The organism is Enterobacter asburiae, assembly GCF_001521715.1.
Taxonomy (GTDB): domain Bacteria; phylum Pseudomonadota; class Gammaproteobacteria; order Enterobacterales; family Enterobacteriaceae; genus Enterobacter; species Enterobacter asburiae.
Genome location: NZ_CP011863.1, coordinates 2,046,539 through 2,104,209 on the forward strand (window position 1 = coordinate 2,046,539; position 57,671 = coordinate 2,104,209).

Consider the following 57,671-nt stretch of genomic DNA (forward strand, 5'->3'; position numbering starts at 1 on the left):
GCGCCGTTTGTTATCCCTGACGCTTGCGGGCGTTGCCCTGTTTACTCCCGCGGTCTATGCACAGCTGCCCGGTCTGGTCTCCACCCCTCTCGCGGGCGGCGGACAAAGCTGGTCCCTTCCGGTTCAGACGCTGGTGTTCATTACCTCGCTGACGTTTATTCCGGCCATTCTGCTGATGATGACCAGCTTCACCCGCATCATCATCGTCTTTGGTCTGCTGCGAAACGCGCTGGGAACCCCTTCTGCACCGCCAAACCAGGTTCTGCTTGGCCTGGCGCTGTTTTTGACCTTTTTCATTATGTCGCCGGTTATCGACAAGATTTATACCGACGCCTACCAGCCGTTCAGCGAAGATAAAATCTCCATGCAGGAGGCGCTGGATAAAGGCGCTCAGCCGCTGCGAGAGTTTATGCTGCGCCAGACGCGAGAAGCCGACCTGGCCCTCTTTGCCCGCCTGTCCAACACCGGCGAGCTGCAGGGACCGGAATCAGTGCCAATGCGTATTCTTCTGCCTGCCTATGTCACCAGCGAGCTGAAAACCGCGTTCCAGATTGGCTTTACCATCTTTATTCCGTTCCTGATTATCGACCTGGTGATCGCCAGCGTCCTGATGGCGCTCGGGATGATGATGGTGCCGCCCGCGACCATTGCCCTGCCCTTTAAGATCATGCTCTTTGTTCTGGTCGACGGCTGGCAGCTGCTGGTCAGTTCGCTGGCGCAGAGTTTCTACAGTTAAGGAACGGTAATGACACCCGAATCGGTCATGATGATGGGCACGGAAGCGATGAAAATCGCGATTGCCGTTGCCGCGCCGCTGCTGCTTGTTGCGCTGGTTACCGGTCTGATTATCAGTATTCTGCAGGCCGCCACGCAGATTAACGAAATGACGCTGTCGTTCATCCCGAAAATCATCGCCGTGTTCGTGGCGATTATCGTGGCCGGGCCGTGGATGCTGAACCTGTTGCTGGACTATATGCGCAACCTGTTTACCAATCTGCCGTACATCATCGGCTGACCTGACGATGCTGCACTTCACCAGCGACCAGTGGGTTCAGTGGCTCGGCGTCTATTTCTGGCCGATGCTGCGCATCATGGCGCTGATATCCACCGCCCCCATTCTCAGTGAGAAATCGATACCCAAGCGCGTGAAGGTGGGGCTGGGCATTATCATCTCCATTATCGTTGCGCCCTCTCTCCCCCCCGTGGATATTCCGATCTTCTCGGCGAACGCGGTGTGGGTGGCCCTGCAGCAGGTGATGATTGGCGTCGCCGTCGGCTTTACCATGCAGCTCGCCTTTGCCGCGGTGCGTACCGCAGGGGAACTGATCGGCCTGCAGATGGGGCTATCGTTCGCCACGTTTGTCGATCCCGGTAGTCATCTCAACATGCCCGTGCTGGCGCGTATTATCGATCTGCTCGCCATGCTGCTGTTCCTGTCGTTCAACGGCCATCTCTGGCTTATCTCCATGCTGGTGGATACCTTCCATACGCTGCCGATTGGCGAAAATCCGGTGAACAGCAACGCTTTCCTCGCGCTTACTCGCGCTGCGGGGCTGATTTTCCTCAACGGGCTGATGCTGGCGCTGCCGATCATCACCCTGCTGCTGACCGTCAACCTGGCGTTAGGTTTACTCAACCGAATGGCGCCGCAGCTTTCAGTGTTTGTCATTGGTTTTCCGCTGACGCTGACGGTTGGGATTTTATTAATGTCATTACTGATGCCACTTATCGCTCCCTTCTGTGAACATTTATTCGGCGAGATATTCAACCTGTTAGCGGATATTGTCAGCGAGCTGCCACGTAAATAATAACCCTCACTGTTGCCATTGTCTTTCTGAGGATATTCCTAAAATAAAACGCGTAAAACATCTTCCAGGATATATCTGACGCGGTTTAATTGTTTCTAACCATCTCACAATACTTAATATTTACTTTACTTTAAGAAGATTCCTGGCAAATTATACGTAACTTTACGGGATAGTGAGTCCGCCTGAAAGTCTTTGTCATGCTCACAGGTTTATTATTTTTTTCCATCCCGTATGGCTGTTTTGAGCTCTCAGGCAGATGGTGAATTATCGTTACGCATTGAGTGAGGGTATGCCATGTCAACGATCATTATGGATTTATGCAGCTACACCCGGCTAGGGTTAACCGGGTACCTGGCAAGCAGAGGGGTAAGAAAGAGAGACATCAACGATGCACACACCGTTGACGAACTCGCAGCCGCTTGTGACGAACTAAAACCAGGCGTGGTGTTTATTAATGAGGACTGTTTCATTCACGATCCAGCCAACAGTCAGCACATTAAGCAAATCATTAATCAGCATCCAAAAACCCTGTTTATTGTTTTTATGGCGATCGCGAATATCCATTTCGATGAGTATTTGTTGGTCCGTAAAAATTTATTGATCAGTTCTAAATCGATTAAACCCGAGTCGCTGGATGACATTCTGGGTGATTATTTGAATAAAGAAGTTAAAAATGTAGGAGCGGTTAACTTACCCACCCTATCATTAAGCAGGACTGAATCAAGTATGCTGCGAATGTGGATGGCGGGACAAGGAACTATTCAGATCTCTGACCAGATGAATATTAAAGCGAAAACCGTTTCGTCACACAAAGGAAATATTAAAAGGAAAATTAAAACGCATAATAAGCAAGTGATCTACCACGTGGTACGCCTGACCGATAATGTGACGAACGGGATTTTCGTCAACATGCGTTAGTCGCTTAAGACCTGTGCACCCTACCTTTGATCTCTGGCCTGGCCAGAGATTTTTGCTTCTGGAAAGGTTGTCGGGCACGCGATGTGCTACCCGACGCCGTGCTACTCCGCCTTCTCGACAAAAATGCCGTCCGGATGCCCCAGTTCGTTAAAAAACCAGATGCCGAGCGGGTAGTCTTCAAGCGATACCAGGTACATTGTGCCTTCGCTAAACTCTTCAATTGCCAGCACCACACCCGGGCGGCGCGGCCCACCGTCCGTTTTAACGGTTACCCGATCGTTGACCTTCATACATTCCTCCTCTGGTTTTGAGCCAGTGTAGAACAAAACGCAAAAACGCACATCGCCGCCCGATGTGATTGGCGTTTTTATGCACAGTCTATACTTACCGTTGGACACGGTTGAATGAGGAACCCCGTAATGAAGACCGATAAAGAGTACAGCGACACCATCAAGCACGAAGTCGAGGTGGATGTCGATGCCCTGCTGGCCGCCATCAATGAGATCAGTGAGTCAGAAGTCCGCCGGTCGGACGACAATTCGGACCGCGTCATTGTCAACGGAAGGGATTATCACACCTATCGCGAGCTGGCGGAGGCCTTCGAGCTTGATATTCACGACTTTAGCGTGTCTGAAGCCAATCGGTAGGGCGAAAAAAATCCCGGTCATGGGGATGACCGGGATCAAAACTTGCTTATGCAAGAAGCACTTGAAAATTCGTTACACCAGGAAATCTGATGTACATGCCACACTATCCCCAACGAATTTGGCTGACAAGCATATATTCTTACGATGAATATAATATTTTTAACATAATGCTTTTTGTTATGAGCGATAACACACGCCGAATGCGGGTTTGCCAGGGGCATCCCTCTTATCTCCGGTTTTCGCCTCAACCATTTTTTAGGAATTTTCTTAGGGCGAAACGCATCTGTTACCAGGAGTCGCTATGCCTTCACTGCGGGATACATTACTGATTTTCTCTGACCTGGATGGTTCACTGCTGGATATTCACACCTATGAGTGGCAACCCGCCATGCCCTGGCTGGACAGGCTGATGGATAATCAGGTTCCGGTCATTCTTTGCAGCAGCAAGACCGCGGCAGAGATGCTCGATCTCCAGCTGGATCTTGGGCTTGAAGGCTTGCCTTTTATTGCCGAGAACGGCGCGGTGATTCAGCCTGACGTACGCTGGGATAAAATTCAGCGCCAGATCAGGGGGATGACACACCGGGATATTCGCCCGCGTATCGAGCAAATTCGCCTGCAGACGGGCTATAAATTCACCACCTTTGACGACGTGGATGAGCACGTTATCAGCGAGTGGACCGGACTGACGCGCTACCGCTCGGCGCTTGCCCGCAAGCATGAAGCGTCCGTCACGCTCATCTGGCGCGATACCGACGAGAAAATGGTTCAGTTTGAAGAGGAGCTGGCGAATGCCGGACTGAAATGCCTGCAGGGGGCACGCTTCTGGCATGTTCTAGACGCCCGCTGCGGCAAAGACGTTGCGGTGAACTGGCTGATTGAGCAATACCGCGAGCAGGAAGAGATTGAACCCACCACGCTGGGGCTCGGCGACGGTCCCAATGATGCGCCGCTGCTCGACAGCGTTGACTTCGCGGTGGTGATTAAGGGCATTAACCGCCAGGGCATCACGCTACGGGACGATAACCCCGCCCGGGTTTATCACACCCGGCAGCCCGGCCCGGCGGGCTGGCAGGAGGGGCTGGATCACTTCCTCTCTTAATCCCGCCAGACGACCCGGTTACGCCCGCTCTGTTTGGCCTGATACAGCCGGACGTCCGCCACGGACTGCAGCTGTTCAAACTCGTAGTTACCTGCTTTATCCGCGCTGCTGACCCCCAGCGACGCGCTGATACGCAGGGTCGTGCTCTTCTTCACCAGGATCTCCTTACTGTTGATCCGGCAACGTATACGGTCGGCGACGCTTCTCGCCTCCTCCAGGCCGATCCCCGGCAGGACGACGCAAAACTCTTCCCCGCCTACGCGCCCTGCCACATCATTCTTGCGTAGCGCGCTAGCGATCAGTCCTGCCGTGTGGGAGAGCACCTTATCCCCGGCCTGATGGCCGAAGCGGTCGTTGATGTTTTTAAAATGGTCGAGATCGATCTGAATCACCGAGAACGGCAGCGACTGCTGGCGACAGGTTTCCGCCAGCAATTTTGCGCGGTCGAACAGCGCGCCGCGGTTATTCAGGCGGGTAAGCGGGTCATGCCAGGCCTGCCACTGGAGCGAGTGCTGAAGCGTGTACATGTTACTCACCATGCGGCGGATCACCAGCCACGAGATCAACAGCATGGCGGTAAAGAGCGCCCACAGCAGCGCCAGCACGATGCTGATGCTGCCGAAGTCGTCCTGTACCCCTTCGTGCAGGGTGTGGATCCGCAGGACGACGCCGTCGAAGTGATCGAGCCGCTCCCAGCTGACAAAACGGCTTCCGAGGCGGATCCCGCCGCCGGTAGCGTGCTCAATCGCCTGCGCAATCTGCGCCGTTTCGCGTTCGTCAAAATGGTTAACCACGTTTCCCGTATGGGCAGAAGTGGCAATCATATTGAGCCGGGTATCGTACAGCTGATACTCCCCTTCCGTTCGGTCTTCCGTCGCATCGGCCAGCAGGCGCTGCATCGTGTTCAACGTAAAATCCATCGCCACGACGCCATACCAGTAATGATCGAAATAGATGGGAACGCTGGCGGTGATCGTACGTTCATCGTTGGTCCAGGATGAAGGGGTAGAGATGAACCAGCGCACCGCGCGCGCGCGATTGTTCCGTTCTGACTGCTGGGTAAACCAGGACTGCGTGACAAGATGGTAATAGCGGGAGGTAATATCGCCCGCCTGGTCCGGCGTATCGGTGGAAATGAAAAACCCGGCGCGGGAGACGTAGATCACGCGCGCTTCCGTTTGTGCTCTCGACGACGCCAGCCTGAGCAGATACCCCACTTCCAGCGCGGCGGAAATCTCGTGGCTGAGGCGTTCATCGTCACGATTCAGAAGCGTGGTTTTTTGGACGAATGCATCCGAAACACCGTTAATGGGAAGGGTGCGTTTTTTATCTACGGCAAGCTGCCAGGTGGGTAGCATGCGGACAGTATCGAAGCGTGACACTGCGTTCTGGAGTACTTCAAATGCCAGCGGCGTCTGGATCGCATCGCGCATGCCCTGACGAAACAACAGCATCCGGTCCACGCTGTTCTGCAGCTGCCTGTCCAGCGAACTGGCCACCGTATCCAGATGGTTACGCTGGCTGGAGATGTACGCCTCTTCCAGTACCACCACTTCACGCCAGGTCAATAGAGTGGAAAATACCAGAACAACCAGAAAACAGAGATTAACAATCAGCCCCGGATTGCTACGCTTATGCAGCCATTGCAAAAAAGATTGTCTTACAACAAAGGTATCGCGCTGCACACACACTCCCTGATCGCTGCCTTTCACCCGGTACTTGAGATAAAAACGCCCGGCAAAGCCGGGCGTTATGTGATTAAGCCTTGTCCCGCTGGTGCTGCCCGTCCCCCGGCTGAAGCTCATCTTCACGAAATGCTTCCCGCTTGATGCCATAGCCATCGTGCCACCGACATTCCACCATTCCGCTGGAATACCCGGTCACAATCATACGTGGGCCGCCCTTCTTAGGCTTAACTTCATCACTGACCAAAAAGACCATACCTGCCTCCTGTATCAGGGTGAAACTGTTTCAATTTAGACGAGGAATGGTCTTTTTGCATCCCACAACGGGTAACAATTAGTGCGACGTGCCGCGTATTTTTTCAACCAGCTTCACCGCCGCAACCACGATAGCGCCAATGATGAAGCCCAGCACCAGATTCAGCAACGTGGGCAGAATCGCCGCGATAACGGCCCCCTGCGCCGAGGAAAAATGTTCGATCGCATGGTGCAGCGGCGCGATACCGTGAACCACGATCCCGCCGCCCACGAGGAACATCGCCAGCGTGCCTACCACCGACAAACTCTTCATCAGCCACGGGGCCAGCACCAGCAGGCTTTTGCCGATGCCTCTTGCCACCGCGCTCGATTTCTCTTCCAGCCAGTAGCCGATATCATCCAGCTTGACGATCAGTCCCACCAGGCCGTAGACGCCGACGGTGACCAGAATGGCGATACCGGAGAGGATCAGAACCTGATTCAGGAGCGGCGCGTCAGACACGATGCCCAGCGTAATGGCGACAATCTCCGCGGACAGGATAAAGTCGGTCCGAATGGCGCCTTTAACCTTATCGCGCTCGAAGGTTTTCGGATCCTGAGCGGCCAGCGCTTCAAGACGCTGCTGGCGCATCTCCGGCGTATCGCTCTGCTTGCGCGCGCTAAAGGAGTGCAGGACCTTCTCTACGCCCTCGAAGCAGAGAAACGCCCCGCCAATCATCAGCAGCGGCGTGATGGCCCAGGGAATAAACGCGCTGATCAGCAGCGCCAGCGGCACCAGAATCACCTTATTCAGGAAGGAGCCTTTTGCCACGCCCCACACCACCGGCAGTTCACGGTTAGCCCTTACCCCACTCACCTGTTGGGCGTTAAGCGATAAATCATCTCCCAACACGCCTGCGGTTTTTTTCGCCGCCAGTTTCCCCATCACTGAAATGTCATCCAGTAAGGTGGCAATATCATCCAGCAATGTTAATAAGCTACTTCCTGCCAAAATCTTAATCCTTCATTTTTTGGTAATTAAGTGAATAGTATGGAGCAAAAGCGCAAACCCGGAAACACCCACCTCGCGTCAACAAAAAATTCACATCCGCTACACAATTAAAGGGCTCGCCAGCGCGATAGTTTTCGCGTTTACTATCAGCGACCTTTTTATTTCGTCGTGAGGGATTATGCGTTTCCGGCACTTGCTACCGCTCATTGGGGCACTCTTTTCGCTGTACATCATCTGGGGCTCAACCTACTTTGTCATTCGCATCGGCGTGGAAAGCTGGCCGCCACTGATGATGGCGGGCATCCGCTTTCTCTCGGCTGGCATGCTGCTGCTGGCCTTCCTGCTGCTGCGCGGACATAAGCTTCCCCCGCTGCGCCCGATGCTGAATGCCGCCCTGATCGGCCTGCTGCTGCTGGCGGTGGGAAATGGGTTTGTCACGATTGCCGAGCACCAGAACGTACCGTCCGGGATCGCCGCCGTGGTCGTTGCCACCGTACCGCTGTTTACCCTCTGCTTTAGCCGCCTTTTCGGTATCCGTACCCGCAAGCTGGAATGGCTGGGGATTGGTATTGGCCTTGCTGGTATCATTCTGCTGAACAGCGGCGGTAACCTGAGCGGGAATCCGTGGGGCGCAATCATCATCCTGATTGGCTCGATGAGCTGGGCGTTTGGTTCCGTCTACGGTTCGCGTATCGAACTGCCGACCGGCATGATGGCGGGGGCGATTGAAATGCTTGCCGCCGGAATTGTGCTGCTGCTCGCCTCCACGCTGACGGGAGAAAAGCTGACGACCCTGCCGCCGCTGTCGGGCTTTCTGGCGGTAGGCTACCTGGCGCTGTTTGGTTCCATCATCGCCATTAACGCCTATATGTTCCTGATCCGCAATGTCTCCCCGGCTGTCGCGACCAGCTATGCCTACGTCAACCCGGTCGTGGCCGTGCTGCTCGGGACGGGATTAGGGGGAGAAACGCTCTCTTCCGTTGAATGGCTGGCTTTAGGAGTGATTGTTTTTGCCGTCGTGCTGGTCACCCTGGGCAAATATTTACTGCCCGCAAAACCGGTGGTCACGCCTTGCGAGGTGGATAAACCTTAAGCAGGTGAATACCCTGCGTGTCGATCTGCGCGGTCTGGCCGCCGCCGCAGATCCACTCTTCCAGCCGTTCGGTCAGATCGGTATCGTTCAGTTTTAATCTGCCTCTCAGAGCACACTCCCAGACGATCAGCACCCGCCAGCCCTGCGCAATCAGCGCGGTGAGATCCCGTCTGTCGCGCTCGACGTTCTTGCCAATTTTATCCAGCCAGAAATCGGTGCGCGTCGCGGGGACCTTAAACAGGTAGCAGTCGTGGTGATGCCAGAAACAGCCGTGGGTAAAGATGATGCACTGCCAGGCGTCGATGACGAAATCGGGGCGACCCGCAAGCGCGGGATCCTGCACGCGGAAATCAAACCCCGCCTGCGTCAGCAGCCCGGCCAGGCGCTTTTCGATGGCGGTGTCACGCGTGCCGATGGCACGCATATTTTTGCTGCGCGTGGCCTTATCGTGAACATCCGTCATTGACGGCCTCACCCTGACGGAGTGCCACCGCCTGTCTGATGCGCGAGGCCAGCAGTTTTGCCACGGCCGCGAACGCGGGAACCACCACCGAATTACCAAACTGGCGGTACGCCTGGGTATCCGAAACCGGGATGCGGAAGCGGTAGCCCTGCGGGGTTTCAAATCCCATCAACCGGGCGCATTCCCGCGGCGTTAAGCGTCGCGGACGGTGACGCTGGTTGTGCGGATCGTCGAAATCTTTTTCACCCAGCGCCTTGTCCCAGCCTCTGTCGATCAAGATCTCTGCCCCATCCTTATAGTAGCGAGCGGACAACGTGCGGGTCACGCTGAGCGGATCGTTGGGGTTTACCATTCCAAAACCGAAGCCGTTGCCCTTCGCCTGATGTTTCTTGGCATAGCGGTAGAGGTATTTCCACAGCACCGGGGTAAGAATAAATTTCGCGTCAACGACAGGTTCCAGCAGGTCGGCCACGGTAGGACGACGCTCGGGATACAGAGACGGGATATCCCGCAGGGTGAAATCCCCCTTGAGATTGAGGTCGCGGCGGAAACCCACCAGCACGATACGTTCGCGATGCTGGGGCAGGAAATGTTTCCCATCAATGATTTTGGGATCGTCCGCGCCCATGTCCTGCGAGTCGGCCACGTCATAACCCAGCTCATCCAGGGTCTGCATGATAATGCGGAAGGTTTTTCCGCCGTCGTGGCTCTTTAAATTTTTGACGTTTTCCAGCACAAAGATGGCCGGGCGGCAGGCATCGATAATGCGCGCCACATCAAAAAACAGCGTTCCCTGGGTATCGCAGGCAAAACCGTGGGCGCGTCCGAGGGCATTCTTTTTGGAGACACCGGCCAGCGAGAAGGGCTGACACGGGAAGCCGGCCAGCAGAACGTCATGCGCCGGGATCGTCTGGCGAATGTGCTCGGCGGCGTGTTCATCGCTCACGCCGCTTTTATGGCTCAGGGTAACATCGCGGATATCCGCGTTGAAATGGTGCTCGTGCGGATCGCAGTACCAGTTGGCCTTGTAGGTCCGGACGGCATGTTTGTTCCACTCGCTGGTAAACACGCACTGTCCGCCGATAGCTTCAAAACCGTGTCGGATACCGCCGATACCGGCAAACAGATCGATAAAGCGGAAGGCATAGTTCGGGTGCGCGGCAGGAGGACGCGGAAGCAGGTTTTGCAGATAACGAAACTCGCCTTCACTCAGACGACGCCCTGCGCGTTCGCTGGTGAGCAGACGCTTAAGGATCGCCGGGCTCCAGTGGTTTTCGCCGTGCGCCATCAGCAGACTGGCCAGCGTTTTAGCATCATAGATATCCAACAGCTGGCGCAGCAACGCCTGCACCGTTGCCGTTGATTTCTCAGCCTGCTCGGGCGCGGGCTCTGTCACTGATAGATTTTCCTGCATTCTTTTAACCGGAGAGTAAAGACTGGGAACAGATTACCACAGTTCAGTTGCGCAAACTGCGACGGAAGCGGCTCAACACCTGACTATCCAGCCCGATGCAGTCACCGTGTAATTCGGCACTGAGTTTCGCCATAAACTGGATCAGGAAATCGGCATTGTGACGTGCCAGCTCGCGGCCCATTTCCGTTTGCATTGTATCAGGCAATCGCAGCAGCTTGGTCTGAAAATGGTCGAGGGCAAACGCACGATCGTCAAGGATACGCGCATCGGCAAAGGGATCGTCAGCATCAAAAAGCGGCACGCCCAGCGCGCCCGAGACGGCGAAGACGCGCGCCAGACCGATAGCGCCTAACGCTTCCAGCCGGTCTGCGTCCTGCACAATTTTGGCTTCCATACTCTGCGGCGCAATCCCGGCGCTGAAGCTGTGCGCCTCAATCGCGTGTGCGACGGCGGCAGTATGCTCTGGCGGGAAGTCTGGGAAGTCGCGGCGCAGAATGTCGCACGTCCTGCGCGCTGCCATCTGGGATGACCGGCCGCGTTCGGGATGGTTTTTCGGCAGGCTCACAATATCGTGGAAATAGCATGCGGTCAGGATCACCAGCGGCTCCACCGCCTGGTCAGCCATGATTTTTTGCGCCGTCATCCAGACCCGACGAAAATGCGAAATATCATGTGCGGTATCGTCGGTGCTGTGGTTTTCCTCGAGCCAGCGCTCAAATCGCTGCTGCCACCGGGCAAGTTCCATCGTCATATCCTGTTGTTTAAAAGCGCATGAATTATAACATAGCCGAATTAAATCAATTTAAGAATAAAACCACGAAATACTTAATAATAATTACACCATATAAATTCAATGAATTAATTCACCAGAAAAATAAAGAGATTAATAGAAATATTTAGCAATATTTCATAGGATTTACTTACATTTATTTTTGAAACTAAATAACACTTCCTGGAATAGTATCAAGCCTGTAATTGCGGAGGGTGATTACATATATTCATATAAATTATGTTTGAAGGGAATATATAATGAAAAGAAAAGTTCTGGCAATTGTGGTACCCGCGTTATTAATGGCAGGCGCAGCCAATGCGGCTGAAATGTACAACAAAAACGGCAACAAAGTTGACCTGTACGGCAAAGTCGACGCGCGTCACACCTTCTCTGACAACCCCGGCGACGACGGCGACGAAACCTATGTGCAGGTTGGCTTCAAAGGCGAAACCCGGATCGCTAACGACCTGATCGGTTATGGCCAGTGGGAATACAAAACCTTCGCTAACAATACCGAGGGCGCGGGTGACAAATCGTTTAACCGCCTGGCGTATGCTGGCCTGAAATATGGCGAATACGGTTCATTTGATTATGGTCGTAATTACGGCGTCGTGTACGACGTTGAAGCCTGGACCGATATGCTGCCTGTATTTGGCGGTGACTCTTACACCTGGACCGATAACTTTATGAACGGTCGTGCTAACGGTCTGGCAACCTACCGTAACCAGGATTTCTTCGGTCTGGTTGAGGGTCTGAATTTCGCGCTGCAGTATCAGGGTGCGAATGAAGGCCAGGATGCAACAGAAGATCAGGAAGGCACGAAAAACGGCCATGACGATGTTCGTTTCCAGAACGGCGACGGCTTCGGTATGTCTACCTCCTATGACTTTGCTGGCGATCTCTCAGGCCTGAGTCTGGGTGCGGCGTACTCGTCTTCCGACCGTACTAACGAGCAGGTTGCTTACGGCAAAGCCGCGGAAGGCATAGGTTATGCGGGTGGCGATAAAGCTGAAGCCTGGACCGTGGGCGCAAAATATGATGCAAACAACGTTTACCTGGCGATGATGTATGCGGAAACCCGCAACATGACGCCAATCGGTAACGTTGGTATCGCTAACCAGACTCAGAACTTTGAAGCGGTTGCACAGTACCAGTTCGACTTCGGTCTGCGTCCGTCCCTGGCATGGGTTTACTCAAAAGGTAAAGACCTGGACGGTAAAGGATTCAACCAGGATGTGGTTAACTATATCGACCTGGGCATGACCTACAGCTTCAACAAAAACTTCTCCACCTATGTTGATTACAAAATCAACATGCTGGACAACGATGAAGCTCTGTATGACGCATACGGTATTTCCACCGATGACATCGTCGGCGTAGGCATGACCTACCAGTTCTAATCCCCCAAAATACCAAAGGCCGCAATTGCGGCCTTTTTTATTTCTTCACTATCTTTACTACGGCGCTTCCTGCAGCGCCACGCGAATAAACCCGTTATTCTGCGCCAGCAGCTCATGGGCTTTCCATGCATCCAGCCCTGTCAGCACCATCAATACCGCCGTTTTACAGTTATGGTTACAGCTCGCCAGCGCGGCTTTTGCCTCGGCCCGTGTGCATCCCCCCGCTTCCATCACAATAGCGATTTGCCGTTCAGCCCATTTGGTCGCGCTTGCCTCAAGATCCACGCGCAGGTTGCTGTAAACCCGTCCGGTGCGGACGGCCAGCCCGGTGGCGATCATCGAGAGGATCATTTTTTGCGCGATCCCCGCTTTAGTGTTGATATAGCCTGCGACGACATCGGCCCCCAGCTCCGGAGCGATAACCATGCTTGCCAGCTGCGCGGCTTCGCTTTGCGCATCACCGGTAACAATGGCGACCGGTGAACCCAGCGACCACGCATGGCGCATTGCCCCCCAGACCCACGGCGTTTTTCCGCTGACGGTCACGGCCAGCATCATATCGTGTTCACCAAACTTGATGGCCTGCAGATCGGCAACGCCGCGCTCGTAGCTCCCTTCCCCTTCTTGTGCCGTAACGGCCATCACAGGGGTTTTGCCCGGCGCATATTCATCGGCAACCTGTTGCGCAACGCGCCCTGACGGCCCCGCGCCAACAAAGATCAGGCGACCACCGTGGCTGAGCGTCGCGGCGGCGTTGTCCACCACGCGGGCAATAGTATCTAAACAGGGGGTAATAGCAGCAGAAATGAGTGCATCATCTTGGTGAATGACTTTCAGCATGTCCAGCGTGGACAATCTATCAATATTCATCGTGCTGGCGTGCCGTCTTTCCTTGACCGAACCGGTAAGCATAACGCTCATAAACAGCCTCCTTATTATGAGTACCCACACACTATAAAGTGTTTTATATAGACGACCTGCGAGGAGGGTCACGAAAAGGGCACCAAATCCACGCCTTTACATGGCTTTAAGAAAAGCGCGTCATCGGCGATAATTCCCCTTTCTTAATTATCGCGGAGTGTTGATGAGCGATTTGCAGCCTTTCCTTACTACGCGCAAGCGCCCCATGAAGCTGAACACCCTGGTCACGCTGATGGTATGCGCGATTATTGCCTCTGTGCTGCTGGTGGTCTTTGCGCTCTACTCCGTGCAAATCACCCGGGCGACCCGCGATGATGTTAAAGATACGGCTCTGGGTATCGCCAGAACGCTGGCCAACAGCCCGGAGATCCAGCGCGGCCTGATGCAGCCACCCCAGGCGGATATCATTCAGCCCATCGCCAAAGCCGTCACCCAACGCAACGATCTGCTGCTCACCGTGGTGACCGACATGCGGGGGATTCGCTACTCGCACCCGAACGAAGCCCTCATCGGCCTGCATTTTATTGGCAACGACCTGGAGCCTGCGCTGGAAGGTAAAGAGAATGTCTCCGTAAACCGTGGCGCCCTCGCCGAAGCGCTTCGCGTCTTCACCCCCGTTTACGATAGCCAGCACGACCAGATCGGCGTGGTGGTGGTCGGTATCTCCCTCAAAAAAGTGGAAGATCAGATTGCCCGCGGGCGGCTAAACGCCGTCTGGACCATTTTGTTCAGTATTTTTATGAGCTCCATGGCGATTTGGGGTCTGGTGCGGGTTCTGAAACGTATCCTGTTCGGGCTCGAACCTTATGAAATTTCCGCCTTGTTCGAACAGCGTCAGGCGATGCTGCAGTCGCTTCGCGAGGGGGTGCTGGCCGTCGATATTCACGGGCGCGTGACGATGATCAACCAGACCGCCAGAGAAATATTGCTTCTCCCCTCCGGCAAGCAGACCGAAAACGCCAGCGCCCCCCTGCTGGCCAGCCTGCGCGAAGTGTCAAAGACGGGCGTCGCGCGCCAGGATCAGGAGATCAGCTGTAACGGGCGTCTGTTGCTGTGCAATATGGTGCCCGTCAAGAGTCAGGATCGGGTGATCGGCGCCATCACCACCTTCCGTGATAAAACGGAAATCAGCCAGCTGATGCAGCGTATTGATGGCATGGTTAACTACGTCGACGCCCTGCGCAGCCATACCCACGAGTTTATGAATAAACTGCATGTGATCCTGGGCCTGCTGCACATGAAGCGCTACGACAAGCTGGAAGAGTACATCATCCAGACGGCGCATAATTACCAGACGGATATCGGTACGATACAGAGCAAGGTAAAATCCCCGGTTATTGCCGGGTTCCTGCTGGGAAAAATCAATCGGGCGAAAGAAACGGGCGTCACCCTGACGCTGGCGGATGAATGCCAGATACCGGATAACGCGAGCGAAGAGCAGGTCGCGGTGCTGATCACCGTGCTGGGTAACCTCATTGAAAACGCGCTCGACGCGATGGAAGGACAGCAGGAAGGTGAGATCGGCCTGCTGCTGCATTATCAGAACGGCTGGCTCAGCTGCGAAGTCAGCGACGATGGCCCCGGCATTGATCCCGCTCAGCTGGAGGCTATTTTTACAAAGGGCTTCTCAACAAAAGGTGAAAACCGCGGCGTTGGGCTGTTCCTTGCTCGCCAGCAAATTCAGAACCTCGGCGGCGATATCACCGTCGAGTCTGAGCCAGGCGTATTTACCCAATTTTTTGTTCACATCCCCTGGGATAGCGAGAGGAATATCGCGTGATAAATGTATTAATTGTCGATGATGACGCCATGGTAGCCGACCTCAACCGTCTGTATGTCAACCGTGTTGAAGGTTTTAGCTGCTGTGGCGTCGCCTCCACGCTAAACCAGGCCGAGGCCATCATTAATAACCCCGGGCAGCCTGTCGATCTGGTGCTGCTGGATGTCTATATGCAGCAGGATAACGGGCTGGATCTGCTGCCCGTTATTCGCGCATCCGGTCGCCCAATCGATGTGATTATGATCTCGTCGGCTGCCGACGCCGCCACGATCCAGACCTCCATCCACTACGGCGTGGTGGATTATCTGATCAAGCCGTTCCAGTTCCCGCGCTTTGAAGAGGCGCTGAACGGCTGGAAGGCAAAGCACAGCCTGATGGGTTCGCACCAGTACTATGAGCAGGCCGACGTCGACCGGCTGATCCACGGCGGGGCGCCGGAACTGGCGGACAGTAAAAAGCTGCCGAAGGGGTTAACGCCGCAAACGCTGCGCACGATTTGCCAGTGGATTGACGCTCACCCGGAGACGGAGTTTTCTACCGATGACCTGGCCAACGCCGTCAATATCTCCCGCGTCTCCTGCCGTAAATACCTGATTTGGCTCGCGCAAATCAACATTCTGTTCACCAGCATTCACTACGGTGCCACCGGCCGTCCGGTGTATCGCTACCGTCTCCAGCCGGAGCAGACCGGCCTGCTCAAGCAATACTGTCAGTAACGCGGTAGTCGTTATCCAGCAGGGTAAAACGGAAGTGGTGCATCGATGAGATCACCACTTCTTTTGTTTTGGTCACAAAAATCGCTTCGATATCAGGACGAGAGCGCAGCGCAGCGCAGCCCTTTTCAACGCCCATACCGTACATCAGCGTGGTCCAGATATCGCCGTCGATGGAGTCTTTCGAAACAATCGTCACGCTGTCCAGCTCGTTGTCCAGCGGATACCCGGTGCGCGGATCGAGAATATGGTGATAGCGCCTGCCGTTTTGCTCAAAGTAGCGCTCGTAGGTTCCCGACGTCACGACGGACAGGTTCTCTACGGTCATCGTGCCAATCAGCGCGTCACCGGCGAACGGTTTTTTCAGCCCGACGCCCCAGCCCCCTTCCGGCGAGCCTAACGTCTGAATGTTTCCGCCGAGGTTGATCAGCCCCAGCTCAGCGCCCTCTTTATGCAGGTAATCACGCACCCTGTCGGCGATATAGCCTTTGGCAATGGCCCCCAGATCGATCTCCATCCCCGCTCTGGTCAAGAACACGCTGCTGCTGGCCTCATCAAGGAGAACATCTTCAGGACGGGTAATCGCCAGCAGCGACGCGATTTCATCGTCAGGCGGAACGCTGTCGCCCTGAAAACCAATTTTCCAGCGCTTCACCAGCGGACCTATCGCCAGGTTAAAAGCGCTGTCCCTGAACAGGCTTGCCGCTTTTGCACAGCGGATCAGCTCAAAAACCGGCCGGCTGACGGTAACCGGATGCTGGCCAGCCGCATGGTTGATGTCCATCACCTGCGAGTGCGCGCGGTTGACGGTAAGCAAATCTTCATACTGTTTGATCAGGCGAAACACGCGGGACGCGAGGGCTTCGTCGTGGGAGAAGAGTTTCAGGAGAATGGGCGAGCCCATCAGGACGGCGGAGTAGCTGTAAACGCGATGGCTATCAGGCATAGCATGAGTCCTCAGATGTAGCCCCGGCAGGCACCGCGCCGCCGGGGAAAATGCCGGATAACGCTGCGCGTATCCGGCCTACAACACAGGGGTCTTACTGCTTTTTCGAACGCATAGCCGCCTGATGTCCTGCAAGCGTACCAAAAATAATGATATCTGCCACTGCATTACCGCCGATACGGTTACCGCCATGGATCCCGCCAACCACTTCACCGGCCGCAAACGCGCCTGGCAGCACGTTGTGGTTGCTGTCCAGCACGCAGGTTTCGGTGTTGATGGTCACGCCGCCCATGGTGTGGTGCACGCCCGGCGCAATCTGAATGGCGTAGAACGGCCCTTCGTTGATAGGCGCACGCAGCGCGGTGGTACGACCAAAATCGTCATCGTGCTGTTTCTCAACGAAACCGTTGTAACGTTCCAGGGTCGCGAGGAAAGCGTGGTAATCCATCCCCAGCGCTTCAGCCAGGGCTTTAGGCGAGCTGGCGCTGGTCACGAAACCTTTCGCGATGTATTCATCCGCGGCTTTGTTTTTGGCACGTACGTGCTCATCAAAGACGATGTATGCGTATTTCTCCGGCAGCGCGATGATTGACGCCGAGACCTTATCGCGGGTCGACATTTCGTTGTAGAAGCGTTCCCCTTTCTGATTGACCAGAATCGCCCCGCCGCCGCGAATGGATTCGGAAATCAGGTACGAGGTGTTCTGCTCAACGGTTGGGTGAATTTGGATTTCGCCCATATCCACGGTACCCGCCCCGATGCGCTCCAGCAGCGCGATGCCGCCGCCGGTAGCCCCTTTGTGGTTGGTGGTGACGAACCCTTCCAGATCCGGACGGTATTTCACCACCATCTGGCTGTTGGCGCTGAAGCCGCCGGTGGCGACAATCACGCTTTTGGTTGCCACGGTGACGGTTTCGTTCTCTTCGGTAGTCAGGCGTACGCCGGTCACTTCGCCGTTCTCGAAGATGATGTCGCTGACGGAGGTATCCAGCATCACCTCGATGTTGCGTTTGTTGACGTTACGCACCAGGCCGCTGATGAGATAGCCGCCTACCGCTGAACCGTCTTTTGGACGGTGAGTACGGTCGATGCTCATCCCGCCGGTGGTGGTGATGTCGTTCAGCATGATGCCGCGCGCTGCCAGCCACTCAATTGCCTGCGGCGCGTTTTCGACGAAGCGACGCAGCAGTTCCGGGTTGTTCTTGTTGCCGCCGCCTTTCAGGCTTTCCTGATAGAACAGCTCTTTGCTGTCCTGAATGCCCTTCACGCGCTGGAAGCGGGTTTCGGCGGCGTTCATACCGGCTGAGGCTTTAATGGTGTTCCCGCCGATGGTCGGCATTTTCTCGACAATCAGCACGCTCGCGCCTTCGTCGTGAGCCTGAATCGCCGCCGCCAGACCGGCGCCGCCGCTGCCGACAACGACCACGTCTACGCTGCGGGTTTCGTTCGGGTCAACGCCCTCTTCCGCGGCCAACGCTTTGCTGGATTTCAGCATCGCCTTAGAGACCGCTTTCTTCACCGCTTCACTCTGGCTGGTTGCGCCGGTGATGGCATCCACGTGCGGGGTGTTGGCATCCAGAATGCGGGTACGGATCTCTTCAAAGCTGGTCACAAACTCAACGTCTTCGCTCGGGCCGGAGGCCAGCTCGATGTCCGCGATGCGGTCGGTTTCCAGACTGACGTTGATCACCAGTTCGTTAGCGTCATCCTGCACTTTCTCAGCAAAAGTACCCGGCTTGAATTTGGATTCGCCCATGCTCATGTCGCGGATCATCGCTTCCACCAGCGAGAAGCGCCACAGCGGCTCAGGAATGCTCAACGCCTCGCGCTGGGTGCTGTCCATAAACAGCTCAAGGCTTTCGCCGGACGCGATGCGGTCGGTCCAGTCCGGGTAAGCGATAGTCGCGCGGCCAACGGCAATCAGGTCGTAACCGTGGTCCAGCGCCTCATTCACGTCTGAAGCATTCACCACGCCGCCCACGCCCATGACCGGAACCTGCGCCAGCGTTTCAGAACGCATCGCGCAGTATTTTTCGATAAGCGGAGTCGGGTCCTGGGTGTCGACAATGGAAGGACGCAGGGTCGCGCCGACGGAGAAGTGCAGATAGTCCACGCCGCGCGCCGCCAGTTTTTCCAGCAGGTACATGGTGTCGTCAAAGCGGATGCCCGGGACTTCCATCTCTTCAGGGGAGAAGCGGTAGCCAATAATAAACGCGTCGTCCGCGTACTGGCGCACCATTTTGTGGGTAATATCCAGCACGGCCAGCGGGAACTTCGCGCGGTTATCGCGGCTGCCGCCCCACTCGTCATCGCGCTGGTTTGAGTTTGGCGAATAGAACTGCTGAATCAGATAGGTGTTCGCCCCGTGGATTTCCACGCCGTCGAAACCGGCCTGGATGGCGCGGCGCACGGCTTCACCAAATTTGCCGATCATGCCTTCCACTTCTTCAGCGGTCAGCGCAACCGGCGTTGCGGCACCTTCACGCGGCGCGGCTACGGCGCTCGGGCCAACCGGGGTGCGGCCACCAATCAGTTTTGGGTCGACCATGCGGCCGCCGTGGTAGATCTGCAGCAGCGCCTTAGATCCTTTGGATTTAATGGCCTCTGCGATTTTCGCCAGCCCGGCAATTTTCTCATCATTATCAATACCGATGGCACCCGGGAAGGCGAGACCGAGATCGTCGACGAAGCAGCACTCCACAATGATGGTGCCAATGCTGCCGGAACGGGCCCGATAGTACTCCACCAGCTCGCTGGTGACGGTGCCGTCAAAATAGCCGGTACAGGTTGTCATAGGGGCCATTAACAAACGGTTTTTCAGTTCAGTACCATTCGGTAATGTGAAGGGGCTAAGAATGCGTTCGTTAGTGCTCATAATAGAAACTCCAAACTTTTAAAAATTAAGAATTCGTTATCGGATTGATTTTTTATTTCGTCGTTATTTGCCGATGTCATGATATTAATATAATGATTTTTTTAGTTTCTAAAGTTATTACGTTAGTTAAAAAACTATTTAATCCCTGCGATAACACAAATAACACATTGGTGTTAGCGATTGTAATTCAGCCATTCACAATAATTTAAAATTCGTTAAATGATTAATGGTAAAACCAATTCTCCATCACAAAAACAAAGTCAATAAAAACAATACATTACAAACACACCAAAATCTAATCTGTTAAAAAAATGATAAAAAATGCGCGAAAAACAGGTAATAACCACATACGCCAGAGTGGTTATTAATAAAAGCATAAAAATAACGCTGCAATTCTATTTTTTTGATCGCGATCAATAGTTATGGCATTCAAAAGCGCAATATAAAAACATCATCATTTTTTAATTTAGCGCACACGAAAACGCGTTAAATCGCTATTACTGGAAAAACACGAAAGCACCTTTAATAACTAAAAAAAGCAAAGAAACTTAAGAAAGTGTTTTTCCAGTGCGACCGAATTTTTGACAACTTAAGACGTGAAACTATGAATACAAAAACTGCTGTAACGCCCCCTGTGGCGAACCAGGCATCAAATGGAAACGCAAAACGATTGCTGATGATGGCGCTACCCGTCATCGTCGCCGTACTGCTGCTGTTTGTTCCCGTTCCTGAAGGCTTGCCGCCTTACGCATGGCACTACTTCGCCATCTTTGTCGGCGTGATCGTCGGTCTGATCTTCGAACCGCTGCCGGGTGCGGTGATCGGCCTGACCGGCGTGGTCGCCATCGCCCTGTGCAGCCAGTGGGTGCTGTTCAGCCCCGATCAGCTGGCTGACCCGAAATTCAAGCTGGCGGGAGCCTCCTTTAAATGGGCGGTGAGCGGGTTTGGTAACTCTACCGTCTGGCTGATTTTCGGTGCCTTTATGTTCGCCGCAGGCTATGACAAAACCCGCTTCGGCCGCCGTCTGGCGCTGATTCTGGTGAAGTACCTCGGCCGTCGCAGCCTGACGCTCGGTTACGCCATTACGTTTGCGGACCTGCTGCTGGCACCGTTCACCCCGTCCAACACCGCGCGCAGCGGCGGGACCATCTACCCGATTATCGCTAACCTGCCGCCGCTTTACGGTTCAAAACCGAATGACCCAAGCGCGCGCAAGATTGGTTCGTACCTGATGTGGGTGGCGATCACCGCGGCCTGTATCACCAGCTCAATGTTCCTCTCCGCCCTCGCGCCAAACCTGCTGGCCCTGGCGTTGGTGAAAAGTACGGTTGGGATTGATATCTCCTGGGGCACCTGGTTCCTCGCCTTCCTGCCGCTGGGTATCCTGCTGATTCTGGCCATGCCGCTGCTGGCCTACTGGTTCTACCCACCTGAAGTCAAAGTGAATAACGAAGTGCCGCTGTGGGCGACCCGCGAGCTGGAAAAACTCGGCAAACTGTCCCGCAATGAAATTCTGCTGCTGGTGTTCGTGTGCTGTGCGCTGCTGATGTGGATCTTCGCCGCCGCGTGGATTGAGCCTGCCATGGCTGCCCTGCTCATCGTTGGTCTGATGCTGTGGACCGGCGTGCTGGAGTGGAACGATATCACCGGTAACAAAGCCGCATGGAACACCTTCGTCTGGTTTGCCACCCTGGTGGCACTGGCGGATGGCCTCTCCTCCACCGGCTTTATCAGCTGGTTAGGTAAAGAAGGCGGTCTGTTGATGAGCGGTATCTCTCCGGGCGTGGCGACCGTCGTCCTGCTGCTGGCGTTCTACCTGCTGCACTACCTGTTTGCCAGCACCACCGCGCACACCACGGCGCTGCTGCCAGCGATGTTGACTATCGCCTCCACCATCCCAGGCATGAATATGGAAGTGTTCGTTCTGCTGATGGTGACCTCGCTGGGCGTGATGGGGATCATCACCCCGTACGGTACTGGCCCAAGCCCGATTTACTACGGCAGCGGCTACCTGCCAACCAAAGACTACTGGCGCCTCGGCACCATCTTCGGTGCCATCTTCCTGGCGGCCCTGCTGCTGATTGGTTATCCGTGGATGTCCATGATGTTCTGATTCCTGACCGCCGGACTTCTCCTCCGGCGGTTTTATTTTTGTGGAGCAATACTATGTCGAATAAACCGTTTTTTTATCAGACCCCCTTCCCTCTTTCCCATGACGACACCGAATACTACCTGCTGACCAAAGAGCACGTCTCCGTTGCCGAGTTCGAAGGCCAGGAAATCCTGAAAGTAGAGCCGGAAGCCCTGACCCTGCTGGCGCAGCAGGCCTTCCACGATGCCGCGTTTATGCTGCGTCCTTCCCATCAGAAGCAGGTTGCCGCGATCCTGAACGACCCGGAAGCCAGCCAGAACGACAAATACGTTGCCCTGCAGTTCCTGCGTAACTCTGAAATTGCCGCAAAAGGCGTTCTGCCAACCTGTCAGGATACCGGCACCGCGATCATCATGGGCAAAAAAGGCCAGCGCGTCTGGACCGGCGGCGGTGACGAAGCGGCGCTGAGCCAGGGCGTGTACAACACCTACATTGAAGATAACCTGCGCTACTCGCAGAATGCGGCGCTGGACATGTATAAAGAGGTGAATACCGGCACCAACCTGCCCGCGCAGATCGATCTCTACAGCGTGGACGGGGACGAATACAAATTCCTGTGCATGGCAAAAGGCGGCGGTTCTGCCAACAAAACCTACCTCTATCAGGAAACCAAAGCGCTGATCACCCCGGCAAAGCTGAAAAACTACCTGGTTGAGAAGATGCGCACCCTGGGCACTGCGGCCTGCCCGCCTTACCATATCGCATTTGTGATTGGCGGTACGTCAGCGGAAGCCACGCTGAAAACCGTAAAGCTCGCTTCCACGCGCTACTACGACGCGCTGCCGACGGAAGGCAATGAACACGGCCAGGCGTTCCGCGACGTACAGCTCGAACAGGAACTGCTCCAGGAAGCGCAGAACCTCGGCCTCGGCGCGCAGTTCGGCGGTAAATACTTCGCCCACGATATCCGCGTGATCCGCCTGCCGCGCCACGGCGCCTCCTGCCCAATCGGCATGGGCGTCTCCTGCTCCGCAGACCGCAACATCAAAGCGAAAATCAACCGCGATGGGATCTGGATTGAGAAGCTGGAACACAACCCGGGCCAGTATATTCCTGAATCACTGCGCCAGCAGGGCGAAGGCGACGTGGTGAGCATCAATCTGGACAAGCCGATGAATGAGATCCTGGCGCAGCTTTCCGCGCACCCGGTCTCTACCCGCCTGTCGCTGAACGGGACCATCATCGTGGCGCGCGATATCGCCCACGCGAAGCTGAAAGAGCTGCTCGACAACGGTGAAGAACTGCCGCAGTACGTCAAAGATCATCCGATTTACTACGCGGGCCCGGCCAAAACGCCGGAAGGCTACGCGTCTGGCTCGCTCGGCCCGACCACGGCGGGTCGTATGGACTCGTATGTGGACTTACTGCAATCCCACGGCGCGAGCATGATCATGCTGGCGAAAGGCAACCGCAGCCAGCAGGTAACCGACGCCTGTCATAAACACGGCGGCTTCTACCTGGGCAGCATTGGCGGCCCGGCAGCGGTGCTGGCGCAAAACAGCATTAAGAGCCTGGAATGCGTCGCGTATCCGGAGCTGGGAATGGAAGCCATCTGGAAAATTGAAGTCGAGAACTTCCCGGCGTTTATCCTGGTGGATGACAAAGGCAACGATTTCTTCCAGCAGATCCAGAACAAACAGTGCGCGGGTTGTTCACAGCGCTAGGTTGAGACAGGCCGGGTGGCGCAACGCTGCCCGGCAGTCGCAGTCAGACATGCGCCTGCGTCATGTCACAAAACCGTGATATCAGCCACTTAGCAAAAAGTGGTGAATAAAAAATCAATTAATTGTTAAGTTATTGTTGTCATTAATTGTATTTATCCCGCGAAGGCTATTCATGCAAAAAGTGCATCAGCCGATGCGGCATTTGCGCTTATCTATTTCCTCATCCTGATCCAGTTTTCAAAAACAGACGCGTAAAACGTCAACAATAAACTGGAGATAACCATGTTTTCCTCAACCTCACCTGCAACCGTACGCTCGAAAGCGGGCGCCATACTTCGCGTGACGTCCGGCAACTTTCTTGAGCAGTTCGATTTCTTTCTGTTCGGCTTCTATGCCACCTACATCTCCCATACGTTCTTCCCGGCGAGCAGTGAATTTGCGTCGCTGATGATGACCTTCGCCGTCTTCGGCGCGGGCTTTTTGATGCGTCCAATAGGCGCCATTGTGCTAGGCGCGTATATCGACAAGGTAGGTCGCAGAAAGGGGCTAATCGTCACGCTTTCCATCATGGCGGCGGGGACGTTCCTGATCGTGCTTATCCCCTCTTATCAAAGCATCGGTCTGTGGGCGCCGCTGCTGGTGCTGACGGGCCGTCTGCTGCAGGGTTTTTCCGCCGGTGCGGAACTTGGAGGCGTCTCGGTTTATCTGGCTGAAATCGCCACGCCGGGGCGCAAAGGGTTTTACACCAGCTGGCAGTCCGGCAGCCAGCAGGTTGCCATTATGGTCGCCGCGGCGATGGGCTTTGCCCTGAATGCCCTGATGGAGGAGAGCGCCATTCGCGAATGGGGCTGGCGCATCCCGTTCCTGTTCGGCTGCTTAATCGTGCCGTTTATCTTTTTCCTGCGCCGCAAGCTGGAGGAGACGGAAGAGTTCAGCGCGCGCCGCCAGCATCTGGAAATGCGTCAGGTCTTTAAAACGCTGCTTGGCAACTGGCAGGTGGTGGTCGCGGGCATGCTGATGGTGGCGATGACCACCACCGCGTTCTACCTGATCACCGTCTACGCCCCCACCTTTGGCAAAAAGGTGCTGATGCTCAGCGCCTCGGACAGCCTGCTGGTCACGCTGCTGGTGGCGATTTCTAACTTCATCTGGCTGCCGGTGGGCGGCGCGCTGTCGGATCGCTTCGGGCGCAAGCCGGTCCTGATTGCCATGGCCCTACTGGCGCTGGCGACCAGCTACCCTGCCCTGACGCTGCTGGCGAGCGCCCCCAGCTTCTCCATGATGCTGAGCGTGCTGCTGTGGCTCTCCTTCCTCTACGGCCTGTACAACGGCGCGATGATCCCGGCCCTGACGGAGATTATGCCTGCTGAAGTGCGCGTGGCGGGGTTCTCTCTGGCTTACAGCCTGGCAACGGCGGTCTTTGGCGGCTTTACCCCGGTAATGTCCACCGCGCTGATTGAATACACCGGTGACAAAGCCTCGCCCGGCTACTGGATGAGCTTCGCTGCCGTGTGTGCCCTGCTGGCCACGCTATACCTCTACCGCCGCCGCGCGGTATCGCTGCAAAACACCGTCAAGTCACAGGGGGCTGTATGAAACGCACCTATCGCTTTACCGCCAGCGCGCTGGTGCTGACGCTCCTGAGCGTTAATGCCTGTGCCCAGGACGTAAAGGTCATGATTTCAGGCGGCTTCAAGGCCGCCCTGGAAAAGCTGGCCCCGGACTATGAACGCCGGACCGGGGATAAAATCGTGATCATCCCCGGCCCCTCAATGGGCGCTACGCCGCAGGCGATCCCAAATCGACTGGCGCGCGGCGAGAAAGCCGACGTGGTGATTATGGTGGGCGATGCGCTGGAGAAGCTCGAAAAAGCCGGCCAGACCCAGCCGGGTTCGCGAACGGAACTCGCGGACTCCCCCGTTGGCATGGTGGTGAAAAAAGGTGCGGATGTCCCTGATATCAGCAGCGAGGCGGCTTTGCGTAAAACGCTGCTGCAGGCCAGCTCCATCGCCTACTCTGACAGCGCCAGCGGCAGGTACGTCAGCCAGACGTTGTTCAAAAAAATGGGGATCGAAAAAGAAGTGGCGGATAAGGCGACAATGGTCGAGCGTATCCCGGTCGCCTCAGAAGTGGCGAAAGGAAAATACGCCGTCGGTTTCCAGCAGGTCAGCGAGCTGCTGCCGGTTCAGGGCATCACCTTTATCGGGAAAATCCCGGATAATCTGCAGTACATCACGCGGTTCGCGGGTGCGGTCACCCGTCACGCAGAACATCCCGCGGAGGGGAAAGCGCTGTTGACCTATCTCGCCTCACCGCCCTCCAGGGCCGTCATTGAGAAAACGGGAATGCTCCCCGTTACGTCCGGCGATACTGCTCGGTGATCTGTTTTTCCAGTTCAGCCGCAATGTAGGACTGGATACGCCCCCGGCGCCGGATAAGCCCCACGGTGCGTTTCACTTCCGGCGCCACCAGCGGCAGATGCGTCAGCAGCGTGTGCTCTGACGTCGGCATCGACATGGCGGGAACGGCAGCAATGCCGATCCCCGCCTCTACCATACCGAGCATCGTGGTAACGTGGCGCGTTTCGCAGACGCTCGGGCGTTCGGGAACGATATCCCCCAGCATCCGATCGAGCAGGTTACGGTTACCTGACGTTTTATCGAGGGAGATATAATCCTGCTGATAAAAGGCCTGCCACGTCAGATGATTCTTCTGCGCCAGCGGGTGATCCTTTCGGCACGCCGCAACATAGACATCCTCCACCAGCGGGAAAAATTCGATTTCAGACGGCAGGTTTCCTGCGAAGCTAATGCCAAAATCCGCCTGGCTTCGGGCCACGGCGTCAATCACATTCCCGCGCTGCTGTCGATGAGCTTAATGCGCACGCGCGGATAGCGAGACTGAAAACGCCGGATCACATCGGGCATAAAGTAACAGGCCGCGGAAGGTACCGTGGCAACCGTGATCAGCCCCGTCCGCTCTTCGCTGACTTTATCAACATCCGCCAGCATTGACTCAACGTTGTCGAGCAGCTGCGCGGAGCGTTCAGCAAAGTTTTGCCCGTATAACGTTAAGGCCACGCGGCGGGTGGTACGGTCAAACAGCCGGTTTCCCAGCGCGGCTTCCAGCTTTTCAATCCTGCGGCTCAGCGCCGACTGGGATAAGCAGATAGATTCAGCAGCGACACGGAAGTTACCGTATTCCACTAACGCTCTGAAAGCATAAAGATCGTTAAGGTCAAAATTCACGGGCATAGCGTCTGGATGTCCTGTCAGGGAATGCGCAGCAAAGTCAAAAATAATAGCGTCTTATTGACCCACCGCAACCGGCGCGGTGTTGAAATACGTCAAAGCTCGTTGAGATTCAGGCGAACATACCCGGCGCGATCGGCAATGGCCTGCCGCTCCTCTTCCTTCATGTCCGCAAGCTGTTTAAAAACGATGCCCAGGCGGGGATTGTTACCCAGACGCGCCTGGTTGCGCGCAAAGAAATCCCAGTAAAGGGCATTGAAGGGGCACGCCAGCTCTCCGGTACGCTGGCTGTGCTGATACCGGCACCCCTGACAGTAGTTACTCATCTTATGAATGTACGACGCGCTCGAGACGTAGGGCTTGCTGGCCAGTAACCCGCCATCGCCAAACTGGCTCATCCCGAGGGTATTGGGCAGCTCCACCCATTCAAAGGCATCAATGTAGACACCCAGATACCATTCATGAACCGCCTGCGGCGACAGGCCGCTGAGCAGGCTAAAGTTCCCGATGACCATCAGGCGCTGGATATGGTGGGCGTAAGCCTCGGTGAGCGACTGCCCAATCGCATGCGCCAGGCAGCGCATCTGCGTCCTGCCGGTCCAGAACCAGTCCGGCAGCGGGGCGTGCTGGTCTAAGGCATTCAGCTCCCGATAGCCCGGCATCTGCGACCAGTAGATCCCACGCACGTACTCCCGCCAGCCGAGAATTTGTCGGATAAACCCTTCAACGGCAGGCAGCGGCGCATGGCCCGAACGCCATGCCTGCTGGGCGGCAGCAACTACTTCCCGCGGATTAAGCATTTTGGTGTTCAGCGCGAATGAAATTAACGAGTGGAACAGAAAAGGTTCCTCAGCGTTCATCGCGTCCTGCCAGGCGCCGAACTGCGGGAGCACGTGAGCGATAAATTCATCCAGCCCGGCTTTGGCTTCCGAACGGTTGAGCGGCCAGCGAAAATTCCCGGCCTGCGGTTCGCCGAAGGTGTTTACGCCGCAGCGCTGGATCTCAGCCCATAAGGCTGAATAATCATGGAGCGGACGCGAATCCTCCGGCGCGGGCGGCTCGCCGGACCAGCGCCTGCGGTTTTCGGCATCAAAATTCCATTTTCCCCCTTCCGGCTCGCCTTCTGAGGTTAACAGTATGCCGTGCTGACGACGCATTTCCCGGTAAAAGTACTCCATTCGCCAGCTTTTGCGCGTCGCAAAGAACGCGCTCACCTGTTCACGGGTGGTGAAGAAATGCTCGCTGCTGACGCAGGCCGTTTCGACTGAAGCCGCATTCGCCCACGCCTGCAGCTGCGTATCCAGGCGCCATTCGTCAGGCTCCTGCCATATCACCCTGTCGGCGCCGTAATGCGCGACAAGCGCGTTGAGATTGTCTTCCAGCGCGCCGCGGTTTGAGCCGTCAGAGAGCCGGACATACCTCACCCGATGCCCCTTCTCTTTTAACGCAGAGGCAAACGCGCGCATGGCCGCAAAAATGGCGATCACTTTCTGAGCGTGGTGAAGCACGTACGCGGTTTCTGCCCGCAACTCCAGCATCACGTAAATGACATTCGGATTGCAGGCATCAAACCAGCTGTGGTGCGGATTAAGCTGATCGCCGAGGATCAGGCGCAGTTCGGTCAACGGTGGCTCCTGCGACAGCGCTCAGAACAGTATTTAACCTCATCCCAACATTTCGCCCATTTTTTGCGCCACGTCATGGGACGCTGGCAGTGCGCGCACGCTCGACTGGGCAGGTTCTGCTTGTTACCTTTGAAATCGCTCATCTTTTCAATACCGTACTGATTTCTTCACTGAACCTGTGGGTTAAGGCTACGACAGACTTCACAAAATGAAGGTGATGCCCGTAAACCGCTACCCACCGCTACGTACGAATGATAGTTTATTCAGGCTGGAATTGTCGCAGCGAGCGATTTTCTGGCATCTTAACCAAACCTGACTTTCCCATTTTTGTTCAAGTGACGAGTTTGCGAGCAAAGCGATGATAAAGTGGCCCTGGAAAACGAATGAAGCTGGCCGGGATATGGCGCTGCCATGGGATGACGCGCTGACGATCCCTGTTCTGGCTAATCTTAAGCCGGATGAACAAGCGAAACTGGTTCAGCTGGCGGATCGTTTTTTACAGCAAAAACGCCTGGTTCCACTACAGGGTTTCGAACTCGATCCCCTGAAAAACGCGCGCATCGCCCTGCTTTTCTGTCTGCCGGTGCTTGAGCTCGGCATTGAGTGGCTGGACGGTTTCCACGAGGTGCTTATCTATCCCGCGCCGTTCGTGGTGGATGACGAATGGCAGGACGATATCGGGCTGGTGCACAACCAGCGCGTGGTACAGTCCGGACAAAGCTGGCAGCAGGGGCCGATTATCCTGAACTGGCTCGACATTCAGGACTCGTTCGACGCGTCCGGTTTTAATCTGGTTATCCATGAAGTGGCGCATAAGCTCGATACCCGCAACGGCGATCGCGCCAGCGGAGTACCGCTGATCCCGCTTCGCGAGGTGGCGGGCTGGGAGCACGATCTGCACGCGGCGATGGATAACATTCAGGATGAAATAGACCTGGTCGGCGAAAGCGCGGCCAGCATTGACGCCTATGCGGCAACCGACCCGGCCGAGTGCTTTGCGGTGCTGTCGGAGTATTTCTTCAGCGCGCCCGAGCTCTTCGCGCCCCGCTTCCCGGCGCTGTGGCAGCGTTTCTGCCAGTTTTATCAGCAGGATCCCCTGCAGCGTCTGCGGCAAAATGAGGAGTCTGGCGGCCATTCCTCCCGCCAGATCCATTAAGGCTTTTCAGAAGGGGTCCGCTCGGTTGACCGTACCCCTATGCTCAACGCTAAAAACAGCACTGCCATTCCCCATGCGGCCACCGTTAAAGACTGCTCGCCGTAAAAGCGCGTCACCACGGGCACCAGCAGCGCGCTGACGCCGTAGCCTAACGTGTGGCTGGTGGCGATGACGCCCGCCCCTTTCCCGGTGGTCAGCCTGTCGTTCAGCAGCAGCTGGTAGCCCGGCGTGGCCATCGCCGCCCCGAGTGAAGTGATAACAATCCCCACGTAGAACAGCGTTAAACCCGCGACGGTCATCAGCCCAAGCCCGGCCACCATCAGCACCGCCGCGATGCAGAGCAACGTCACCGGGGTGAAATGCTGCGGGCGGACCACCAGAAACTGCGCCGCGAGCGTGGCCAGCGCGGCCAGGCTCAGTAGAAGCGCAACGTGATGGCTGATGTCCCGGGCATTGCCCTCCAGCAGGGGGCTAAGATGCGGTGACAGTCCAAGCTGCATCAGGCTGACCAGCGCCGCCAGCAGCAGCGCCAGCAGCAGGAACGGCAGCATCGAGGCCTGCAGCCGGGTCGCCTGGTGCGCCACCGGCGGCAGCGGCGGGTCTGCGACTTCGCGAATAACCAGCAGCAGGGCGATTAACGGCGCGATCGCCATCAGCCAGAGCGGCGCCACCGGGCTGACGCTGAGCATCAGCGCTGCCAGCGGTGGGCCGAGCAAACGTCCGCAGCTGAGGCCAGAGCTTATCGTCGCCAGCGCCGCCATTCTCTTCTCCAGCCCCGCACGCTGAATAGCCCACGTCTGGGCCGCAGGCACCAGCCCCGAGACCGTCAGTCCGTAGAGCAGACGTGAAAGAATCAGTCCCGCCAGTCCCCAGAATGTATCCAGCCTTCCGGCCGCCATCGCCCAGACCACCAGCGCCATGACGGCGAAACTGGCCTGATAGCCGCTCAGCGAGGCCAGCATCACGGCCTTACATCCCCGCCGCTCGCTCTGGCGTCCCCACCAGGGCGAGGCCGGTAAAAAGAGCATGGATCCGAACATGAGCAGGCCGGCCCAGACCGAGAGCGACAGCCCGGTCAGGGTTACCAGCTGCGGGAGCATCACCAGCAGGCCGTTTTGCCCGATACCTAATAAACCCGCACATAACGCCAGGGGCCAGTTGGCTTTTGAGGTGACGTTTTCGGTCAATGTTTCTGAGTCAGCGCGCATGAGAATGTGAACATAGTGTCAATAAATGTGTGGAAATCATGAAGTTTATGAAAACAAATATTGCAAAAATGGTTGCGACTGTAAACAGAATGAATATCATAACGAGAATTATTATCAATCATGGAATGAGGTACATCTATGCGTGCTCTGCCCCGCTCTGCCGGTACAGACGTTGCAGCCCAGTGTTTTTTAAACGCCCTGTTGCGCGAAACGAAGGACTGGCGCTATCTCCCCGCTACCGCTGCGGATGCGTTACCGAACATTCATATTCCGCTGTCACAAACCCAGGCGCTTCGGGTTCCGGTACGCTATTTCTCCCCCACCCAGCATCATCAGTACCGTTTCCCAGCAACGCTTATTCAAAGCAACAGTGATGACGGTGACGCCGTCACTTTTCATCAACTGGTTGATTTAATTATTGAAAAACCGTCAGTAAAAGGCTCGCTGGATACCGATACGCTGGCGCGTTTTAAGCAGCGCGTTCTCGAAAGCCATGCGCACACCTGGCAGGCGATCGATCTGCGCCACGGCTGGGCAAACCTGCGCGATAAGCCTTTGACGTTTGCCGACGCGGAACAGGCGCTGCTGGTCGGCCACGCGTTTCATCCGGCGCCGAAGTCCCACGAGCCGTTCAGCGAAACCGAGGCGCGTCGCTATTTGCCCGATTTCGCCTCCCGCTTCCCGCTGCGCTGGTTTGCCGTTGAGAGCAAGCTCGTTGCCGGCGACAGCCTGAACGTCTCCCTGCGCGAGCGTCTGCTGCGCTTCGCGGCCCAGAGCGCGCCTGAGCTGCTCGGCCACTTCACCGACACCCGCTGGCTGCTGCCGATGCATCCGTGGCAGGCCGACTATCTGCTGGAGCAGGACTGGTGCCAGCGTCTGGCGGAAAACGGTTCATTGCAGGATCTGGGCGAAGCGGGCGCGCAGTGGCTACCCACCAGCTCCTCCCGCTCGCTGTACAGCGAAACCAACGGCGACATGATTAAGTTCTCCCTCAGCGTGCGCCTGACCAACTCCGTGCGCACGCTGTCGGTCAAAGAGGTTAAGCGCGGAATGCGCCTGGCGCGCCTGGCGAAAACAGAACGCTGGCAAGAATTACAGTCACGCTACCCGACCATGCGCGTGATGCAGGAAGACGGCTGGGCGGGGCTGCGTGACGAAAGCGGCGCTATTCAGGAAGAGAGCCTGATGGCCCTGCGCGTCAACCTGCTGTTCGATACCCCCGAAACGCAAACCAACGTACTGGTGAGCCTGACCCAGGCCGCGCCGGACGGCGGCGACAGCCTGCTGGCCTCCGCGGTGCGCCGTCTGAGCCAGCGTCTGGAATTACCGCTCGCCCAGGCCGCCCGCTGCTGGCTGGACGCCTATTGCGACCGCGTATTACTTCCGCTGTTCAGCGCCGAGGCGGACTACGGTCTGGTCCTGCTGGCGCACCAGCAAAATATCCTCGTTGAGATGCAGCAGGATTTCCCCGTCGGGCTGATCTACCGCGACTGCCAGGGCAGCGCCTGGACCGAAGGAGCCGACGGGTGGCTGAAAGAGGCGGGCGAAACGGAGGTGGAAAACCGCTTCGGTGAGAGCCAGCTGCTGCGCTACTTCCCTTATTACCTGCTGCTGAACTCTACCCTTGCCGTCACCGCCGCCCTCGCCGCCGCCGGTTTTGACAGCGAGGAGAACCTGATGTCCCGGGTGCGCGACGCGCTGGCCGAACTGCGCCGCACGGCAAAGCAGACCCGCTGCCTCGACTACGTGCTCGACAGCCCGACCTGGAACTGCAAAGGCAACTTCTTCTGCTACCTGCACGATCGCAATGAAAACACCATCGCCGATCCGGCGGTGATCTATTTCGACTTTAGCAACCCGTTTTACAAGGAGAAGGCGTAATGGCAATCGCGAATATCGTCCATTCCGGCTACGGCTTTCGCTGCACCGCAACGGATCGCGCGCTTCCGCTGACGTTGGGTCTTGACGGCAGCGCGGTGCTGGAGCGTCTGAGTGGGATCCCGGACGGCTGGCTGGTCGAAGCCCTGGATCAGCTGTTTGTTGCCGCACCCGCGCTGACCGGCATTACCCTGCCCTGGGCGACCTGGCAGGATGAACCCCAGGCGCAGGCGCTGTTTAGCCTGGCCCACGGGGACTATCTGGCACGCGAAACTTTTTGGCAGCTGCCGCTGTGGCTGAAAGGCGAACAATCACGGGCCAGCGGCGGGATGCAGTTTGATGAGAGCCGTCAGCTGTATTTCCCACTGCGTCCTCACCGCCCGCAGGGCGAAGTGTACCGTCGTTACGATCCGCAAATTAAGCGCACCCTCAGCTTCCGCGTAGCCGACGTGGCGATGGACGGCGAGCGCTTTACCCAATGGATGAACAACCCGCGCGTGAACGCCTTCTGGGAGATGGCGGGCCCGCAGGCCGAGCAGGAAAGCTACCTGCGCCGTCAGCTTGACTCGACCTACTGCTACCCGGTTATCGGCTGCTTCGACGACCAGCCGTTCGGCTATTTTGAGCTCTACTGGGCGGCGGAAGACCGCATTGGCCGCCACTACCGCTGGCAGCCGTTTGACCGCGGCCTGCACATGCTGGTGGGCGAAGAGAACTGGCGCGGCGCGCAGTACATCCGTAGCTGGCTGCGCGGCCTGAGCCACTATCTGTATCTCGATGAACCGCGCACCGCGCGCATCGTAGCCGAGCCGCGCTTCGACAACCAGCGCCTGTTCCGCCACCTGGCCTCCGCCGGTTTCGACACGGTGAAAGAGTTCGACTTCCCGCACAAGCGCTCGCGCCTCATCATGAGCCAGCGCCACCGCTTCTTCAGCGAGGTGGAACTGTGAACGCGCTCTGGCAGAAAGTGAACCGCGAGATGGTGGCGAAGATCCTCGCCGAGCTGGAATACGAACGCACCCTGCGCGCTGAGCCGGTTTCGTCGGACGGCTGGCGCATCACCATGGGCAAGGAGTCCTGGCAGTTTCGCGCCGCGCGCGGGATCTGGGGCTGGCTGCATATCGACCCGGACAGCCTGATCGCCGCCAGCGGCGACGCCGTCGAAGCGGAAAGCGCGCTGCTGCAGCTGGCGAAGGTGCTGGAGATGAGCGACGCGCAAACGGCAGAGCACATGGAAGATCTCTACGCCACCTTGCGCGGCGACATGCAGCTCCTACAGGCGCGTGAAGCGCTGGACGCGGACGCGCTGATCCACCTCGACCCGGACGAATTACAGTGTCTGATAAGCGGTCATCCGAAGTTTATTTTCAACAAAGGCCGCCGCGGCTGGGGGCTGGACGCGCTGCGTCAGTACGCGCCCGAGTATCGCGGACGTTTTCGTCTGCACTGGGTTGCCGTTCAGCGGAAACATCTGGTCTGGAGCAGCGACGCCGATTGTGACATTCACACTCTGCTGGCCAGCGCTATGGACAACGCCGAGCGCGCCCGCTTTGACGCCCGCTGGCAGGCGCTGGGTCTCAACGACGGCTGGCTGCCGGTGCCGCTGCACCCGTGGCAGTGGCAGCAGAAGATCGCCATTCATTTCCTGGCGCAGCTGGCGCGCGGAGAGATGGTTGAGCTGGGCGAATTTGGCGATGAGTATCTGGCGCAGCAGTCCCTGCGCACGCTCACCAACGCCAGCCGTCGCGCGCCGTATGACATCAAGCTTCCGCTGACTATCTACAACACTTCCTGCTATCGCGGCATTCCGGGCAAATACATTGCCGCCGGGCCGCTGGCCTCGCGCTGGCTGCAGCAGCAGTTTGCCACCGACGCCACGCTTGCCCGCTCCGGCGCGCAGGTGCTTGGCGAACCCGCCGCCGGCTATCTGTCGCATCCGGGCTATGCCGCATTGCCGAAAGCGCCCTATCGCTATCAGGAGATGCTGGGGGTGATCTGGCGCGAGAACCCGTCCTGTTATTTAGAGGACGGTGAGCAGGCGGTGCTGATGGCGGCGCTGATGGAAACCGATAACGCTGGGCGCCCGCTGATTGACGCGTGGATTAAACGCTCGGGGCTAAGCGCCGACGCGTGGCTGGAAAAGCTCTTTGAGGCAACGGTGATCCCGTTCTATCACCTGCTCTGCCGCTACGGCGTGGCGCTGATCGCCCACGGCCAGAACGTGACGCTGGTGATGAAGGATTACGTCCCGCAGCGCATCCTGCTGAAAGATTTTCAGGGCGATATGCGCCTGGTGAATGAGAATTTCCCGCAGGCCCAGAGCCTGCCGGAGCAGGTGAAGGCCGTCACGGCGCGCCTGAGCGCGGATTACATTATTCACGACCTGCAAACCGGTAACTTTGTGACGGTGCTGCGCTTTATCTCGCGCCTCACGCTGCAAAGCGGCGTCAGCGAAACGCGCTTCTACCAGATTCTGGCCGGAGTATTACGGGGTTATATGGCGGCGCACCCGGATCTGGCAGAACGCTTCGCCAAATTCGATCTTTTCAAGCCGCAGATTATTCGCGTGATCCTCAACCCGGTCAAACTGACCTTCTCCGAACACGACGGCGGCAGCCGCATGCTGCCGAACTACGTTACCGACCTCGATAACCCACTTTTTCTCGCCTCCCGGGAGTCAGCGCAATGAAAACCTATGATTTCATCGGCATTGGTATTGGCCCGTTTAACCTCAGCATCGCCGCATTGGCCGAAGGGCTGGACGGCTTTAGCTCGCTGTTCCTTGAGCGCAAGCCGAACTTTTCCTGGCACCCGGGGATGATGGTGCCGGACTGCCACATGCAGACCAGCTTCCTGAAGGATCTGGTCAGCGCCGTGGAGCCAACCAACCGCCACAGCTTCCTGAACTACCTGGTGCAGCGCAAAAAGTTCTATCGCTTCCTGACCACCGAGCAGCGCACCGTCTCCCGCGAAGAGTTTGCGGACTACCTGTGCTGGGCGGCGGAAAACCTCACCAATCTGTCCTTCAGCCAGCAGGTACAGCAGGTGAGCTTTGATGATAAAAGCGGCCTGTTTGAGGTGATGACCCAGCGCGACCGCTTCCTGGCGCGCCACATCTGCGTGGGGATTGGCAAACAGATCAACCTGCCTGACTGCGTTACCGTGCAGGACGATACCTGCTTCCACGCCAGCGAGATGATGCTCCGCACGCCGGATCTTGCGGGCAAGCGCGTCACCGTCGTCGGCGGCGGCCAGAGCGGGGCCGACCTGTTTTTGAATATCTTCCGCGGCGAATGGGGCCAGCCGCTGAGCCTGAACTGGGTATCGCGCCGCAATAACTACAACGCGCTGGATGAAGCCGCCTTTGCCAACGAGTATTTCACGCCCGAGTACGTGGACAGCTTCTCCACGCTCGGTGAAGAGGCCCGTCATCAGATGCTGCACGAGCAGAAGATGACCTCCGACGGTATCACCACCGAGTCCCTGCTTGCGATTTACCGCGCCATGTACCACCGCTTCGAAGTGCTGCGTGAAAAACCCTGGGCGCATCTCCTGCCGTCCCGCTCGGTGACGGCTCTGACGCGCCAGGAAAACGGACATCGCCTGAGCATTCAGCATCACCTCGACGGCGGCCGCGAGCAGCTGGAGAGCGACGTGGTGATTTTCGCCACCGGCTACCGCGCCGTGCAGCCCGCGTTCCTGGCGCCGCTGTCTCATCTCCTGCATCTGGACACGGACGAAGCCTTCTGCATCAACAACGATTTCACCCTCGAATGGGACGGCCCGCAGAGTAACCGCCTGTTCGCCGTGAACGCCGGGATGCACCGTCTCGGCATTGCCGAACCCCAGCTCAGCCTGATGGCCTGGCGCGCGGCGCGAATTCTTAATCGCGCGCACGCCGACGAGCCGTTTGAGCTGGCCACCACACCCGGCGTTATCCACTGGCGCACCACCGCCAGCCCGGACAGCAGCCCGGTTTTTAAATCATTAGCAAAGACCACCGAGTACTGACACACACAATCAGGATCAACATAACAATGAAACGTTCTCATCTTTGGGTTTTAAATCCTTGCTTGCTTGCAATGCTTTCTACCTCTGCGTGGGCGGAAGAACAAAAGGAAGAAAATATCGTTGTCTCCGCCAGCCGCGCGCACCGCAGCGTGGCGGAGATGGCGCAGACCACCTGGGTCATTGAGCGGGCTGAAATTGAGCAGCAGGTTCAGGGCGGGAAAGAAATTAAAGAGGTGCTGGCGCAGCTGATCCCGGGCATGGACGTCAGCAGCCAGGGCCGTACCAACTACGGCATGAACCTGCGCGGCCGCTCCATGATGGTGATGGTGGACGGCGTTCGCCTGAACTCGTCCCGCAGCGACAGCCGCCAGCTGGACTCTATCGATCCGTTCAACATTGACCGTATCGAAGTGATCTCCGGCGCCACCTCGCTCTACGGCGGCGGCAGCACCGGCGGCCTGGTGAACATCGTCACCAAAAAGGGCCAGCCGGATACCGAAGTTGAGTTCCAGACCGGGGCAAAGAGCGGGTTTAACAGCCACAACGATCACGATGAGAACGTGTCGGCAGCCGTAAGCGGCGGCAACGACAACGCCTCCGGTCGTCTGTCGGTGTCGTATCAGCGCTACGGCGGCTGGTATGACGGCAAAGGCAACGAGGTGATTATCGATAACACCCAGACCGGCCTCCAGTATTCCGACCGTATTGATGTGATGGGCACAGGCACCATCAACATTGACGATCGTCAGCAGCTGCAGCTGACGACCCAGTACTACAAGAGCGAGTCCGACGGCAAGCATGGGCTGTATCTCGGGAAGAACTTCTCGGCGGTAACGGGCGATGCGACCGCGTACAACAAAGGTAATCTTGATTCTGACCGCGTACCGGGCACCGAGCGCCATCTGATTAACCTGCAGTACTCCAATACCGACTTCTGGGGCCAGGATCTGGTCGCGCAGATTTACTATCGCGACGAGAGCCTGACCTATTATCCATTCCCGACCCTGACCAAAGGCGTGGTGAGCAGCATCGGGGCTTCACAGCAGAAAACCGATTTTTACGGCGGCAAGCTGACGCTGAACAGCAAGCCGGTGGACGATTTAACGCTCACCTGGGGTGTGGATGCCGACCACGAAACCTTCGATGCCAACCAGCAGTTCTTTAACCTGAGCAAAGCGGCGGCGAGCGGCGGCATGGAGCTGGATAACGCCTACAACGTGGGCCGTTACCCGGGCTACAGCATCACCAACCTCGCCCCGTTCCTGCAGGCCAGCTACGACATTGACGCCATCACCCTGAGCGGCGGCGTGCGTTATCAGTACACCGAAAACAAGGTGGACGACTTTGTCGGTTACGCCCAGCAGCAGGCCATCGCCACCGGGAAAGCCTCCTCCGCCGACGCGGTGCCGGGCGGGAAAACCGATTACAACAACTTCCTGTTTAACGCCGGGATCCTCGGTCGCCTGACCGAACAGCAGCAGGTGTGGTTTAACTTCTCCCAGGGCTTCGAAATTCCGGACCTGGCGAAGTACTACGGCTCCGGCACCTATCAGCTCAGCAACGGTCACTACCGCCTGCTGAACAGCGTCAACGTGAACGACTCGACGCTGGACGGTATCAAGGTCAACGCTTATGAGCTGGGCTGGCGCTACACCGGCGATAACCTGCGCACGCAGGTCGCGGCGTATTACTCGCTCTCGGATAAAACCATCACCATCAACAAGACGGATATGACCATCAACCTGGAAGACGACAAGCGTCGTATCTACGGGGTGGAAGGTCAGGTGGACTATTTCTTCACCGACAGCGACTGGAGCACCGGTGCGAACTTTAACGCCATCAAGTCTGAAACCCGCGAAAACGGGAAATGGGAGAAGCTGACGGTCGACAGCGCCAGCCCGTCGAAAGCCAGCGCATGGGTCAACTGGGCGCCGGGTGACTGGACCCTGCGCGTGCAGAGCACGCAAACCTTTGACGTGTCAGACTCCGACGGCAAGAAGATCGATGGTTATAACACGGTCGACTTCCTGGGCAGCTACGCCCTGCCGGTCGGTAAGGTCAGCTTCAGCGTGGAAAACCTGCTGGACAAAGACTATACCACCGCCTGGGGCCAGCGCGCGCCGGGGCTGTATAGCCCAACCTACGGCGCACCGGGCCTGTATACCTATAAAGGCCGCGGACGTACCTTTGGTCTGAACTACTCCGTACTGTTCTGATCCTGCGCGCCGCCTGCAGGCGGCGCTTTTTGCTGTGTAATTTCAACGCAAATTTGCCATAAAATCAGCGATTTGCTGAAATTGTCGGCAAACGAATGAAAAGTTTAATTTCCCCTTTGACAAGGTGAACGCAGGTCGATAATATTCGCCCCGTTCACACGATTCCTCTGTAGTTCAGTCGGTAGAACGGCGGACTGTTAATCCGTATGTCACTGGTTCGAGTCCAGTCAGAGGAGCCAAATTTAAAAAGCCTGCTTTTAAAGCAGGCTTTTTGCTTTTCTGCGTATCTGAAGTTAACTCTGAATCGCATCCAGCCTGGCAATCACCTTAATCTCAAACTGGAATCCGTACAGCCACGTCACGCCGATCCCGGTCAACGTAGGGTAAGGCGCTTCCCCCCAATATTCTGGCAGGATTCTCCAGATAGCGTCGAGGTTTGACTCGGGATCGACGACAAAGAGGGTAACGTCAACTACGTCATCGAACGTGCAGCCCGCAGCCGTAAGAACAGCATTAAGGTTATCGAATGCCAGCCGGATCTGCGCGTTGAGATCCTCTTCCGGCGAACCATCCTCCCGGCTACCAACCTGTCCCGAAACAAACAGGAAGCCGTTAGATTTGATAGCGGGTGAATAGCGATTGCGCTCATAGAGCGCCTGCCGACCGAAGGGAAAAACGGCTTCGCGCGTTGTCATGTTTGTACCTCTGTAATGGGGCTAAATCTGCCCGGTGAGCATAAACACACTTTACAGGCGCCGGAGCGGGCGGATAAACAAGCGACTTTGTCCATCATTGTTTGTAATATCCAAACAATCGGTAAAAAGAGAGGACAAGGGATGGATCGTTTCGATGCGATGCGCGCCTTTGCTCGCGTGGTGGAGGCAGGCAGTTTCACCAGGGCTGCCCAAACTCTTCATATGAGCAAAACCACGGTGACGCAGCTTATTCAGCAGCTGGAAGCGCGACTGCGCGTCAGGCTGCTCCATCGCACTACCCGCAGGCTCGGTGTGACTCCTGATGGCGCGGTCTACTACGAGCGCGTCATCCGCCTGCTGGCGGACATGGAAGATGCTGAAAATAGCCTCTCCAGTTCGGCGATGACGCCCAGGGGACGGCTACGGATAGATGTGCCCACTCCTCTCGCCCGCCTGGTGCTGGTGCCCGCGCTACCGGCTTTTCACGCGCGCTACCCTGATATCCAGTTCGACATGGGCGTGAGTGACCGGGTGGTGGATCTGATCGGCGACAACGTGGATTGCGTCGTGCGCGGCGGTGCAATCAACGACCAGTCCCTGATCGCACGCCATGTCGGCGATTTACAAATCGGTGTTTACGTCGCACCAAGCTATGTGGAACGCCTCGGCGCCCCTGCGCACCCGCGAGAGCTGGAAAACACGGACCATCGCATAGTGGGATTCTTGTCCTCACGCACCGGCAAGGTTGATCCTCTGGTACTGCACGGTGAGAGTGAACGTATTGAAATCACGGGAAACTATGTGCTTGCAGTGGATGATGGCAACGCCTACCTCGAAGCCGGGCTCGCGGGATTAGGCGTGATTGCGCTACCCGTCTATATGGCGGCAACGCATCAGGCATGTGGTTCCTTGATTCCGCTATTTGAAGACTGGCGTATTGATCCAATGCCCCTGTATCTGGCATTTCCGCCGAACCGCCACGTTAACGCCAAACTGCGTGTTTTCATTGATTGGATCGTTGAATTGATGCAGCAGCATGTCCCCACTTCCGCCAATAAATAACTGCATCTATTCGTTCATCACCGCCGAGTGACGGTCATGCTGGCGGTTTTGAAGCAGGCTTTTTGCTTTTCTGCCCTACAGCACAAACTCATAGTGCGAGCCATCCGGCAGCTCAACATCAAGCCGCAGCTTTCCGCCCGCCGCCTCAACGTAGCGCTTGAGAGAAGAGAGTTTCAAATCGCGCCCGGCCTTTTCCATTACCGCAACGGTAGGCTGCCTGATACCCAGAGCCTGCGCCATCTCTACTTGCGTTTTTTGTACTTTCTCACGTAACTCAGCCAGATGAATGTTGAGCAAAATATCCGTTGCTATCGCCTGAGCGCTGGCGACAACCTCCGGCTTTTCATCCGCTATAAGCTGCTCAAGAGTTCTTCCCATCGCGCTATTCCCTCTCTTTTAATGTATTCAGCCAGTGAGTGAATTCCCGGTCAGCAACGAGAAGCATCTCATCGTAGAATCGCCTTTCATTGCCGACCTTATTGCCCGCACAAAGCACGATACCGGTGCGGTTTGGATCAAAGGCGAAAAATGCCCTCAAGGGATCGCCCTTACTCTGAATACGTAGCTCTTTCATGTTGCTGTGACGAGAGCCTTTAAGCGTATCAGCGTAGGGTCTCGATAAACCCGGCCCCTTCTCTCGCAAAACAAGCAGTGCTGCAAGTACGCTGGCGCGATCGGTATCCTCAAGCGAAGTGAACCAGCGATCAAACCTGTCCGTCGTGTTAATTGCCCACACAAGACCTCCCATCCAATATAGATCAAAAGCTATATACGTGCAAAGCTATAGCGATGATTATGCAGAGATGAAAAAGCAGAATCTTGTGGGGTTACGGAAATACTGAATGCGTGCCGGAATAATTCTATGTATCCCTTGTCGTATATTCATTTTGTTACGAGCAGCGTCGAAAAAAGTTCAGCAGCCCACCAACTGCCGCCAGGCCGCCACTTCCTCGTTCAGCCACGCGACAAAAAGAGCCACCTCGGGCTTCGTCTCCGTTGCCTGTGCTGTCACCAGCCAGTAAGGCCAGGGATACGGCGCGGTGATGGAGGTTAGCTGGACCAGCTCGCCCCGGGTGATGGCATCCTGAACCAGAGAGCGGCGCTCCAGCGCGACGCCTTTCCCGAGCCGAACGGCTTCGATAATGATATTGGAGTCGTTAATGCATAAACCGCCAGGCACGATCTCTTTCTCCAGCCCCGCTTTCACGCACCACGTTTTCCACGACTCCATGGAAAAAATAATATGACTCTTTGCAATCTCAGCCGGCGTAGCGGGCAGCACACCGTCGTTATAGCCGGGTGCGGCCACCACAATGAGTTCATCGGAAAAAAGGTAATGGCTTTCGCTCCCTTCCCAGTTTCCCTTCCCCATCCGTATCGCGATATCTATCCCCTCCTGCTGTAGGCTGGTGACCGTCAGGCTGGCCTGGATCCGAAGAGTGATAAGTGGATATTTCGCGCGAAAGCGTTCCAGACGCGGCAACAGCCAGTGGCATCCAAAAGACGGCACCATCGCCAGCGTCAACTCCTGCTTTCTCGGCTTCACCTGCACGAGCCGGGTGGCATCCGCAATATGGTTCAACGCCTCGCGTACCTGTAAGGCATAGAGCCGCCCTTCTTCGTTGATCTGCACCCCGCGTCCCTGACGGATAAAGAGCTTAACGCCCACCATCTCCTCCAGCACTTTGATCTGCTGGCTGATAGCGGAATGGGTAACGTGGAGTTCTTTTGCCGCCAGCGTCAAGCTGCCAAGACGGGCGACGGCTTCAAAGCTTCGCAAACTGGCAATGGGTGGAAAATCCGACATGAAAGCACTCCCTTATCCGCGCTGGATTTAAAACGGCAACTTGCCCACATGTCAGTAATACTAACCTTTACGGTAAGATACTGAAGATATTCGCCAGGAAGTTTGTATTGTACTGTCTGTTCATCCTCTTCAATGACGCGTTATTTCACAGAGACAGGAAAACGGGAACGATGATTAAGCTTGTTGGCATGATGGATTCACCTTATGTACGGCGCGTGGCGATCTCCCTTGAGCTTTATGGCGTTGAGTTTGAAAGCCAGCCGCTGTCGGTCTTTAGCACTTTCGAAGCGTTCTCCCGAATCAACCCCGCGGTAAAAGCGCCCACGCTGATTCTGGATAACGGAATACGTTTGATGGACTCGTCGCTGATACTGGATTATTTCGAGGCTCAGGCCACACCCGAACGGAGGCTCCTGCCCGTCGCGCCGGATGCGCTGGCAAACGATCTTCAGACGCTGGGCTTTATCCTCGCCGCCGCGGAGAAAGCCGTGCAAAATGTGTATGAACACCACCAGCGCCCGGTGGAAAAGCAGCACGCTTTATGGGTCGAACGCATTACAACCCAGCTGCTGGCGGCCTGCAGGGAATGGAATGCCTTGCTGAAGACGCGTCCGGCCTCCGCCGCTCCCGATCAGGTTGCCGTCACGAGCACGGTTGTCTGGACGTTTATTCAGTCGATGATCCCGCACGTCGTTAACGCAGCGGATTTTAGAGAGATTCAGGCGGTTGCCGAATCATTCGAATCACAGGCGGTCTTTAAAAAATATCCGTTCAACTAAGCGATGAGCCCGGTCAGCGCAGCGCTACCGGGCAAACCAGCGCCTAAATCTGATAATCAATCGCCACTTCTTCCGGTTCCATCACCTGGCGTTTAATCTCATCCACCGACAGCCCGGCGTTGCAGAGCTCGATAAAGCGCCACACGTAGTTGCGCTGCAGCTGCCCGCGCTTCAGGCCAAGCCATACGGTATTGGCGTCAAACAGATGACGCGTATCAAGACGCACCAGGTTCCCGTCCTCGCGTTCTCCACTGGACTGTTCCGCCACCAGACCAATGCCCAGACCCAGCTCGACGTAGGTTTTGATCACGTCAGAATCCTGCGCGCTCAGCACCACGTCCGGCGTTAGCCCTTTGCGGTTGAACGCCTCGTCTATGCGCGAACGTCCGGTGATCCCCTGGCGGTAGGTAATCAGCGGCCATTTCGCAACGTCTTCCAGCGTCAGAGGGGAAACCTGATTCAGCGGGTGATCGACCGGGAGTAATAAGCTGTGGTACCAGCGGAACCAGGGGAACGCCACCAGCAGCGGGTCGTTGCTCAGGCGTTCGCTGGCAATGCCGATATCCGCCCCACCGTTTTGCAGCAGCACTTCAATTTCCTGCGGCGTGCCCTGGATGAGCTCCAGACGGACGTCGGGGAAAAGTTCGCGGAACGCTTTAATCACCGGGGGCAGGCTGTAGCGCGCCTGGGTGTGGGTGGTGGCGATGGTGAGTACGCCCGAGGCGTCATTGGTAAAGAGATCCGCCAGACGGCGCACGTTGCTGGCCTCGTTGAGGATCCGCTCAGCGATGGTGAGCAAAGCCTTACCCGGCTCCGTCATGCCGAGCAGCCGCTTGCCGCGACGGATAAAGATCTCTATGCCCAGCTCCTCTTCCAGCTCGCGGATATGGCGGCTGACGCCGGACTGAGAGGTATAAAGCATATTGGCGACCTCGGTCAGGTTGTAGTCCCGCCTGGCCGCCTCACGGATAATTTTAAGTTGCTGGAAATTCACGATTCACTCCGGCGCATCTGACATAGCTCTATTGTTAGAGTCAGCCGCGCTGCAGAAAAAATAATAAAAACCAGCATCTTATGCTTTTATGGAATATCAGCTCACGAGCTGGAGTTCACGGTTCTCAAGCGACGGCTTGCTGACCAGCGACATCAAAATCTCTTTTACCGCCTGCGCCTGCGGCGACAGCGAACCGCGTGCAGACATATTCAGCGACAGCGGCAGGCTCATCGAAGGCGTGGTGATGCGCGCCATCCAGCCGTTTGCCGCGCTGCACAGCGAGCGTGCTGCGAATTCCGGCAGAACCGTCACGCCCATTCCGCTGGCAATGGCCGCGGTGAGCGTGGAGATTGAGTCAATTTCGCCGATGATTTTGGCCGTCAGGCGGCGCAGGGAGAACGCTTCATCCACGCGCACGCGCACGGCGCTGTAGTCGCGCGGCAGATAAAGGTTCATCTCTGCCACGGCGGTAAGGTCTACGCTCTGGCCCGGACAGTCGCGGGTCCCCACGAGGTAGAGATCTTCTTTCAGCAGCGGCTGGCTGGTGATGCCGGCGACCGGGGAGCGATCGTAAAGGACCGCCATATCCAGCTGGCCGTTGAGCAGTTTGTCATTCAGCACGGAGCCGCTGTTTTCATGCAGGTACACCAGCACCTCAGGCAGCTCGGCGCGAACGGCCTGCAGCAGCGGCATGGTAATAGAGGACGCGGCCGTTCCCGGCGCCAGGCCGATAGAAACGTGCCCGCTCAGGGTCTGGCCCACGTTATTCACCGCCAGCTGCGCCTGTTCACACTGGCGAAGGATGGTGCGCGCATGGGTATACAGGATCTTGCCTGCTTCCGTTGGCGTGACGCCGCGTTTGGTGCGGATCAACAGCTGCTGATCCATCTCGCCTTCCAGAGTAGCCACCTGCTGGCTCAGCGCAGGCTGCGCGATATGCAGCACTTCTGCCGCTTGAGTCAGGCTGCCGATATCGACGATTTTTACGAAGTATTTCAGTCGTCTTAAGTTCATTTTGCCCCCTGTTCGAAATGCTGTGCCGGAAACGGCTGTCGTTGTTGAACAGGTTTTGCAATATGAATGCCACTTTTACCAGGCGGTCTAAATTGTTCGCTAAGCGCCTGAAAATAAGGAAACCTAATTACAGAGGGGGGTTTTATTACCGAAACAGCAGTTTATGATCTGCCCCATTAGGGGTATACCCGCACCATGACGGTGCATTCCGCTGTCAAAAACATCACTTTGCCGATTTTGTCAGCAAACGATCAAAAGGCGTTGATCCACCCTTTGACAAGGCGAACGCAGGTCGATAATATGCGCCCCGTTCACACGATTCCTCTGTAGTTCAGTCGGTAGAACGGCGGACTGTTAATCCGTATGTCACTGGTTCGAGTCCAGTCAGAGGAGCCAAATTTAAAAAGCCTGCTTTTAAAGCAGGCTTTTTGCTTTTCTGCGCAAGGTAAATGCAAAACGGCAACCGGGTTGCCGTTTTTAGTGTTTGCACCCTCTCCCGTGGGAGAGGGCTGGGGTGAGGGCACCAGCCCGCACTTTCCCTTCACATGCCGATCTTAACCGGCATCCCCGACCGCCGTTCCAGCTCAGCGCCCGCGCCCTCGTTTATCAGCTGCGTTCGCTGCGCGGCTGAAATAGGCAGCGGCACTTTACTGGTCGATTCAAACTCCGCGCGGTTACGTGATAATGGCTCGTGAACTTCCACCCAGCGGCTGCCGTCCGGCTCGGTGGTGACTTTAACCGGCCTGTCGATCAGCTGCACGCGGGTGCCTACGGGAACATTATCGAAAAGATACTTGATGTCGTTATTACGCAGACGGATACAGCCCTGGCTCACCCGCAGCCCGATGCCGAAATTCGAGTTTGTGCCGTGAATGGCATACAGCCTGCCGATATAAATCGCATACAGCCCCATCGGGTTATCCGGCCCGGCGGGCACGAATGCCGGCAGCGTTTTCCCTTCTGCCGCATAGGCGCGACGCGTATTCGGCGTCGGAGACCAGGTTGGCCCCTCCTGCTTACGCTCAACGGCCGTCACCCAGTTACGCGGGGTTTCGCGCCCGGCCTGACCGATGCCGATGGGCAGCACTTCAACGGTGTTACCGCCAGGTGGGTAATAGTAAAGGCGCATTTCTGCCGCGTTAACGATAATGCCCTCGCGGACGGTGTCAGGCAAAATCAGCTGCTGAGGTATCACCAGCCGGGTGCCGGATTTGGGCAAAAAAGGATCCACGCCCGGGTTTGCTTCCAGCATATTGCTTAGCCCCTGCCCGTACCGCGCGGCAAAGGCTTCCAGAGGCAGCGTGTTGCCTTCGGGAACGGTGATGATAATCGGGTTTCCCACCAGACGACTGCCTTCCGGCGGAAGCGTATAGGTTACGGCAAACGCACCGGGTACAGCGGCACACAGCGTAAGGACGAACCAGGTAAGTCGAATCATAGTTTCCTGTGCTCAAAAAAGAGAAAGCCTGGTCTCAGGCAGGCTTTCTCAGTTTACGCTATTACGCCTCGGTTTTGCGCCACCTGCGCGTCAGCACTTTCTCCGCCTCGACAATAAGGAACATCACAAAACCAATCAGGAAGGTGATGACCCAGTAGCGGAACGGCAGCGCTTCGGTGCCAAACAGCATCTGCATGAACGGTGCGTAAATGATAAGAAGCTGTAACGCCAGCAGTAAGCCGCTCACGATCCAAATCCCTTTGTTCGCCAGCAGGCCTTTGCTCAGCGAGAAGCCGTCATTAACGCGGCAGTTGAGCATGTAGAACCACTGCGCAGTGACCAGGGTTTGCAGCAGCACGGTGCGGATAAATTCCGCCGAATAACCGCGCGGCTGAAGCCAGGCTTCCAGCACGAAGGCGCTAATGGCAATCATCAGACCGACAAACACGACGCGCCAGATGGCATAGCGGTCCATTACATGAAGATTAGCCTTTCGCGGTGGCCGGTTCATGATGTCCTTCTCACCCGCTTCAAACGCCAGGCCAAACGACAGCGTTGCCGACGTCGCCATGTTCATCCACAGAATCAGGACCGGCGTCAGCGGGATCAGGTTCCCCGCCAGCAGCGCGATGATGATCAGCAGAGCCTGCGCGATGTTGCTGGGGATAACGAACAGAATGGTCTTTTTCAGGTTGTCGTAAACCCGGCGTCCCTCGTGCACCGCGCTGGCAATGGTGGCAAAGTTGTCATCCGTTAGCACCATGTCGGCGGCTTCCTTGGTCACTTCCGTTCCCTTAATCCCCATGGCGATACCCACATCCGCCCGCTTGAGCGCGGGGGCATCATTTACGCCATCCCCGGTCATGCCCACGACTTCCTGCTTACTTTGCAGAGCCTGCACAAGGCGGAATTTATCCTCCGGGCTGGTTCGGGCGAAAATATCGTACTGCTGCGCGGCGTCGCTCAGCTGACGATCGTCCATCGCTTCCAGCTCACGTCCGGTGATAGCGCTTGCGGCGTTACCAATCCCCAACATTTGCCCAATGCTCATTGCCGTTTGCGGGTGGTCGCCGGTGATCATTTTCACGCGGATCCCGGCCTGCAGACAGTCGGCAATGGCGGTAATGGCCTCTGGACGCGGCGGGTCCATCATCCCTGCAATACCCAGCAGGATCACGCCATCATGCAGGTCCGGGTGATCCAGCTCGCGTTGTCCCTCGCGGGCAGGTTTCCAGGCCGCGGCCACCATGCGCAAACCTTCCCGGGCATACTCTTCAATCTTCCCTTCCCAGTAAGGCTGATCGAACGGCTGCAGTCCGTCATTCGTCTGCTGATACTGGCAGAGGCGGAACAGGACGTCCGGCGCGCCGGTGATTAAAATCACCTCTTCATCGCCCAGCCGGTACAGCGTGGACATGTATTTATACTGTGAATCAAACGGGATTTTGCTGCGCATTTCGGTGTCGAGCGGTGGGAGCGGGATTTTCGCCGCCAGCACCTTAAGCGCGCCCTCGGTTGGACCCCCGGTGATTTTCCACAGCCCCTGCTCGTCTTTGATTAGCTGGCTGTCATTGCAGAGGTCAATGGTGCGCAGGTAGCGTTCCAGCAGGGAACCCTGCGTCACGCTGACGGGCGTCGGGTCATCTACGGGGTGAATATTCCCCACCGGTTCGTAGCTGTCGCCCTCTACGCGATAGGTCGTGTCAGCGGTAATCACCGCTTTGACCGTCATTTCATTCATCGTCAGGGTGCCGGTTTTATCCGAGCAGATGACCGTCATCGCCCCCAGCGTTTCAACCGTAGGCAGCTTGCGAATAATGGCCTTGCGACGCGCCATGGCCTGTACGCCAAGCGAAAGGATGATGGAAATAATGGCCGGCAGGCCTTCCGGCACGGCGGCAACGGCGAGGCTGATAAGCGACAGCACCAGTTCAGAAACCGGCATATCCCGGAACAGGAGGCTAAAGACAAACAGCGCCACCATCATCACCAGGATAGTGATGAAGATGGTCTTACCGAGCTTATCCATCTGCACCATCAGCGGCGTGCGGTGCTTTTCAATGTCGGACATCATCTGATTGATGTGGCCCAGCTCGGTCTCGCCCCCGGTTGCCACCACCACGCCTTTACCGCCGCCGGAGCTGACGGTAGTGCCTGAGTAGAGCAGATTATACCGGTCACCTAAAGGCAGTTCCCCGCTTAACGCATCGCTGTTTTTCTCAACAACGGTGGATTCGCCGGTCAGGATGGCCTCCTCCACGCGCAGCTTATGCGCTTCAACCACGCGCAGGTCCGCAGGGATACGATCCCCGGCGCGGATCACCACGATATCTCCCGGGACCAGCGCCGTGGTGGGGATCGTTTCGTGATTCCCCTGTCGTACCACCACGGCTTCGCTGGAGAGCATATTGCGAATGCTCTGCAGCGATTTTTCAGCATTGCTCTCCTGGATATGGCCAATCAGCGCGTTAATGATGGCAACCCCAAGGATCACAAACATGTCTACCCAGTGGCCCATAAAGAGCTTAAGCAACGCGGCCACCAGCAGAACGTAAATCAATACGTCGTTAAAATGCGCCAGGAAGCGTAGCCAGGCGGGTTTACCCTTTTTTTGCGGTAACGCATTCTCACCGTGCTGCTGAAGTCGGGCTGATGCCTCTGTGCCGCTAAGGCCTTCCAGGGTGGAGTGGATATTCGACAGGGTTTCGTCAACGGTTTGTTGATAATACGGTGATGCTGCCAACTTACTGATTTAGTGTATGATGGTGTTTTTGAGGTGCTCCAGTGGCTTCTGTTTCTATCAGCTGTCCCTCCTGTTCAGCTACTGACGGGGTGGTGCGTAACGGTAAAAGTACTGCCGGACATCAGCGCTATCTCTGCTCTCACTGCCGTAAAACATGGCAGTTACAGTTCACATACACCGCCTCTCAACCCGGTACGCACCAGAAAATCATTGATATGGCCATGAATGGCGTTGGATGCCGGGCAACCGCCCGCATTATGGGCGTTGGCCTCAACACGATTTTACGTCACTTAAAAAACTCAGGCCGCAGTCGGTAACCTCGCGCATACAGCCGGGCAGTGACGTCATCGTCTGCGCGGAAATGGACGAACAGTGGGGCTACGTCGGGGCTAAATCGCGCCAGCGCTGGCTGTTTTACGCGTATGACAGGCTCCGGAAGACGGTTGTTGCGCACGTATTCGGTGAACGCACTATGGCGACGCTGGGGCGTCTTATGAGCCTGCTGTCACCCTTTGACGTGGTGATATGGATGACGGATGGCTGGCCGCTGTATGAATCCCGCCTGAAGGGAAAGCTGCACGTAATCAGCAAGCGATATACGCAGCGAATTGAGCGGCATAACCTGAATCTGAGGCAGCACCTGGCACGGCTGGGACGGAAGTCGCTGTCGTTCTCAAAATCGGTGGAGCTGCATGATAAAGTCATCGGGCATTATCTGAACATAAAACACTATCAATAATTTGGAGTCATTACCCGTTTCCCCACTGATAATGGTTATTTAACATTTATCTTTTCGCCGACTATGCTCATAGTCAGCCACCGCTTCCGGCTCATGGAGGAATGTATGTATGGTTTAAGCCTGATCCGCCTGGGTATGTTTATTGCACTTGCCATTATCGCCAGCACGGCGATTGGTTTATTTACCTATATGGTCGTCACTGTTCTGGCAGAATAGTGTCACCCCCTGTCCAGGTTATGGAATAAATAAAACAGTTATTTATTAGGGGAATACAGTGAACCGCTACCTCTCTCTTTTACCGTTCGTTTTGTTAACGCTCACGGCGTGCGATCCAAAACCGAAGCAAGCTTCCCCCCTTCCCAGGATGGTAAAAGTGGCGGAGGTGACGGTTCCAGGTCACGCCCAGCAGCGCGTTTTTCCCGCCCGCATTGAATCGGGCGATGCCACAGACCTTTCCTTTAAGCGCGCAGGTCAAATTGAAGCGCTCGATGTGCGTCAGGGTGCAGCCATCAAACAGGGGCAACAGCTTGCCAGACTGAACGCCCGTGAAGCCCAGCAGCGGGTTAACGACAGGCAAACGGCGGCGACGCTGGCCCAGAGGCAGTTCGACCGCTTCCAGACGCTGGCAGGCCGCCAGGCGATTTCGAAAGCGGAAATGGACGTGCAGCGCGCGAACCGCGATTCGGCGAATGCGGCGCTGCAGATTGCCCGAGAAGAGCTAAATCAGATGACGCTCGTTGCCCCCTTCAGCGGGACGGCGGCCAGCGTGCACGTGCGAAACCATCAGGTAGTGTCCCCCGGCCAGCCCATCGCGACGTTAACCCGCACCGACCTGCTGGACGTGGTGTTCAGCATCCCTGAAAACCTGTTTAAGACCTTTGATATTCGCAACGCGCAATATCGCCCCGTGGTGAGAATTAACGCCATGCCGGATCGGGAATTTACCGCCGTCTACAAAGAGCATTCGGGCAGCAGCGACAGCAATACCCTGACCTGGCAGGTGATACTCACCATGCCGCGGCCAGATGATTTTCCCGCCGTCGGTGGCGTAAGCGGTACGGTGACCATCAATTTAACCAACCTCCCGGCGGGCGCGGACGCTCAGGCGCTGGTCGTACCGGTTGAGGCAGTCTTTAACCCGAACAACAGCCCGCGCAACGAGCCGCACGTCTGGGTCGTAACGGGCGAAGGCGATGCGCTGCATCTGGAAGACCGCAAGGTCAGCGTGGGGCAAGTGAGCACCGAAGGCGTGGTGATTACCAGCGGGCTTAAGGCGGGCGAACGCGTGGTGGCCGCGGGCGTTGGTGAGCTCCATGCTAACCAGCCGGTGCGTATCTGGACGCGTGAACGGGGACTGTAATGGATATCTCTCGTCAATTTATCAATAACCCTGTTCGCGTCTGGCTAACGATCCTGCTGCTGGGCATCGGGGGTATTTTCGCCCTGTTGAATATCGGCAGGCTGGAAGATCCCGCTTTTACCATCAAAACCGCAGTGGTGGTCACCCACTACCCCGGCGCATCCGCTCAGCAGGTGGAAGAAGAGGTGACGCTTCCGCTGGAGAATGCCCTTCAGCAGCTGCCTTATCTGGACAACGTGAGCTCCATCTCTTCAAACGGTCTGTCGCAAATCACCGTTAACATCGCTTCTCGCTATCACTCGAACGAGCTGCCGCAGATTTGGGATGAACTGCGCCGCCGCGTGGGCGATGCCTCGCGTCAGTTCCCGCCCGGCGTCGTCACGCCCTTTGTGAATGACGATTTCGGCGACGTGTTCGGCTTCTTCTTCGCCATTTCCGGAGATGAATTCAGTAATCCTGAACTGGTGCGATATGCGGAGCAGCTGCGCCGGGAGTTGATTCTGATCCCCGGCGTCGCGAAGGTCGCCATCGGCGGGGCCATTAGCCAACAGGTCAATATCGATATCTCCCTGACCAAAATGGCCGCGCGCGGCATTACGCTGAACCAGCTTTCCGCCCTGCTCAGCAGACTTAACGTCGTTTCCAGCGCCGGAGAAATCACCTCCGGCACCGAATCCATTCGCCTGCACCCGACCGGTGAGTTCGAGAATCTTGATGAACTGGCGGATATCATCATCACGCCTTCCGGCACCGGGGCGGCGACGCGTCTGCGGGATATCGCCACGCTGTCGCGCGGGCTGAACGAATCGCCGGCCAGTATCTACCATGCCAACGGCAAAAAAGCCGTTACCATGGGCGTCTCGTTTATTCCCGGCGTGAACGTTATCGACGTGGGCCACGCGCTGGAGGCGAAGCTAAACCAGATGTCGGCGGAAAAACCGGCAGGCATACAGATAGACCTGTTTTACGATCAGGCAGCCGAAGTGGGCCACTCCGTTAACGGTTTTATTATTAACTTTCTGATGGCGCTGGCGATTGTCATCGGCGTGCTGCTGGTCTTTATGGGCGTACGCAGCGGGATCATCATTGCGTTTTCTCTCGCGCTTAACGTGCTCGGCACGCTGCTGATTATGTATCTGTGGGGCATTGAGCTGCAGCGCATCTCGCTCGGGGCGCTGATTATCGCTCTCAGCATGCTGGTGGATAACGCCATCGTGATTGTCGAAGGGGTGTTGATTGCCCGACAGCAGGGCTCCCCGCTGCAAACCGCCGTGAACTACATCATCCGCCGCTCCGCCCTGCCGCTGCTGGGGGCGACGGTGATTGCCATCCTGGCGTTTGCCCCTATCGGGCTGTCGCAGGATTCCACCGGGGAATACTGTAAATCCCTGTTCCAGGTGCTGCTGATTTCCCTGATGCTGAGCTGGTTCTCGGCGCTCACCCTCACCCCGGTGCTGATTAAGTGGTGGTTGTTTAAAAACGACAGCGCGCCCGATAAAACCGACGAGTCAGATCCTTACGACAAACGCCTCTACCGCGCCTACCAGCGCCTGCTTAACACGCTGCTGCACCATAAGGCACCGACGCTCATTGTGATGGCTGCGCTGCTGGCAGCGTCTGTCTTGGGCTTCGGCGCCGTACGGCAAAACTTTTTCCCGTCGTCTAATACGCCGATTTTCTTTGTCGACCTGTGGTTACCCTACGGTACGGATATCAAGTGGACTGAGAAAATGACCAGCGATATTGAAAAGACGATCAATGGCCAGCCTGGCGTGGAGACCACCGTCTCAACCATTGGTCAGGGAAGTATGCGCTTTATTCTGACCTACAGCGGACAGCGCCAGTACGGCAACTATGCCCAAATCATGGTAAGAATGGATGACCAGCGTAACATTTCTGCCCTGACGCGCCACGTGGACGAGTACATCGCGCGAAACTATCCGCAGGTCAACGCCAGCACCAAACGCGTCATGTTTGGCCCCTCCGGCGACAGCGCCATTGAGGTGCGCATTAAAGGCCCCGAGCCTGACCGGCTGCGTCTGATAGCCAGCCAGGTGGACGATATCCTCACGCGCGACCCGGCCACGGGCAGCGTCAGGAACGACTGGCAAAACCGCAGCAAGGTGATCCGCCCACAGTACGTTGCCGCCCTGGGCCGCGAGCTTGGCGTAGATAAGCAGGACGTTGATAACGCGCTGGAGATGAACTTCTCCGGCAGCCGGGCGGGGCTGTACCGGGAAGGCAGCGACCTGCTCCCGGTCGTGGTGCGCCCGCCTGAGAGCGAACGGCTGGACGCCAATCACCTGAACAACGTGCTGGTGTGGAGCCAGACGCGGCAGCAGTATATCCCGCTGAGTAACGTCGTCAGCCGCTTCTCGCTGGAGTGGGAAGATCCGCTCATCCTTCGACGCGACCGCTCGCGGGTGCTGACGGTGCAGACCGATCCCGATCCGCTGAGCCAGCAAACCTCCGGGGACATTCTCGCCCGGGTGAAGCCGCAAGTGGATGCCCTTCCCCTGCCACACGGCTACAGCATCGAGTGGGGGGGCGACGTGGAAAACTCCAGCGAAGCGCAGCAAGGGCTATTCACTACGCTACCTCTCGGGTATCTGGTGATGTTTGTTATTACGGTGCTGATGTTCAGCTCGGTGAAAAATGCGGTCGCCATCTGGCTGACCGTACCGCTGGCGCTGATTGGCGTGACGCCGGGATTTTTACTTACCGGCATTCCCTTTGGCTTTATGGCGCTGATTGGTCTGCTGAGCCTGAGCGGCATGCTGATCCGCAACGGCATCGTGCTGGTGGAAGAGATCGAACAGCAAAAAACGCAAAAGGATCAGCACGAGGCGATCGTGTACGCCGCGACCTCGCGCCTGCGCCCCATCCTGCTCACCGCCTTCACGACCGTACTTGGCCTGGCTCCGCTGCTGCTGGACGTTTTCTTCCAGAGCATGGCCGTTGTGATTATGTTTGGACTGGGGTTTGCTACAATCCTGACGCTGCTGGTACTCCCCGTTATCTATGCGTGTTTCCATCGTAAGGACGAAGCCAAACCACAATGAATGCGACAGGGCTGAACATTATCAAGACGCTGGGCTGTATGACGGCGGTGACCTTCTTTACCATCTACAACACCTGGGATCATTATGATTACGACTATCACTGGATCCTGGGATTTTTGACCTTTATCTCGACGATTGCCACACCGCTGTTTTTTGTCGTTGCGGGCTATCTCGACGGACAATCCCGACACGGCACCCGCTGGCAGCTGGGTAAAATTAAAAGTCTGGTGATTGTTTTTCTGTTCTGGATAACGATCTACTACCTGTGGGAGCCCTATCAGCGCGGGTATTTAATCCAGCCCTGGTTCGTGTTCGCCTTTGTGGTGATTTACACCTTCCACCCGGCAGTGGAATGGCTCAGCCAGCGGCGATCGCTGTTCTGCGGCGCGATTGCCGCCCTGCTGCTCTTTTCCTACGGATACGATCTGCTATCGGCGCTCTATCCTGAAACGCACGCCCTTTCTCTTTCACCGCAGTATCGGCTGTGGACGTGGCTGCTGTTTTATCTGACGGGGCAACTTTTCTGCGACCCGAAAGTCGCCGAGTGGATTAGCCGCAAAAATGTGGTCAGGGCGGCGGTTGTCGCCATCCCGTTTATCTACCTCTTCACCTGGTTTTACGAGCGCCACTTCTTCTTCGCGCTGTTCAAGGCGGACAGAAACGCCTTTATTCTTACCGGCTCGCAGATCTACATCCTGATTATTGCCCTGGTGATTGCGGCGAACGGCGTGCGCTTTCGCCGCAACGCTGAATTTAAGGAGTCCATTCTGGCCGCCATCAGCAAAACGATGACAGGCGTGTACATTGTGCACTACTCGGTATTTCATCTGCTGACGGCGCTGATACCGGTGACCTCGCTCGGTATGAAGCTGGCGCTGATTGTGCTCACTTTCATTACCTCTGTTCTCTTCTCCATGCTGGTATTGTCTAACGCCGTGGCAAAAAAGGTGATCACCCTTTAAAAGCCTAAGCGCAGCCAGGCAAAGAGCACGTTGCCGTTGTTATAGGTTCCTGGAATATAGGTGAACTGAACGGTAACGCGCTTATACCCCGCCGAAAACAGCGGGAAGATGAACGGTAGCGGGACATAGTTTGCAAAATCATCTCGCGCCGTGATGCCCGCCGCGGCGCCGAGCCCAAGGCGGAAATCTTTGGCATTATCCAGATACCAGCCCTTCTCCCAGCCATAGCCCATCGCGGGCTGCCATTCGTTGTGCGAGTCCTTGAACATCATCGCGAACAGCGCGCTCCAGTTGCCCTCTTCGTTATAGCGGGAAACGCCCAGCCCGCCGCCCCACGGCATTTCATTGTAATTGTCCGTTTTTTCTTTGTCGTACATAAAGCGAGCGTGCCAGCTCAGGAACGGCAGGTACAGGTCGTAACGTTGAGGCTCTTCCCAGGTCTGTGAGATATCATCCGTCAGCGCATTCCACCAGCCGCTGATGCGTTGCTCACCGTAGACGTTGGGCTCCGCGTTAAGCGGTGCGACGAATAAAAACAGGACCATCCAGAATGCCGAAAAGGTGCGTTGCATCGTTATTCCCTCAGCTTAGGCCACGCAGCGGTATCTATAACTGTAATCCATTCAGCACTAACCGGAGCCAAACAGACTGATTTATATCGAGGTAGGGGAAGATGAAATTTATTTATTCAGCGCCTTCCGGAAAGATAAAAACGTTTTCTCAGGCGTTTTGTCGCGGTAGTCTCATAGGTTCCGTTGATACGACGGCTGCTTTGTGAGTGACCTTTTCTTATACCAATAATTAAAAATCAGTATGGACAGGACAACTATGGACTCCACCCTCATCTCCGATCGTCCCAACGAGGAGGCACCTTCGCTCAATCGTGCCCGCCGCGCAGCCTTAGGCAGCTTCGCGGGTGCCGTCGTCGACTGGTATGATTTTCTGCTTTACGGCATCACTGCCGCCCTGGTGTTTAACCGCGAGTTTTTTCCTCAGGTCAGCCCTGCGATGGGTACGCTCGCCGCATTTGCCACCTTCGGCGTCGGCTTTCTGTTTCGCCCGCTGGGCGGGGTGATATTCGGCCACTTCGGCGACCGTCTTGGCCGCAAGCGCATGCTGATGCTCACCGTCTGGATGATGGGGATCGCCACCGCGCTTATCGGTATTCTCCCCTCGTTTGCCTCCATCGGCTGGTGGGCGCCGGTACTGCTGGTCACCCTGCGCGCCATCCAGGGCTTCGCCGTCGGCGGCGAATGGGGCGGCGCGGCGCTGCTGTCCGTTGAGAGCGCGCCGAAGCACCGGAAAGCGTTTTACAGCAGCGGCGTACAGGTCGGGTACGGCGTAGGCCTGCTGCTTTCTACCGGGCTGGTATCGCTAATCAGCCAGCTTACTACCGACGAACAGTTCCTGAGCTGGGGCTGGCGCATTCCGTTCATCTTCAGCATCGTGCTGGTCATCGCCGCACTGTGGATCCGTAACGGGATGGAGGAGTCGGCTGAGTTTGAAAAACAACAGCTGGAAAAACCGCTCGCCAAAAAGCGCCTGCCTGTGATGGAAGCGCTGGTTCAGCACCCTGGCGCTTTTCTGAAAATTATCGCCCTGCGCCTGTGCGAGCTGCTGACGATGTATATCGTCACCGCGTTTGCCCTGAACTATTCGACGCAGAACCTCGGTCTCCCCCGCGAGCTGTTCCTGAATATTGGCCTGCTGGTCGGCGGGATCAGCTGCCTGACAATCCCCTGCTTCGCGTGGCTGGCGGACCGGTTTGGCCGCCGCCGCGTTTACATCACCGGGGCGCTGATTGGCACCCTCAGCGCCTGGCCGTTCTTTATGGCGCTCGAGGCGCAGTCGATCTTCTGGATTGTCTTCTTCGCCATCATGCTCGCCAACATCGCTCACGATATGGTGGTGTGCGTACAGCAGCCGATGTTCACCGAGCTGTTCGGCGCAAGCTACCGCTACAGCGGCGCGGGCGTGGGCTATCAGGTGGCAAGCGTGGTCGGCGGCGGATTTACGCCGTTTATTGCCGCCGCGCTGGTGACCTTCTCCGGCGGCAACTGGCACAGCGTGGC

The 57,671-nt window shown here is 56.7% G+C and carries 48 protein-coding genes, 2 tRNA genes and 2 pseudogenes (2 of these 52 running past the window's edge); 29 read left to right on the top strand and 23 right to left on the bottom strand.

The genetic code is table 11. From position 1 onward, the window contains the following. The 4 genes and pseudogenes from fliP to rcsA all read left to right on the top strand — a co-directional run. Nucleotides 1–736, top strand: partial view of a flagellar type III secretion system pore protein FliP gene (gene fliP, locus ACJ69_RS10115; RefSeq protein WP_054829954.1) — the 3' portion only. Its footprint begins 2 nt before the window's first position; 736 of the gene's 738 nt are visible here — the last part of the coding sequence; its start codon straddles the left edge of the window (only 1 of its three bases is visible, at nt 1); it ends in the stop codon at nt 734–736. A gap of 9 nt (nt 737–745) precedes the next feature. After that, nucleotides 746–1,015 (top strand): flagellar biosynthesis protein FliQ, encoded by a 270-nt coding sequence (gene fliQ / locus ACJ69_RS10120; RefSeq protein WP_008500315.1) that lies wholly within the window; start codon nt 746–748, stop codon nt 1,013–1,015. A 7-nt stretch (nt 1,016–1,022) separates the two neighbouring features. Then, nucleotides 1,023–1,815, top strand: a pseudogene (gene fliR / locus ACJ69_RS10125) (flagellar biosynthetic protein FliR); the annotation flags it as partial. 287 nt (nt 1,816–2,102) lie between these two features. Beyond that, on the top strand, nt 2,103–2,726 hold the full coding sequence (gene rcsA / locus ACJ69_RS10130) for a transcriptional regulator RcsA (protein WP_008500313.1): 624 nt from the start codon (nt 2,103–2,105) through the stop codon (nt 2,724–2,726). 101 nt (nt 2,727–2,827) lie between these two features. Here the strand turns inward: rcsA and dsrB are convergent, their stop codons facing one another. After that, nucleotides 2,828–3,016 carry a protein DsrB gene (gene dsrB / locus ACJ69_RS25575; RefSeq protein ID WP_013097741.1) on the bottom strand — a complete coding sequence of 63 codons (189 nt, stop codon included), beginning with the start codon at nt 3,014–3,016 and terminating at the stop codon, nt 2,828–2,830. Between the two features lie 129 nt (nt 3,017–3,145). Here dsrB and yodD point away from each other — a divergent pair, with 129 nt between their 5' ends. Together yodD and ACJ69_RS10145 are read left to right on the top strand one after the other, a co-directional pair. Beyond that, the gene (yodD, locus tag ACJ69_RS10140) at nt 3,146–3,373 is read left to right on the top strand and encodes a YodD family peroxide/acid resistance protein (protein ID WP_054829952.1); all 228 of its coding nucleotides are present in this window, start codon (nt 3,146–3,148) and stop codon (nt 3,371–3,373) included. Between the two features lie 301 nt (nt 3,374–3,674). Further along, nucleotides 3,675–4,475 carry a mannosyl-3-phosphoglycerate phosphatase-related protein gene (locus ACJ69_RS10145; protein WP_047647417.1) on the top strand — a complete coding sequence of 267 codons (801 nt, stop codon included), beginning with the start codon at nt 3,675–3,677 and terminating at the stop codon, nt 4,473–4,475. Here the strand turns inward: ACJ69_RS10145 and dgcQ are convergent. From dgcQ to ACJ69_RS10160, 3 genes are all read right to left on the bottom strand, one after another. Next, nucleotides 4,472–6,160, bottom strand: a complete 1,689-nt coding sequence (gene dgcQ, locus ACJ69_RS10150; protein ID WP_059346986.1) for a cellulose biosynthesis regulator diguanylate cyclase DgcQ — start codon at nt 6,158–6,160, stop codon at nt 4,472–4,474. The two genes, ACJ69_RS10145 and dgcQ, sit on opposite strands and share 4 nt — an antisense overlap. 73 nt (nt 6,161–6,233) lie before the next feature. After that, nucleotides 6,234–6,416 (bottom strand): YodC family protein, encoded by a 183-nt coding sequence (locus ACJ69_RS10155; RefSeq protein ID WP_023312315.1) that lies wholly within the window; start codon nt 6,414–6,416, stop codon nt 6,234–6,236. 78 nt (nt 6,417–6,494) lie between these two features. Beyond that, a complete protein-coding gene (locus ACJ69_RS10160; protein WP_048977152.1) occupies nt 6,495–7,406 on the bottom strand; it encodes a DUF808 domain-containing protein in 912 nt (303 codons plus the stop codon). A 178-nt stretch (nt 7,407–7,584) separates the two neighbouring features. Between ACJ69_RS10160 and yedA the strand changes: the two genes are divergently transcribed. Further along, nucleotides 7,585–8,499, top strand: coding sequence for a drug/metabolite exporter YedA (gene yedA / locus ACJ69_RS10165; protein WP_054829951.1), 915 nt, complete (start codon nt 7,585–7,587; stop codon nt 8,497–8,499). Here the strand turns inward: yedA and ACJ69_RS10170 are convergent. From ACJ69_RS10170 to ACJ69_RS10180, 3 genes are all read right to left on the bottom strand, one after another. Then, nucleotides 8,471–8,962 (bottom strand): very short patch repair endonuclease, encoded by a 492-nt coding sequence (locus tag ACJ69_RS10170; RefSeq protein ID WP_047647412.1) that lies wholly within the window; start codon nt 8,960–8,962, stop codon nt 8,471–8,473. The genes yedA and ACJ69_RS10170 overlap by 29 nt on opposite strands. After that, nucleotides 8,943–10,358: a DNA cytosine methyltransferase gene (locus ACJ69_RS10175; RefSeq protein ID WP_059346987.1), complete on the bottom strand. Its 1,416-nt coding sequence runs from the start codon at nt 10,356–10,358 to the stop codon at nt 8,943–8,945. The genes ACJ69_RS10170 and ACJ69_RS10175 overlap by 20 nt, the downstream gene beginning before the upstream one ends. Nucleotides 10,359–10,419: 61 nt before the next feature. Beyond that, nucleotides 10,420–11,121 (bottom strand): phosphohydrolase, encoded by a 702-nt coding sequence (locus ACJ69_RS10180; protein ID WP_029742127.1) that lies wholly within the window; start codon nt 11,119–11,121, stop codon nt 10,420–10,422. A gap of 284 nt (nt 11,122–11,405) precedes the next feature. On the opposite strand from ACJ69_RS10180, the gene ompC reads away from it, so the two are divergent. Further along, nucleotides 11,406–12,548, top strand: coding sequence for a porin OmpC (gene ompC, locus ACJ69_RS10185; protein WP_054829950.1), 1,143 nt, complete (start codon nt 11,406–11,408; stop codon nt 12,546–12,548). Between the two features lie 57 nt (nt 12,549–12,605). On the opposite strand, the gene ACJ69_RS10190 is transcribed toward ompC, so the two are convergent. Further along, on the bottom strand, nt 12,606–13,469 hold the full coding sequence (locus ACJ69_RS10190) for an N-acetylmuramic acid 6-phosphate etherase (protein ID WP_059346988.1): 864 nt from the start codon (nt 13,467–13,469) through the stop codon (nt 12,606–12,608). A gap of 163 nt (nt 13,470–13,632) precedes the next feature. Between ACJ69_RS10190 and ACJ69_RS10195 the strand changes: the two genes are divergently transcribed. Both ACJ69_RS10195 and dcuR read left to right on the top strand, forming a co-directional pair. Next, nucleotides 13,633–15,249, top strand: a complete 1,617-nt coding sequence (locus ACJ69_RS10195; RefSeq protein WP_059346989.1) for a sensor histidine kinase — start codon at nt 13,633–13,635, stop codon at nt 15,247–15,249. Then, entirely contained in the window at nt 15,246–15,965 is a 720-nt protein-coding gene (gene dcuR, locus ACJ69_RS10200; RefSeq protein ID WP_032658686.1) for a two-component system response regulator DcuR, read from the top strand. Before ACJ69_RS10195 ends, dcuR begins: the two co-directional genes overlap by 4 nt. Here dcuR and ACJ69_RS10205 read toward each other — a convergent pair. Continuing rightward, nucleotides 15,946–16,908, bottom strand: a complete 963-nt coding sequence (locus tag ACJ69_RS10205; RefSeq protein WP_059346990.1) for an FAD:protein FMN transferase — start codon at nt 16,906–16,908, stop codon at nt 15,946–15,948. The two genes, dcuR and ACJ69_RS10205, sit on opposite strands and share 20 nt — an antisense overlap. 94 nt (nt 16,909–17,002) lie before the next feature. Then, the gene (locus ACJ69_RS10210; RefSeq protein WP_059346991.1) at nt 17,003–19,783 is read right to left on the bottom strand and encodes a flavocytochrome c; all 2,781 of its coding nucleotides are present in this window, start codon (nt 19,781–19,783) and stop codon (nt 17,003–17,005) included. A 604-nt stretch (nt 19,784–20,387) separates the two neighbouring features. Between ACJ69_RS10210 and ACJ69_RS10215 the strand changes: the two genes are divergently transcribed. From ACJ69_RS10215 to ACJ69_RS10230, 4 genes are all read left to right on the top strand, one after another. Next, nucleotides 20,388–21,896: an anion permease gene (locus ACJ69_RS10215; RefSeq protein WP_072210827.1), complete on the top strand. Its 1,509-nt coding sequence runs from the start codon at nt 20,388–20,390 to the stop codon at nt 21,894–21,896. A 53-nt stretch (nt 21,897–21,949) separates the two neighbouring features. Further along, nucleotides 21,950–23,599 carry a class I fumarate hydratase FumA gene (gene fumA, locus ACJ69_RS10220; RefSeq protein WP_059346992.1) on the top strand — a complete coding sequence of 550 codons (1,650 nt, stop codon included), beginning with the start codon at nt 21,950–21,952 and terminating at the stop codon, nt 23,597–23,599. Nucleotides 23,600–23,881: 282 nt separating this feature from the next. Continuing rightward, nucleotides 23,882–25,195, top strand: a complete 1,314-nt coding sequence (tcuC, locus tag ACJ69_RS10225; protein ID WP_059346993.1) for an MFS transporter — start codon at nt 23,882–23,884, stop codon at nt 25,193–25,195. Then, nucleotides 25,192–25,980 carry a substrate-binding domain-containing protein gene (locus ACJ69_RS10230; protein WP_059346994.1) on the top strand — a complete coding sequence of 263 codons (789 nt, stop codon included), beginning with the start codon at nt 25,192–25,194 and terminating at the stop codon, nt 25,978–25,980. Before tcuC ends, ACJ69_RS10230 begins: the two co-directional genes overlap by 4 nt. On the opposite strand, the pseudogene ACJ69_RS10235 reads toward ACJ69_RS10230, so the two are convergent. From ACJ69_RS10235 to ACJ69_RS24140, 3 genes and pseudogenes are all read right to left on the bottom strand, one after another. Next, nucleotides 25,955–26,853, bottom strand: a pseudogene (locus tag ACJ69_RS10235) (LysR family transcriptional regulator). The gene ACJ69_RS10230 and the pseudogene ACJ69_RS10235 overlap by 26 nt on opposite strands. 92 nt (nt 26,854–26,945) lie before the next feature. After that, nucleotides 26,946–28,475, bottom strand: coding sequence for a cryptochrome/photolyase family protein (locus ACJ69_RS10240; protein ID WP_155616777.1), 1,530 nt, complete (start codon nt 28,473–28,475; stop codon nt 26,946–26,948). Beyond that, nucleotides 28,472–28,618 (bottom strand): DUF2256 domain-containing protein, encoded by a 147-nt coding sequence (locus tag ACJ69_RS24140; RefSeq protein WP_071789391.1) that lies wholly within the window; start codon nt 28,616–28,618, stop codon nt 28,472–28,474. Before ACJ69_RS24140 ends, ACJ69_RS10240 begins: the two co-directional genes overlap by 4 nt. A 215-nt stretch (nt 28,619–28,833) precedes the next feature. Here ACJ69_RS24140 and mtfA point away from each other — a divergent pair, with 215 nt between their 5' ends. Next, nucleotides 28,834–29,631 carry a DgsA anti-repressor MtfA gene (gene mtfA / locus ACJ69_RS10245; RefSeq protein ID WP_023312333.1) on the top strand — a complete coding sequence of 266 codons (798 nt, stop codon included), beginning with the start codon at nt 28,834–28,836 and terminating at the stop codon, nt 29,629–29,631. On the opposite strand, the gene ACJ69_RS10250 is transcribed toward mtfA, so the two are convergent. Then, complete coding sequence (locus ACJ69_RS10250) at nt 29,628–30,839, bottom strand: MFS transporter (RefSeq protein ID WP_059346996.1); 1,212 nt, start codon at nt 30,837–30,839, stop codon at nt 29,628–29,630. The two genes, mtfA and ACJ69_RS10250, sit on opposite strands and share 4 nt — an antisense overlap. A gap of 138 nt (nt 30,840–30,977) precedes the next feature. Between ACJ69_RS10250 and ACJ69_RS10255 the strand changes: the two genes are divergently transcribed. From ACJ69_RS10255 to ACJ69_RS10280, 6 genes are all read left to right on the top strand, one after another. After that, complete coding sequence (locus ACJ69_RS10255; RefSeq protein WP_059346997.1) at nt 30,978–32,720, top strand: IucA/IucC family protein; 1,743 nt, start codon at nt 30,978–30,980, stop codon at nt 32,718–32,720. Then, nucleotides 32,720–33,667: a GNAT family N-acetyltransferase gene (locus tag ACJ69_RS10260; RefSeq protein WP_054830249.1), complete on the top strand. Its 948-nt coding sequence runs from the start codon at nt 32,720–32,722 to the stop codon at nt 33,665–33,667. The genes ACJ69_RS10255 and ACJ69_RS10260 overlap by 1 nt, the downstream gene beginning before the upstream one ends. Then, the gene (iucC, locus tag ACJ69_RS10265) at nt 33,664–35,406 is read left to right on the top strand and encodes an IucA/IucC family protein (protein ID WP_081051430.1); all 1,743 of its coding nucleotides are present in this window, start codon (nt 33,664–33,666) and stop codon (nt 35,404–35,406) included. The genes ACJ69_RS10260 and iucC overlap by 4 nt, the downstream gene beginning before the upstream one ends. Next, complete coding sequence (locus ACJ69_RS10270) at nt 35,403–36,728, top strand: lysine N(6)-hydroxylase/L-ornithine N(5)-oxygenase family protein (RefSeq protein WP_054830248.1); 1,326 nt, start codon at nt 35,403–35,405, stop codon at nt 36,726–36,728. The genes iucC and ACJ69_RS10270 overlap by 4 nt, the downstream gene beginning before the upstream one ends. A gap of 26 nt (nt 36,729–36,754) precedes the next feature. Continuing rightward, the gene (locus tag ACJ69_RS10275) at nt 36,755–38,944 is read left to right on the top strand and encodes a TonB-dependent siderophore receptor (RefSeq protein WP_059346998.1); all 2,190 of its coding nucleotides are present in this window, start codon (nt 36,755–36,757) and stop codon (nt 38,942–38,944) included. A 163-nt stretch (nt 38,945–39,107) separates the two neighbouring features. Next, nucleotides 39,108–39,183, top strand: a tRNA-Asn gene (locus ACJ69_RS10280). A gap of 54 nt (nt 39,184–39,237) precedes the next feature. On the opposite strand, the gene ACJ69_RS10285 is transcribed toward ACJ69_RS10280, so the two are convergent. Beyond that, nucleotides 39,238–39,639: a RidA family protein gene (locus tag ACJ69_RS10285; RefSeq protein WP_054830247.1), complete on the bottom strand. Its 402-nt coding sequence runs from the start codon at nt 39,637–39,639 to the stop codon at nt 39,238–39,240. A gap of 141 nt (nt 39,640–39,780) precedes the next feature. On the opposite strand from ACJ69_RS10285, the gene ACJ69_RS10290 reads away from it, so the two are divergent. Then, nucleotides 39,781–40,701 (top strand): LysR family transcriptional regulator, encoded by a 921-nt coding sequence (locus tag ACJ69_RS10290; RefSeq protein WP_059346999.1) that lies wholly within the window; start codon nt 39,781–39,783, stop codon nt 40,699–40,701. 75 nt (nt 40,702–40,776) lie between these two features. Here the strand turns inward: ACJ69_RS10290 and ACJ69_RS10295 are convergent, their stop codons facing one another. The 3 genes from ACJ69_RS10295 to ACJ69_RS10305 all read right to left on the bottom strand — a co-directional run bounded on the left by ACJ69_RS10295 (nt 40,777) and on the right by ACJ69_RS10305 (nt 42,508). After that, nucleotides 40,777–41,079 (bottom strand): helix-turn-helix domain-containing protein, encoded by a 303-nt coding sequence (locus ACJ69_RS10295; RefSeq protein WP_054830246.1) that lies wholly within the window; start codon nt 41,077–41,079, stop codon nt 40,777–40,779. Nucleotides 41,080–41,083: 4 nt separating this feature from the next. Next, nucleotides 41,084–41,437, bottom strand: coding sequence for a type II toxin-antitoxin system RelE/ParE family toxin (locus tag ACJ69_RS10300; RefSeq protein WP_029741461.1), 354 nt, complete (start codon nt 41,435–41,437; stop codon nt 41,084–41,086). Between the two features lie 177 nt (nt 41,438–41,614). Further along, on the bottom strand, nt 41,615–42,508 hold the full coding sequence (locus ACJ69_RS10305) for a LysR substrate-binding domain-containing protein (RefSeq protein ID WP_059347000.1): 894 nt from the start codon (nt 42,506–42,508) through the stop codon (nt 41,615–41,617). Nucleotides 42,509–42,678: 170 nt separating this feature from the next. Here ACJ69_RS10305 and ACJ69_RS10310 point away from each other — a divergent pair, with 170 nt between their 5' ends. Next, nucleotides 42,679–43,287 carry a glutathione S-transferase family protein gene (locus ACJ69_RS10310; protein ID WP_081051431.1) on the top strand — a complete coding sequence of 203 codons (609 nt, stop codon included), beginning with the start codon at nt 42,679–42,681 and terminating at the stop codon, nt 43,285–43,287. 43 nt (nt 43,288–43,330) lie between these two features. Here ACJ69_RS10310 and cbl read toward each other — a convergent pair whose 3' ends face one another. Together cbl and nac are read right to left on the bottom strand one after the other, a co-directional pair. Beyond that, the gene (cbl, locus tag ACJ69_RS10315) at nt 43,331–44,281 is read right to left on the bottom strand and encodes an HTH-type transcriptional regulator Cbl (RefSeq protein ID WP_023336219.1); all 951 of its coding nucleotides are present in this window, start codon (nt 44,279–44,281) and stop codon (nt 43,331–43,333) included. A gap of 96 nt (nt 44,282–44,377) precedes the next feature. Next, on the bottom strand, nt 44,378–45,295 hold the full coding sequence (nac, locus tag ACJ69_RS10320; RefSeq protein WP_054830244.1) for a nitrogen assimilation transcriptional regulator NAC: 918 nt from the start codon (nt 45,293–45,295) through the stop codon (nt 44,378–44,380). 320 nt (nt 45,296–45,615) lie between these two features. Between nac and ACJ69_RS10325 the strand changes: the two genes are divergently transcribed. Continuing rightward, nucleotides 45,616–45,691 (top strand) — tRNA-Asn (locus ACJ69_RS10325). Between the two features lie 145 nt (nt 45,692–45,836). Here ACJ69_RS10325 and ldtA read toward each other — a convergent pair. After that, entirely contained in the window at nt 45,837–46,733 is an 897-nt protein-coding gene (ldtA, locus tag ACJ69_RS10330) for a L,D-transpeptidase (protein WP_059347001.1), read from the bottom strand. A gap of 61 nt (nt 46,734–46,794) precedes the next feature. Then, nucleotides 46,795–49,476, bottom strand: coding sequence for a cation-transporting P-type ATPase (locus ACJ69_RS10335; RefSeq protein ID WP_232248323.1), 2,682 nt, complete (start codon nt 49,474–49,476; stop codon nt 46,795–46,797). Nucleotides 49,477–49,517: 41 nt separating this feature from the next. Here ACJ69_RS10335 and ACJ69_RS10340 point away from each other — a divergent pair. From ACJ69_RS10340 to ACJ69_RS10355, 4 genes are all read left to right on the top strand, one after another. Continuing rightward, nucleotides 49,518–50,215 (top strand): IS1-like element IS1A family transposase gene (locus tag ACJ69_RS10340; RefSeq protein WP_103215986.1). Its coding sequence is split into 2 segments (ribosomal slippage): nt 49,518–49,767 and nt 49,767–50,215, totalling 699 coding nucleotides; the frame shifts between segments, so codons are not numbered across the junction. Between the two features lie 274 nt (nt 50,216–50,489). Next, complete coding sequence (locus ACJ69_RS10345) at nt 50,490–51,575, top strand: efflux RND transporter periplasmic adaptor subunit (RefSeq protein WP_047647378.1); 1,086 nt, start codon at nt 50,490–50,492, stop codon at nt 51,573–51,575. Continuing rightward, nucleotides 51,575–54,637: an efflux RND transporter permease subunit gene (locus tag ACJ69_RS10350; protein ID WP_059347003.1), complete on the top strand. Its 3,063-nt coding sequence runs from the start codon at nt 51,575–51,577 to the stop codon at nt 54,635–54,637. The genes ACJ69_RS10345 and ACJ69_RS10350 overlap by 1 nt, the downstream gene beginning before the upstream one ends. Continuing rightward, nucleotides 54,634–55,599: an acyltransferase gene (locus ACJ69_RS10355; RefSeq protein ID WP_047647375.1), complete on the top strand. Its 966-nt coding sequence runs from the start codon at nt 54,634–54,636 to the stop codon at nt 55,597–55,599. Before ACJ69_RS10350 ends, ACJ69_RS10355 begins: the two co-directional genes overlap by 4 nt. On the opposite strand, the gene pagP is transcribed toward ACJ69_RS10355, so the two are convergent. Beyond that, nucleotides 55,596–56,171, bottom strand: a complete 576-nt coding sequence (gene pagP / locus ACJ69_RS10360) for a lipid IV(A) palmitoyltransferase PagP (RefSeq protein ID WP_059347004.1) — start codon at nt 56,169–56,171, stop codon at nt 55,596–55,598. The two genes, ACJ69_RS10355 and pagP, sit on opposite strands and share 4 nt — an antisense overlap. 256 nt (nt 56,172–56,427) lie before the next feature. Between pagP and shiA the strand changes: the two genes are divergently transcribed. Further along, nucleotides 56,428–57,671 carry the 5' portion of a shikimate transporter gene (shiA, locus tag ACJ69_RS10365; RefSeq protein ID WP_059347005.1) on the top strand. It continues 73 nt past the right edge of the window, so only the first 1,244 of its 1,317 coding nucleotides appear in the window; it begins with the start codon at nt 56,428–56,430; the stop codon falls past the right edge of the window.

What these genes read in the sequence shown, in the direction of transcription:
- fumA (WP_059346992.1), top strand. Translation starts at nt 21,950, where the DNA reads ATGTCGAATAAACCGTTTTTTTATCAGACCCCCTTCCCTCTTTCCCAT.
- ACJ69_RS10350 (WP_059347003.1), top strand. Translation starts at nt 51,575, where the DNA reads ATGGATATCTCTCGTCAATTTATCAATAACCCTGTTCGCGTCTGGCTA.
- ACJ69_RS10210 (WP_059346991.1), bottom strand. Translation starts at nt 19,783, where the DNA reads ATGAGCACTAACGAACGCATTCTTAGCCCCTTCACATTACCGAATGGT.
- rcsA (WP_008500313.1), top strand. Translation starts at nt 2,103, where the DNA reads ATGTCAACGATCATTATGGATTTATGCAGCTACACCCGGCTAGGGTTA.
- ACJ69_RS10180 (WP_029742127.1), bottom strand. Translation starts at nt 11,121, where the DNA reads ATGGAACTTGCCCGGTGGCAGCAGCGATTTGAGCGCTGGCTCGAGGAA.
- ACJ69_RS10250 (WP_059346996.1), bottom strand. Translation starts at nt 30,839, where the DNA reads ATGCGCGCTGACTCAGAAACATTGACCGAAAACGTCACCTCAAAAGCC.
- ACJ69_RS10270 (WP_054830248.1), top strand. Translation starts at nt 35,403, where the DNA reads ATGAAAACCTATGATTTCATCGGCATTGGTATTGGCCCGTTTAACCTC.
- ACJ69_RS10215 (WP_072210827.1), top strand. Translation starts at nt 20,388, where the DNA reads ATGAATACAAAAACTGCTGTAACGCCCCCTGTGGCGAACCAGGCATCA.
- ACJ69_RS24140 (WP_071789391.1), bottom strand. Translation starts at nt 28,618, where the DNA reads ATGAGCGATTTCAAAGGTAACAAGCAGAACCTGCCCAGTCGAGCGTGC.
- ldtA (WP_059347001.1), bottom strand. Translation starts at nt 46,733, where the DNA reads ATGATTCGACTTACCTGGTTCGTCCTTACGCTGTGTGCCGCTGTACCC.
- ACJ69_RS10170 (WP_047647412.1), bottom strand. Translation starts at nt 8,962, where the DNA reads ATGACGGATGTTCACGATAAGGCCACGCGCAGCAAAAATATGCGTGCC.
- ACJ69_RS10255 (WP_059346997.1), top strand. Translation starts at nt 30,978, where the DNA reads ATGCGTGCTCTGCCCCGCTCTGCCGGTACAGACGTTGCAGCCCAGTGT.
- ACJ69_RS10205 (WP_059346990.1), bottom strand. Translation starts at nt 16,908, where the DNA reads ATGCCTGATAGCCATCGCGTTTACAGCTACTCCGCCGTCCTGATGGGC.
- ACJ69_RS10285 (WP_054830247.1), bottom strand. Translation starts at nt 39,639, where the DNA reads ATGACAACGCGCGAAGCCGTTTTTCCCTTCGGTCGGCAGGCGCTCTAT.
- ACJ69_RS10155 (WP_023312315.1), bottom strand. Translation starts at nt 6,416, where the DNA reads ATGGTCTTTTTGGTCAGTGATGAAGTTAAGCCTAAGAAGGGCGGCCCA.
- fliQ (WP_008500315.1), top strand. Translation starts at nt 746, where the DNA reads ATGACACCCGAATCGGTCATGATGATGGGCACGGAAGCGATGAAAATC.
- nac (WP_054830244.1), bottom strand. Translation starts at nt 45,295, where the DNA reads ATGAACTTAAGACGACTGAAATACTTCGTAAAAATCGTCGATATCGGC.
- ACJ69_RS10310 (WP_081051431.1), top strand. Translation starts at nt 42,679, where the DNA reads ATGATTAAGCTTGTTGGCATGATGGATTCACCTTATGTACGGCGCGTG.
- ACJ69_RS10355 (WP_047647375.1), top strand. Translation starts at nt 54,634, where the DNA reads ATGAATGCGACAGGGCTGAACATTATCAAGACGCTGGGCTGTATGACG.
- ACJ69_RS10230 (WP_059346994.1), top strand. Translation starts at nt 25,192, where the DNA reads ATGAAACGCACCTATCGCTTTACCGCCAGCGCGCTGGTGCTGACGCTC.
- ACJ69_RS10145 (WP_047647417.1), top strand. Translation starts at nt 3,675, where the DNA reads ATGCCTTCACTGCGGGATACATTACTGATTTTCTCTGACCTGGATGGT.
- ACJ69_RS10260 (WP_054830249.1), top strand. Translation starts at nt 32,720, where the DNA reads ATGGCAATCGCGAATATCGTCCATTCCGGCTACGGCTTTCGCTGCACC.
- yodD (WP_054829952.1), top strand. Translation starts at nt 3,146, where the DNA reads ATGAAGACCGATAAAGAGTACAGCGACACCATCAAGCACGAAGTCGAG.
- ACJ69_RS10295 (WP_054830246.1), bottom strand. Translation starts at nt 41,079, where the DNA reads ATGGGAAGAACTCTTGAGCAGCTTATAGCGGATGAAAAGCCGGAGGTT.
- ACJ69_RS10305 (WP_059347000.1), bottom strand. Translation starts at nt 42,508, where the DNA reads ATGTCGGATTTTCCACCCATTGCCAGTTTGCGAAGCTTTGAAGCCGTC.
- mtfA (WP_023312333.1), top strand. Translation starts at nt 28,834, where the DNA reads ATGATAAAGTGGCCCTGGAAAACGAATGAAGCTGGCCGGGATATGGCG.
- ACJ69_RS10190 (WP_059346988.1), bottom strand. Translation starts at nt 13,469, where the DNA reads ATGAGCGTTATGCTTACCGGTTCGGTCAAGGAAAGACGGCACGCCAGC.
- ACJ69_RS10290 (WP_059346999.1), top strand. Translation starts at nt 39,781, where the DNA reads ATGGATCGTTTCGATGCGATGCGCGCCTTTGCTCGCGTGGTGGAGGCA.
- tcuC (WP_059346993.1), top strand. Translation starts at nt 23,882, where the DNA reads ATGTTTTCCTCAACCTCACCTGCAACCGTACGCTCGAAAGCGGGCGCC.
- pagP (WP_059347004.1), bottom strand. Translation starts at nt 56,171, where the DNA reads ATGCAACGCACCTTTTCGGCATTCTGGATGGTCCTGTTTTTATTCGTC.
- ompC (WP_054829950.1), top strand. Translation starts at nt 11,406, where the DNA reads ATGAAAAGAAAAGTTCTGGCAATTGTGGTACCCGCGTTATTAATGGCA.
- dsrB (WP_013097741.1), bottom strand. Translation starts at nt 3,016, where the DNA reads ATGAAGGTCAACGATCGGGTAACCGTTAAAACGGACGGTGGGCCGCGC.
- yedA (WP_054829951.1), top strand. Translation starts at nt 7,585, where the DNA reads ATGCGTTTCCGGCACTTGCTACCGCTCATTGGGGCACTCTTTTCGCTG.
- ACJ69_RS10195 (WP_059346989.1), top strand. Translation starts at nt 13,633, where the DNA reads ATGAGCGATTTGCAGCCTTTCCTTACTACGCGCAAGCGCCCCATGAAG.
- ACJ69_RS10275 (WP_059346998.1), top strand. Translation starts at nt 36,755, where the DNA reads ATGAAACGTTCTCATCTTTGGGTTTTAAATCCTTGCTTGCTTGCAATG.